Source organism: Colwellia sp. MB3u-8, assembly GCF_014076985.1.
Classification (GTDB): Bacteria; Pseudomonadota; Gammaproteobacteria; order Enterobacterales; family Alteromonadaceae; genus Cognaticolwellia.
Map to the genome: position 1 here is coordinate 57,672 of NZ_JACGVA010000070.1, position 57,671 is coordinate 115,342.

Here is a 57,671-nt window from a genome sequence, read left to right on the forward strand (position 1 = left end):
TGTGGGCCGCTAAAGTTTATTACTGTACAATAACAAACAAGGTGCTGCAAGCATAAAAAAGCGCTTTAGAAATTAAATTTTCTGTCTTAAGCTATCGGCTGTTATTAAGTTTTTTGTATTTTGGATAACGAAAAATTGGTTAACTGTATTAGAGGTATTTTAACGCGGTTTTTTATAGCCTTGCTTGATAAACGCCATAACCCAAGGGTTATTAATCGGTATCTCGGGTAAAATTTCCAAGTATAAAAATGAGCTTGACGGGTGCTAAAAAGTGACTATCGACACGAAAGGGCTGGTTTTTGTTATTAACATTATCTTAGTTAATATTCATTTATAGGCTAAAGCGGACGTTAGCTGTTGTTTATTTAAGGTTAGAATTTCCAACAATAGCGCCATAAATGACTAATCTTTAGCCGCTAAAATTAACTTTTGTCGTTTATGCCGTCGTTTATAGATTATTGTACAAGGGCTAGCGTCAATATACCTCTTCAGCGTAATTCACCTGTGTCTAACCTTACAAGCCACAAGACCATCTAAAGTCAGAACTTACTTTTTATGACCTTGTTTTAATTATCAGCTCACATACTCTAAACTCATTACAGCCTAAGTCTGGTGCATAGATGTGTTACTGTACTTGTCATTATAATATTCAACTAGTAACTCATCACAAGCAGGGAACCACTGAATGGAAGAAATTATTGGAACAAACATAAATGTTTCGCAGTTAATAGACCAAGGTATATCCTTGGTGATCACTTACGCACCTAAGTTTGTGCTTGCTATTATTACATTAGTTGTTGGTCTATGGCTGATCAACCGCTTTGTCGGGGTTCTAGACAAAAAGATTGGCGCTAAAGACCCAACACTGAATAAGTTTCTGTGTGGACTAACTAGTGCCGTTATGAAAGTTATGCTACTTATTTCAGTCGCCTCGATGATCGGTATTGCAACGACCTCGTTTATTGCGGTGATCGGTGCTGCTGGTCTGGCGATAGGACTTGCGTTACAGGGAAGCCTAGCCAATTTTGCTGGCGGTGTGCTGATCCTGATTTTTAAACCTTTCAAAGTGGGCGATACCATCGAAGCTCAAGGTTTTCATGGTGCTGTCACCGAAATTCAGATCCTCTATACTGTGGTGGATACTTTCGACAACCGGCGTATTGTCATTCCAAATGGCAGTTTATCTAATGCCACCTTGGTAAATGTCAGTATTTACAAAAATCGTCGCTGCGACATGACCTTTGGCATCCACTACGACGACGACATCGACAAAGCGAAGGCCATTCTCCAACGGCTATTTGAGGAGGACGAACGCTCCCTGAAAGATCCGGAACCAAGAATCTGTGTTGGAAGCCTTGGCGATAACTCAGTCAATCTGATGTTCCGACCTTGGGTTGCTACCGATGACCTGTGGCCTTACTACTGGGACATGCATGAAAAAGTGAAAAAAGCCTTCGATAAAGAAGGTATTACTATTCCGTACCCCCAACGAGACATGCATATTTATAAGTCTTAGCGATTACTGAAGCTATTCCATTAGTCGAGTTTTGCAGATGTGCCACTAAACTGACATTTAGTGGCGCTGGCACCTAGTGCTCTTAATGCAAGCCATTTCAGCCAACAAGGGGGCGTTGGCAATCACTTATTGCAATATTACTTTACTTCCCACAACACTTAGCTTTCATTAATAATGAGGGTGTTTTATTCGCCGTTGAGCAATGTATTCTCCAGCGCTGCTGTACCTTAGTCAACTAAGTGTATTTTTATTTTTCGATGTTTTTGTTTAAATACGGTTAATATTTTTGGCAAGTAGTAAGAGCCCATCATGGCTGGAACGCCAAAACGAATGGTGCCCCGTTCGAGATTTTTTAACTCTTCTAATTCAACTTGTTTTATTTGGCTTAATAGTTGAGTAGACAATTTATATAGCACTTCACCTTCAGCGGTTAATAACGCCTTTTTTCCGCACGGTTAATTAACTTTAACCCAACTTCTAATTCTAGCTTTTGAATGGCGATAGTTAATGGTGCTTACTGTGCCAAATGATGGTTTATGATCTTCAAGTGGTTTGGCTATAGATATTGCCGTGAAAAATAAAACACTATATTGCCAGTATCAACCAGTTGTTGTTAAAGAAAGTAGCAAAGCACTTGGTATCAAGCATCTACTCTGCTAGCTTTAAGGATGTCAAAAAGGTAACACCAGCTTGATACGAAGTGACACTAAATTCGAATGAAGGAGCGTAGAATAGTGGTATTTGTTAAGTGCTTAAAAATTGGATATTAAAAAAAGGAATAACATGAAAAACATATTTGTTAAGTTTACTGACAGCTCTGTTAGTTTGGTGAAAAATTGGCTTCCTGATCCATTTGTTTTTGCCGTTATATTGACCTTTGTTGTGTTTATTGCCGCTATACCTCTTACACAAAGCTCTCCTATGGATTTGGTCACAGCTTGGTATGGAGGTTTTTGGTCTATTTTGTCATTTGCAATGCAGATGGCAATGGTTCTGGTCACTGGGACCATATTAGCAACAACAGATGTTTTTAAAAAATATTTATCTAAACTCGCTGGATTTTCAAAAACACCAGGACAAGCGATACTTCTGGTCAGTTTTGTTGCATTAGTTGCCAGTTTTATTAACTGGGGCTTTGGTTTAGTTATTGGGGCAATTTTTGCGAGAGAAGTCGCTCATAAAGTAAAAGGGGTTCATTATCCATTATTAATCGCTTCTGCCTACGTTGGTTTTTTGATTTGGCATGCAGGTTTTTCAGGCTCTATTCCATTAACGATTGCCTCATCTACTGGTCTAGCAGAAATAACAAATGGGGCATTAACACAAGCTATTCCAACAAGCGAAACCATATTTTCGTCATATAATTTAATTATTGTCGCCATACTCGTACTTACATTACCTTTTATTCTAAAGTTTATGCATCCTTCAAAAGAAAAAACCATTGAAGTGGATACCCGCTTATTTGAAGCTGAAATAGTAGAAACATTAGATAAAAATAATATGACGCCAGCCCAAAAGCTTGAAAATTCTAAATGGATAAATAGAGCACTGGGTGTTTTAGGATATAGTTTTATTTTCACTTATTTTATCGAAAATGGATTTGCTTTAAATTTGAATATAATTAATTTTATCTTCTTATTTACTGCCATTATTTTACATGGCACCCCCATAAAAGTAGTACGTGCAGTGGCTGATGCGTCCAAAAATGTCGGTGGTATTTTATTACAATTCCCTTTTTATGCTGGAATAATGGGACTGATGAAATTTATGGGTCCAGACGGTGTTTCACTTGCTGGATATATTTCACAAGGTTTTGTTAATATCTCTACAGTAAATACTTTTCCTTTATTTACTTTTTTAAGTGCAGGCGTTGTGAACTTTTTTGTCCCCTCGGGTGGCGGACAGTGGGTTGTTCAAGCACCTATTATGATGCCAGCAGCCATTGAACTTGGCGTAGATACGGCCAGAACGGCAATGGCAATTGCATGGGGAGATGCTTGGACAAACATGATACAACCATTTTGGGCTTTACCATTATTGGGAATTGCTAAACTTGGAGCAAGAGATATTATGGGTTATTGCTTAGTTATACTTGTCTATTCTGGCATTGTTATATCATTAGGATTAGTTTTTTTATAGTTTTGTATAGTTTTGTATAGTTTTTTATAAAGGGACGCTATAAACCGTTTCAAATTCAAAATTCAGAATTAGGTCACCTGATATAATATATGTTACATCAGGTGACTGTATTAATCATAATCTTCAACCAACAGTGGCTCAAAACACATGCTAGTAGGTAATTTATTATTAGTTCTTGTCATATTATCAGCTAGCGTGCAGAACGCCTTTGCCACGACAAATGTTGATTCTATTATGGATAAGCTACGGAAAATCGATGCCAACGTACTATTGATGCGCCATGCTATTGCTCCGGGTTTTGGTGATCCCGCTAATTTTGTTATTAACCAATGCAATACACAGAGAAATTTGGACGCCGTTGGTCGAAGTCAAGCTAGCTCATTAGGGCAGAAGTTAAAGCAGTCGGCTATAGTGATTGATAAAATTTATTCAAGCTATTGGTGTCGTTGCCTCGAAACAGCCAAACTTTTACAACTTGGCGAAGTTGAAAAATTTGCTGGTCTTAACTCATTTTTTGAAGGGCATGCTGATCGCAATGAAACACTTAAGTTGCTGCAAGAAAAGCTTGCAGCGCTCAGCCAAAATAGTCTTACACTAATGGTCACGCATCAAGTGGTCATCCAGGCTGTATCTGGAATTGGGGCTTCGTCCGGCGAGATTGTTGCCTACAACACACGAACACGCAAGGCGGTTCGAGTCGCGGTTGAATGACTGTCTAGATGCGTTAACAATATTTTCAATGCCTATCAACACAAGGTTTATCTTCAATAATCAACAGGGTCAGAAACGTTAAAGTAGTGCGTTAACAACGTTCAACACTATGACAGTCCTTTGTCGACGAAAACGCCATCTACTGATCTTCACCGCTTAGTCTTGTATTCGTTATATTTTTCCAGGCAAAAATTTCATTGATTGGCTCTGGTTTGCCAATGTGATATCCCTGGGCAAAATCAATACCTATATCTTTTAATAACATCAATATATCGGCGTTTTCAACAAATTCAGCAATAGTGACTTTTCCGGTTAAATGCGCAATTTCATTAATACTGCGAACCATGGCACAATCAACTGTGTCGTTTACCATATCTTTCACAAACTGTCCGTCAATTTTTAAATAATCAACCGCAAGTTTTTTAAGATAAGCTAGAGATGACATACCACTGCCAAAATCATCAAGGGAGATTTTCGCACCGCGCTGATGAAGCATAGCAATAAACTCAGTAGCGATATCCAGGCACTCGATTGCTGCTGTCTCAGTAATTTCGAATGAAATTTTTTGTACCGGTACCTGAGCGTGATCCAATGCCTGGGTCAAGAATTGATGAAAATCACGATCACCAACCGACTTTCCAGATAAGTTTACGGCGATTATATTAATTTTATCCAACTCATGGGCATAGGTTTTCATCCACTCTAAGACTCGATTTACTAGCCAACGATCGATTTGTCCAGCTAAGCCAAATCGTTCAGCGGAAGCCATAAATACTGCAGGCGAGACCAGGCTTCCATCGGTATCACGTAAGCGCAATAGAACTTCAAAATGTAGTCCTTGTTCTGCTTGTTCATCAAGTGCCATGATGGGTTGGGCAAAAAGTTCAAAGCGATTTTCATTAATGGCTTGTTGCAAGCGAGAAGCCCACTGCATCTTATCTCGCAGCTCCATTACCGTTAAATCTGTATCTGAATATATTTGCACACGACCGCCACCTTGATGTTTCGCAGCTAAACAGGCGCTAACGGCAGCCAATTGCACTGCCTGGGCATTTTCCCATTTCCCATCGAAAGCTACTACGCCTATGCTGGCACTCACGTGAACAAATTTACCTTTGTGATAAAAACGAATGTTCGTAATTTTGTCACAAGCCTGTTGTGCTATTCGTTGAGCCGCTTTGAGATCATAGCCCTCAAGTAAAAGAGAAAATTCATCCCCCCCGGTTCGCGCCACAAGATCTTTGTCACACACGTTTAGAGTAAGTACCGCCGAAATTTCTTTTAATAGTGTGTTTCCTGCAGAATGTCCACAGCTGTCATTGACTATCTTAAACTGATCCAAATCGATGGAACACAATACATGTGCAACACCAGTAGAAATTGATGACTCAAACATTTCAAGTAATTTACGATCAAATTCTCTGCGGTTCGCCAGTCCAGTCAAATGATCATGACTGGCACGATGATGATCCACTTCCTCCTTCAGTCTTTTTTGGCCAGTTACATCACGAAAAACCATAACGACACCGGTTATTACATCACCAAGGGTAAAAATCGGTGCTGCAGAGCATTCCAGCGAATACTCACTACCATCCTTACTGAGCAAGACTGTGTCTCGAGTCAGCGCAACAATGGTACCATCGTCCAAAACATGGGCAACAGGGCTTTTTGCCACCAGCCGAGTATGTTGATTAATGATGTTAAGCACCCTAGTTATGGGTTGACCTATGGCATCGGCCAATTTCCAGCCAGTTAATTGCTCTGCAGTGGGGTTGATGTATTCGACCACTTGGCGCTCATTGGTGGTAATAACTGCATCGCCGATGGAACTTAGCGTCACTCGCGTGCGTTCACATTCGTTGGACAACGAAAGTTCCAATGCTTTTCGCTCGGTAATATCGTTAATATAACCATGCCATAGTGTACTGCCATCGCCTCGGGCTTCAGGGGTGGCATGGCCCTCCAGCCAGCGGATGCCCGCTTTGGGTAAAATCACACGATATTGTTGATGCCATACAGTGAGGTTTTTGGCAGAATCCACCATGTCTTGTTTGAGCACCTCTATATCATCCAAGTGAATGCGTTTAAACGCTAAATCTGCGTCTTTTTTTAACTGTAGCGGACTTAACTCATAGATATCACGTATTCCCTCACTCGTGTAAGGAAAGCAGGTACTCCCGTCGGCAAAAAGCTGAAATTGATAAAGGGAACCGGGCACTTGTTCGGTTGCTTTTTTTATATTAAACAACTCATCTTCCAGACGTTTACGTTCGTTCATAGCCATGACCACACATTCAGTATAGGCACTCCCCTCAACTTCTCGTCGCACGGCATTAAAAATGACCGGGATTTCGATCCCTTTTGCGCCAGCCAGAGACATGGAAATCTCTTCAATATGCCCCTGAAGATGCAATATTGGCATCACTTGCAGATGAAACTGCAAACGGTTGGATGATGTCAGCATTACATCCAAATTTTTACCCACTAAGTCTTGTGTAGTAAGGTTAAGCATAGTGGCTAAGGTTTGATTAACCGTCATTACCCTTAAGCTGTCATCAAAGATAAACAAGCCGCAGGGTGCCTCCATAAGATTAAATTTTGAAATATCCACTCTAAATATCCACTCTTTAGTTTTGCTTTCCATTACTGGCAAGGTATTTTTTGATCAATTCGATGGTTTCAAGCGGATGACTCATATGAGGGCTGTGTCCGGTCGCTTTCATCTGCTGCAAGTGACTATTAAGCAAATGTTGATGTAAATAATCGCCTACGACATTCGGTGCAACTAAATCTTCCTGGCACTGAAGGATCAAACAGGGCTTGTCAAAACCAACCAGATCAGAACGGTTATCCGCCAAAAAAGTTGCTTTGGCAAAACGCTTAGCTATGGCGGGATCCATGGCACAAAAACTGGCTTCCAGTTCTTCTGCCAATTCTGCTTGATCGGGGTTATTTACAACAATACCGGCGAGATGACTTGCCCAACCTGGTTGATTGCGATCGATTGTATCGAGCAAACCCTCAATGTCGGCCTGTTCAAAGCCACCTATGTAATCGGGTCGGTCGTTCAAATAGCGTGGGGTTGGGCAAATCATGATCAACGTTGAGATTCTATGGGGAATTTCGATTGCAGCTAACAAGCTAATCATACTGCTGACTGAATGCCCTACCAAGATCACATTTTGCAAATCAAGTGCGGTACAAATCTCGACAATATCTTTGGCATAACCGGCCAAACTTGAATAACGCAGAGGATCATAAGCATCAGCATTAGACAAACCTACGCCGACATAGTCAAATAATACCACCCTATATTCATCTTCAAAGGACGGACTGACTCTACGCCACATAGCTTGATCACAACCATAGCCATGGGCAAAAACGATTGTTTTAGCGCCTTTACCGTATACTCTGACATTGTTCCTATTGATGATATTCATCGTGGTTTTTATCTCATGGTTGAAAGGAGCATAAACATCTATTTTTCAAATCGTTGGTCTCTAAGCTATATAAAAAATCAAGTGCGAAGGATATTTTTTTGGCTAAAATATATTGCGGTAAGTTGAAGTGCTTTTGCCATCCCGTGTTTGGGGGCTATGTATATAAAAATTATAACGCAAATAATTAAAACACAAAACAACCAAAATATTTATTTTAAAAATACTACAGGGTGTATAGGTAAAATAAAACGTTATTTTTCATAAATTAATAAAACATATGATTCCTCATACTTTCCATCTTGTCAGTGTCTGGACTAAAAGTAAAAAACATTTTTATTGTTGGCGACCACAAATGGGGATTATCGTCTTATCAATGCACTATGATGAATTGTATGCAGAAAGAGCATTAAATTGTGCTGCGCTAAGTTATATCAATAAACAAGCCTCAGTTCAAAAATTACTCCTTGGCATAAAACAAGTAATGAAAAATAAAATTTTTCTTAAAACAGAAATTCTTGAAAAAATACGTAAAAACCCATCACGAACACTAAGCTCTAAAAATGCTATCAAGATACAGATACTGACCGACAGAGAGCTATAGGTTTTTGAAACCATTGGTTAAGGCATCACAACATATTCTGCACTGCGTATTAATATTATTACTTTACAGCCGCACAACCAACAGACTCGCGGGAAACCGAACTCATTCGTTTCGTATATAGTAACAATTTAACCCATGACATGTGGCCATTTTACGTTATCCTAGGCGGCAGAATATTCATCATGAAGTCAGAGCATTAGATGTTTAAATTTTTTGAATCATTGACCCAAGCGTTACCACAAGAAGAACCCACTCAACCACCTAACACCTTATATGCCTTTTGCCGCCATTATACCCGCGGATTTGGTATGCCATTAATTATCATGTCGGTACTTACGGCGGTACTCGCTATCTTGGAAGTGTCGCTATTTGGTTTTATGGGCCAATTAGTGGATTTGTTAGTGACCAAAAATCCACAAACATTGTGGCAAGATGAAGGCACAAGGTTTATCATTATGTCGGTGATGGTATTAGTGGTCATTCCTGTAATTGTCTGGTTGCATTCCTCTATCGTGCATCAAACACTTTTGGGTAACTACCCCATGGCCATTCGCTGGCAAGCGCATCGTTATTTACTCAAGCAGAGTGTGTCATTCTATCAAGATGACTTTGCTGGCCGAATTGCCACAAAGGTCATGCAAACCTCGCTTGCGGTGCGTGAAACGGTGATGAAGTTACTGGATGTACTTATGTATATTTTAGTGTATTTCACTTCTATGCTGGTCATGATTGCCGCTGCTGATGTGCGTTTAATGTTACCCATGCTCGCGTGGCTTGTGGCATACGTATTGATCCAATGGAAATTAGTCCCAAAGCTAAAAGCGATATCAACAGAACAAGCCGATGCGCGTTCAAACATGACCGGCCGCATTGTTGACAGTTATAGCAATATATCAACGGTAAAACTATTCTCACATACCAGCCAAGAAGCTGACTACGCTCAAGACAGTATGATGCGTTTTTTAACAACCGTTTATGGCCAAATGCGCTTGGTCACTGTCATTAATGTCTTGGTACAAATCATCAATTATCTTTTAGCATTTACCATTACCGCTGTCTCTATTTGGTTATGGGCTGACAGTGCGATTACTGTCGGTGCTATTGCCATTGCGGTCAGTTTAGCATTACGCCTAAACGGCATGTCACAATGGATCATGTGGGAAATTAGTTCACTGTTTGAAAATATAGGCACTGTGATAGATGGTATGAATACTCTGTCTAAACCCATTGCCATCCAAGACAAACCCGACGCCAAAGACATTATTGTTAATCAAGGCAAAATAGAATTTAATCAGGTTTGTTTTCATTATGGCGAAAAAGCGGGCGTCATTGAACAACTAGACCTGACTATTAAAGCAGGTGAAAAAGTGGGTCTTGTCGGGCGTTCTGGTGCAGGCAAGTCGACTTTAGTGAACTTATTAATGCGTTTTTATGACGTTGAAAAAGGTCAAATACTCATTGATAATCAAGCTATAACCGATATTACTCAAGATTCATTACGAGCAAATATTGGTATGGTGACTCAGGATACATCCTTGTTGCACCGTTCGATCCGTGAAAATATCCTTTATGGCGACCCAGATGCAAGTGATGAGCAATTAATGGCGGCAATCACTCAAGCACAAGCGGCTGGCTTTATTGAAAGCTTATCCGATCCCTTTGGTAATAAAGGGCTTGATGCTCAAGTCGGCGAACGTGGGGTAAAACTATCAGGTGGCCAACGTCAACGGATTGCTATTGCACGTGTGTTATTAAAAAATGCCCCTATTTTGTTATTAGATGAGGCCACTTCAGCATTAGATTCTGAAGTTGAAGCGGCGATCCAAGAGTCATTGTATGAATTAATGGAAGGCAAAACTGTGATAGCCATAGCTCATCGACTCTCGACCATTGCGGCCATGGATAGACTTATCGTATTAGATCAAGGTCGTATTGTTGAACAAGGCACCCATCAAGAGCTCATTAATGCCAGCGGGATCTATGCGCAACTCTGGGCTCACCAAACGGGTGGTTTTTTGGGCTTAGATTAAAGCCAAATAGATAAGCTTCAAATTAACGTCTGCTAACGAATGCCACTCACACAATGAGTGGCATTTTAATTGCTGTTTATCGAGATAACTGAATTTAACTTAAGTGCCTATGTTAGAGACTTATCAAATCGCTTGCTTGCATACTCTTGGATGATGGCGTAAAAATGGCAGTCATCCACCCCAATCTTTACCTAAGTACTTGTAGTACAAAGTGTCAAATCATATAAAGACAAACAAGCTATGAAATCATTACGCCAGTTCTTTTACACTCAGGTATTCCTACACTTGGGTAAACACTTTTACCGAAAAAGGCATCTTAGAGCTGTAGCGAAAAAAATTTATTTATAAAAAAATTAAAACAGAGACTGTTTTTTTTAGGCAGAGTATTGAACAGCAATTCAGATTAGTCAGTTTGAATAAACACAGGTTCATCATTATAAAAAATCAATTTTCGCAGCTGTTTTGCTCAAAAGCGAGAGGCACGTGTTTGTTAACTGGGTTATGTTAGAACAATAGAGTCTCAGGTGATAAATCTCTGACTTTAATTCCTTCATATTTTTAAATTAAAGTAAGTTATCAGCGTAAATTTATGAATATTATGGCTATTTATTTTTTGAGCAAAAAATAAAAGTAAAAATCTAGTCTGAAATGATAATTTTTGATCTCCAGTGCTCGGGTCTCGGTCGTAGCTGGACAGAAAAGTGATAACTTCAGCTTCAATGAAATAATGTATTTCCCTAGTATTTATGCTTTGCAAGCCAAAACAACCTCAACCCTGGCCTTTGAAAGCCGCTAATAGCGCCTTTAAAAATGTGTACTCGCAGCTGAGTTGGTATTTTTACGCCTGTAATAAACAGCACTGCTTTGCCTCTAGCTCTTTAACCCGAGATGACACCCGTTTTTTATTGCTACAAATGCGGACCCCCGGCACTATAAAAATAGGAAACACATAGAAAATCAAATGACGTTTCTTATCCTCCCATTTAATTGTGTTTTGCGCACCACCTTTTCAATCTGTGTACTGAATGGTTGCTCTAACATACTATTTTTTAAGTCGTATCATCGCCATTTAAGCTAACGCTTTATCGTCATTTCTACAAGAAATAAGCATAAACAACATTGAGCAATAAACATACATTTATAAAACATGGTAAATCTTGTTGTTATATTGTTAATTTTGTTGCTTGGTGGTTGGTTACGTTAACAGATGGTTAAATCGTGTGGGTTATAGTTGAAAAAGAGAAAAAAATGTTTATTATTTAATTCTGTAATTTCTGTAATTTCTGTAATTTATGTAATTTCTGTTTTGTAGGGGGTAACCCTATAATTAATTCACTAGCATGTCTTTATATAAGTAAAGGTAGATCTATGTATAAAAAAATACTGTTAACAAGTACCATCTTTGCAGTAATGCCATTTACAGCATTGAGTTTTTATCAACCATCGGCTTTGCCTGTAATAACTTCAACCCCTATTACCAATACCAATGAAGATGCGCCTTATGCATATGCTGCGGCCGCATTTGACACAGATGCGGCAGACACCCTTAGTTGGGCAGTGAAGTCAGGTGAAACATTACCCGGTTGGCTGGCATTATCCAACGGTAGTATCAGTACAACTGATGTAGGTGGTCCTATTACCGGTCCAGGTGGTGTGGCAATGGATGCGGCAGGCAACATCTATGTTGCAGGATTATCTGGTACGACCATTTTTAAAATCACGCCAGATGGTACGCAGACTTCATTTGCAACTGTTGCATCAAGCAGTAAATACGGCATGTTAGTCATAGGTAGTACCTTATATGTGTCTTATTACAATTTAAATAAAATCACCAAAATCGATTTAAATAACCCTAGTGCAGGTGAATCAGATTGGATCAATCCAATTAGAGATCCCTTGGCGATGCTTGAAAAAGATGGCTTCCTTTATGTGGCTCAATACTCTGCAAATAAAGTTAGTAAAATTGATTTGTCAGATGATTCTGTAACCGATGTTGTAACAGGCACACCGTATCCATTTGGTATTGGCTTTAGTAAAGACGGTACCTTATACATAGCAAGTTATAATAATAAATATATTTCTAGTTTTAAAGACGACGTATTATCGGCAAATATAAAATCATTTGGCAGTAGCCTTTCGGATATCAAAATAGATAATAATGATAATATTTATGTTAGCTCTTTTGGTAGCGGCGTTAAGAGAATTCCCCCCGATTTATCAACTACAATTGATATCTCTACAACGGGACGTGTGTGGGGAATGAGTTTAGCGCCAAGTGGCGCATTGATTTGGGGTATTAATGATGCAAATAAAGTCGTTAAACTTGAGACGGGCACAATTTTAAGCGGAACCCCCACAAACGATGATGTGGGTGATCATGACATTTGCTTAACCGTTACAGATGCAACCAATAATGTCGATCAGTGTTTTACCTTGACAGTGAATAACGTTAATGATGCGCCAGTGGCAGCAAATAATACAGGTTTAAGCTTAGATGAGGGTGCAGCAGGCACTATTGGCCAAACTGAACTTGAGTTTAGTGATGTAGATGCAACCGATACCCCAAGTAATTTAACCTATACCTTAACCACAGTGCCAATTTATGGCAGCTTGAAGTTGAACAGTAATACGCTGGCACTCAATGGAACCTTTAGCCAACAAGATATTAATAGCGCTCTGATCAGTTACCAACACGATGACAGTGATAATTTGAGCGACAGTTTTGGCTTTAGTTTCGCCGACGGTTTAGAGGATGGTATTACCGCCATTACCGGGCAAACGTTTACTTTTACCCTCAATAATGTCAACGATAATCCAACCGTGAATAATACACCTAGTGAACTCATGCTAAGTGAAGATACCAATGGCCAGATCGACTTATCTGGCATGACATTGGCAGATACAGACAGCGCCAGTATTACCCTTACACTTACAATGAGTGGCGGTGTTTTTACTGCACCCGCAGATGGTTCAAGTATTGGTAGTGGAGTAACCGCCACATTAGTGAATGCAACAGTCATCACTTTGACGGGAAGTGTTGCGGATATTAATGCCTATTTAGATAGCACTGCAAATATTCAATATACAGGTGTCAATAATGCGTCAGGGGATAATGCCGCTTCCCTAACACTCTCGGCCAATGATGGTACAGCAGATGTTACCCTAGGTAATGTTAATGTTAATATCAGCCCCGTTAATGATGCACCCACAGGTATTGTATTATCGAGTCTTAGTGTTAACCAATCTAGCCTTATCAGTAGCGCTGCAACAGTCGGTTTGTTAACAACCACTGATGTGGATAGTACTGATATACATAGCTACACTTTAGTAACCCCGAATTCAAGCGACAATAATACTTGTAGCACCAGTGCTGATAATGCGTTATTTGAAATTGATGTTGATGCATTAAAGGCTAAGGTAGGAACAAATCCAGGTGTGTATGCGGTTTGTATACAAACCACTGATAGCCTTTTAAGTGCTGAAAATGATTTTAATATTACCGTAGTTGATGATGTTGCTCCTGACGAGGTGGTGATTACCACACCGATTGAAGGGGATGGAAGAATCAACGCCAATGAAGATAACGATGTACTCATTCAAGGCAGTGGTGCTGAGCCAAATGCGACTGTGAACATTAATATGGGGGGTATAGAAATTCAGGTTAGTAGCGATGAAAATGGTGACTGGAGTATATTAAATAACGAACTCGATATTAGTGCGCTTGATAATGGGGAGTTAACACTCACCGTTACCCAAACTGATGCTGCGGGTAATATATCAAGTGCTGCAACGCAAACTGTGGTGTTAGATAACCAAACACCGGCTGATTTTTCCGTTGATGTAAGTCAAGACTTGATTGATACAAGTAATGAAACAGGAGCCAGCTTTAGCTTGGTTGGTGCGGAACTAAATAGCACTTACACCTACACAATCACTGATGAAAATAACCAAACCGTTACAGGCTCGGGTTCCGTTACCAGTGCAAATCAATTAATTGACAGCATTGACATCACAATCCTGGCAGAAGGCAGGTTAACCTTATCTGTTATCTTATCTGACCCGGCTAATAACCAAACTCTCGCCTTTAGCGATACCACTGAAAAACGCTATCAAAAACCACCTGTTATTGCCCAAGGTGCTGCAGTATCTGTCACCATGAGCGAAGATAATGCCCCTCAAGCCTTTGTATTATCACTGGATGCCACCGATGATAATCAAGATGACTTAACGTGGAGTATTGTAACTCAAGCCACGAATGGAGAAGCTTCTGTTAGCGGTAATGATAATTCAGTTAACGTAAGTTATTCACCCAAGGCAAACCACAACGGGGTTGATAGTTTTAGTATTCAGGTAACTGACGGTCTTGAAACCGACAGCATACAAGTGAATGTTATTATTGCTGCGGTGAACGACCAACCTATATTACAAGGCGATAATTTTGTATTCGCTAAAAATACAAATAATAGTTACTCACTGGATGTATTGGCCAACGATACTGATGTTGACGGTGACACCTTAATTATTGAGGGCGTTAACGCGAGCATTGGTGATGTGTCAGTCGATAATGGGATTGTCGTTTACCAGGCTCCCGAAAACTATGTTGGTAATGTCACCCTTAACTACTCAGTACGAGATGGCCAAAAAGGTCGCGCTCAAGCCAGCGCTCAATTAGAAATTACCGGTGTACAAGAGGGGCAACCGCCCGTTATTACTTTACCTAGTGATGTCGAAGTTAATGCAACTGGCCTGTTTACTAAAATTGATTTGGGCGTGGCGACTGCGGTGGATGCCTTAGGTAATCCATTATCAGTTAGCTTAGTTGATGGTATTACCTTTTTTAAACCCGGCAACAACATTGCCTACTGGCAAGCCATTGACAATGCGGGGAATCAAACTATTGCAGAGCAAAAAGTGGTTGTTCACCCCCTCATTTCAATTGCAAAAGACCAAGTGGTTGCTGAAGGTAGCACAGTCACGGTGCGGGTATTACTCAATGGCATGGCACCGCAATATCCACTCGATATTCCGTTTAGTGTTTCAGGCAGTGCGCTAGCGGATACCGATTATACCCTAGCACAAGGTAATCTGGTGATTACAAGTGGCACTCAAGCAGAGCTTGTGTTTGCTGTACTGAGCGACGATGAAGTCGAAACCGATGAAACCGTGATCGTGAGTTTAAATAGTAACTTTAATTTAGGCGCTAAAAATAGCTCCACTATCCGGATCAGCGAAGCCAATATTGCGCCAAGTATAAACTTACTCGTTCGTCAAAATGATGAAAACCGCTTTACTGTGAGTCAAGTCGACGGTCTTGTGCGGATCCAGGCGCAAGTTAGCGATCCTAACCCGAACGACCAACTTACAAATGTATGGGCGGCTGATCAGGCATTCGTCAATACCAGCAGTGATGCGCTTATATTTGAATTCGATCCTAGTGCGTTGTCCGAAGGTGTTTATAAAGTGACCTTAACCACCACTGATACGGGCTTATTGTCAGACTCGCAAACCGTTTATATTAACCTGGTTAACAGCCTAGCTAGTTTAACGGCAATCGATACCGACGGTGACTTAATTCCAGATAACGAGGAAGGCTATGCAGACACAGACGGCGATGGTATTCCAGACTATTTAGATGCCATTAGTGAATGTAACGTTGTCCCAAGTCAAAGTATGACACAAGACAGTTTCTTATTAGAGGGAGAGCCAGGTGTTTGTTTACGTAAAGGTTCGGTTTCTATAGCTAGCGAAAGTGGTGGTTTACTCATTGATAATGGTCAAGCAGAAAATGATTTAACGGTAGATGAAGATGTCACCATAAGTGGCGATATTGTTGACTTTATTGCCTATGGTTTACCTGAAAAAGGACAAAACTATCGACTTGTTAATCCACAATCTCGTCCCATTCCACAAAATGCTATCTATCGTAAATATAGTCAAGCGAATGGCTGGTTCAACTTTGTAGAAGACGATCAAAACCAATTATCTAGCACCAAAGGGGAGCGTGGATATTGCCCATCACCTGGAGATATACGTTGGAGCGCAGGATTAACCGCAGGTGACTGGTGTGTTCAACTACAAATTGAAGATGGCGGACCAAACGATGATGATGGACAAGCCAATGGTGCGATTGTCGATCCGGGTGGCGTTGCTGTAGTCAACCAGGGTAACCAACTACCGGTTGCTAATAATGACACCGTAGCATTACCTTGGAATATGAGTATTACTGTTGATGTGTTGAACAACGACACCGATGCAGACAATGATATGTTGGAAGTAAGTAGCGCAAGTGCGAGCTTTGGTGAAGTGATAGTGAATAACGATAATACCATTACCTATACACCAAACTTAAATTATGCCGGTAACGATACGATTAACTATGGTATTACAGACGGCCAAGGAGGTAGTGATTCTGCGCAAGTGATGGTAACCGTCAAACCTAATCGAGCGCCTGTTGCACAAAATGATGAAATCACTATAGACGGCAGTACTACTGTTGATATAAATGTACTGAGCAACGACAGTGATATCGACGGTGACACACTGAGCATTGAACTTGCGACGGCTCAGTCGGGGCAGGTTGCTGTAAATAACAATAGACTCACTTACACGGCAGGAGATTTTATAGGTGAAGACATCATTATTTATACCATTAATGACGGACAAGGCAGTCAAGCAAATGGCATATTAACCGTGACAGTCACAGGGCCTAAAGCCGTTAAAGTGAACAATACTTCATCTGGCGGTGGTAGCGGCATCTGGAGTTTACTGACATTATTCGCGGCTCTGTTAATGAGACGACAAGCCACTCAGACTCCTCAACAAGACAAAGGGGTAAAATCATGAATAGGTTTACCATTAAATTGACCCTGATATATAGACTGGTTATTTTATCTGTCAGCGTGAGCGTAAGCGCTGTAACACTAGCTGCAGAGCCCATGACTATCGCGGTTTCTGTTGGACAATCTCAAGCTAACGTCCGGCAGAACCACGTTGATATTACTCATGTTGATGATACTGATAGCAGTTGGTCACTGGAGTTTGGCTACCAGCTTGAAAAAATAGCGATTAAAGTGGGCTACGTAGATTTAGGTGAGGCGAATGTTGAATTAAACGCTGAGTCCTATGTACCCCAAACCTATCATGAACAAGTGAAAGCAGTCGCGCCTATCTTGGCAGAAGGTTGGACGTTGGGCGTTGAAGTGCCTTTGTACCAATATGAACAATGGGTTGTGGCCGGTCAAACAGGATTTTTATTTTGGGATAATGAAATTACCAGTCAAATTGATATAGGCGAAAGACTGACGACTAAGATAAGTGATACAAATATTTATTTTGGTGTCACTGCTAGTTATGAAGTATCAAAAAGCTGGTTAGTTGGGATCCAATACAGAAACTATATGTTGGATGAATCAGTTAGTGATGTAGCCATTAAGGTAAATTATCGATTTTAATGGATGATGATGCAGTTACATTGAGTATTTAATGTCATGGCCAGTCGCTTTTATGCTGCTGGCCATTTTTTGGTTGCGGTTTGGTTACCCGCTACACCATCCTAAAATGCAGCCCTACCATGACTAAGCCTTTCCCGGTTTTTTACCTGTATCTGCTGAGTTGATGCTATTTTTAGCTTGCATGTAGTTAGATAACATATAAATACCTGTATTTAAAAGTGCTACGTAAAAAAACAGAAGTTGTGATGGAGATGGTTTTTCAATTTTTTTATGCTGAACCTGTACTTTTCTTAACGATGGATGTGTTTTGTGAGCTGGCAGGTATAAAAAAGGTAACCTAAGTTACCCTTTATAATGACGATAAAAATACTGAAGAAAAAATTTAAGCGGTGTTATTTAATAAATAATATTAACGTTATTCGAGACAGTCTTAGCATTATCAATGGCTTCTTCAACTGTTTCACCACGTGCAATTGCGACACCTAAACGCCGATGACCATTGATATCTGGTTTGGCAAATAATCGAATTTGCGCACCGGCGACGCTGCCGAGTGCTTTACCCAGGTTGGAAAACTTAATATCATCGGATACGCCATTACCTAAAATAACACTCGATGCGCTTGGTCCATATTGAATAATACGACCAATAGGAAAACCTAAAATGGCACGAACATGCAAGGCAAATTCTGAAGCATCCTGTGACACTAAGGTCACTAATCCAGTATCATGCGGGCGAGGGGAGACTTCGCTAAAATAAACCTGATCGCCTTTGACAAAAAATTCCATGCCGAATAAACCATATCCGCCCAGTTCAGTGACTATTTTTTTCGCGATATCCTGTGCTTGCTGCAGTGCTAGCGCTGACATTGCTTGTGGTTGCCAAGATTCACGGTAATCGCCGTCTTCCTGACGGTGACCGATAGGGGCACAGAAATGCGTACCGTCAACGGCACTCACTGTTAATAGCGTTATTTCATAATCAAAGGGCACAAAACCCTCAATAATAATACGACCTTCACCACTACGACCGCCAACTTGAGAATAGGTCCATGCGTTGTCTACATCAGCATCGCTTTTTACAACACTTTGACCCTTACCAGAGCTACTCATGACAGGTTTTACCACACAAGGTTTACCTATTTTATCGACCGCGGATAAATATTCTTCTTTGCTGTCTGCAAATATATAGGGTGAGGTTTTTATACCTAATGTTTCAGATGCGAGGCGGCGAATACCTTCTCTGTCCATGGTGAGTTTTGCCGCACGGGCTGTGGGTACCACATTAAAACCTTCTGCTTCTAAGGCAAGTAAGGTATCCGTGGCGATTGCTTCTACTTCTGGGATAATAAAATCAGGCTTTTCGGCGCGAATAATTTCGGCTAATTTTTCACCATCTAGCATACTGACCACATGGGACGAATGCGCGACTTGCATTGCCGGTGCGTTTTTATAACTATCTGCCGCAATCACTTCAATACCGAAGCGTTGCAATTCAATCGCAACTTCTTTACCTAGTTCTCCGGATCCTAAAAGAAGGGCTTTTGTCGCACTATTCGCTTTTGCACTGCCAAAAATTGAAACACTCATATTATTCGACTCACTGAAAATTTGAAGGGATGATATGGCTAAAGATATTAACAGAATTTTTTATATTTTGAGGATCTAGGATAAAAAAACTCTGATATTTGTAAGAAAAATATTAAAGGTATTTAATTTCCAGGTAAGGCAGAGGGGGCATTTACCTGCCACCACATACCGAGTTGTGACTATTTTTTTTATTAAAGACTTTGCTCGCCACCAACAGCCTCAAGCACCGCATCATCATAAAGAATATTCAGCGCTGGTTTGCACAACAGCAGAAAGTGCTTTTTTTAATTTTGAATTATGAATTATGAATTATGTAAAAACCCTTGAGTAATAGACTAGAAATCGCCGGTTATTGACCTTGCTATTACAGATACCTAAATGAATCTAATCCACTCGCGTCAATATCAGGCTCATTGCCCGAGACTATATCCGCTAATAGTTTTGCCGAGCCACAAGCCATAGTCCAACCCAAGGTACCGTGCCCCGTATTGGTATATAAATTAGCTAGCTTAGTTTTACCAATAATAGGCGTGCCATCCGGCGTCATAGGACGTAACCCCGTCCAAAACTCTGCCTGGGCTAAGTTACCTGCTTTAGGAAATAAGTCCTGAACCACCATAGCGATAGTGGCTTTTCTTTTTTCAGGTAGATCTAAATTAAAGCCGTTTAATTCTGCCGTACCTGCCACCCGAATTCGATTATCAAAACGTGTTATAGCAACCTTGTAAGTTTCATCCATCACAGTCGAAACAGGCGAAAATTGTTCATTCGTCATTGGAATAGTGAGTGAGTAGCCCTTTACAGGGCAAACCGGTAATTTAATGCCTACTGGGTTCAATAAGTTCACCGAGTAACTCCCTAGAGCCACAACATAAGCATCAGCTTTAAGCTCTCCACTAGAGGTATCTACCCCAGTAATATTAGTCTTATCAAAGTGTAATTTATTTACCTGAACATTGAATTTAAACTCAACACCCGCCATTTTAGCCATGTCAGTAAGCTGCTGACAAAATTGGTAACAATCGCCCGTTTCATCATCGGGTAAGTGCAGGCCAGCAACAAGCTTATCTTTAACCAAAGCAAGGCCTGGTTCAGCTTTAACACACTCATCAACATTTAATAGATTAAATCGTACATCACTCTCGGCTAATAACTTCATATCTTTTTGCACCGCCTCAACTTGTGCATGGTGACGAAAAACTTGTAGCGTTCCCCGCTGACGACCTTGATATTTTATGGCATGATTTTTAGCTAAATCTGACAAGCATTCTCGACTGTAATTCGCCACGCGCAACATACGGTTTTTATTAATCTGGTAGTGACTCTCATTACAATTTTTTAGCATATTCATCATCCAAATATAAAACATCGGTGAAGAACTTGGCTTTACAATAAGTGGCGAATGTTTTTGGGTTAACCATTTCAACGCTTTTAGCGGAATACCCGGGGCAGCCCAAGGAGATGAATAACCATAAGATAACTGGCCTGCATTAGCGAAACTGGTTTCTTCAGCACTTAGGCTCTGGCGATCAACAACCGTTACCTGATGCCCTGCTTGAGCCAAATACCATGCGGAGGTTAGCCCGACTACGCCAGCGCCTAAAACGATAACTTTCATACTCATCACTTAAATATTGTTAAATCATAAAATAGTTAACTACTATGTGAAAAATATCTATCTTCTACAATCGATATTAATTAACATCTGTGTTTAGTAATTCTAAAGGCTATGAGTATTGATGAAATTAAAAGGTAACATAGCATCGGGTTTAGTGACGTTTGAGGTAGCGGCCGAATTAGGCAGTTTTACTCAGGCTGCCATTTATTTAAATATTACAACAGGTGCGATAAGTCAGCAGATAAACTTGCTAGAAGAACAACTTTCAATAATCCTGTTTGAAAGGCACTCACGAGGCGTTCGATTAACTCAAGCAGGCCAACAATTATATAAAGTAGTAAAAAGCAGTCTTGAAGATATAAGCGAGGTAATTGCAGCGTTACATCAAGAAGAAAATTTCGATGGCGAGGTAAGGTTAAAATTAACGCCTTCTTTTGCCTTCAAATGGTTAGTGCCTCGCCTTGAGAGATTCTACAATCGTTATCCCAATATTAGCATTCAAACATTTGCTGAAGGTGCGCTAGTTGACCATCAAAGCAATAACTTTGACTTAGCCATTGATTACAGTCAATCTGCTAATTTTCAACAAAAAAGTGACTTATTTTTATCTGAACAATTGCTTCCTGTGATGAGTCCTGAATATTTTAAAGCCTTTAAATGGCAAGACACCTCTGTAGAAAACCAACAAACGATTTGGCAGTCGGTCACCCTATTACATGATGCTCAGCCATGGCATGGCGCAAGCAAAAATACCGAGTGGCAATATTGGTTCAATCACATGGGCATTACAGCAGACAGTCTTCAGGGGCATTATTTTAATCGAACTGATATGGCTATGGCGGCAGCCGAAGCAGGATTAGGGATAGCCATGGCTCGATATGCCTTAGTTGAAGAAGATTTTAAACAAGGAAAGCTAGTTTCGCCCTTTAATCCGATAGCAGCAAATGCGGGTTATTACCTAATTCAGCACCATTCTTCTTCAGCCATTAACTGCTTTAAGCAATGGTTATTAGATGAAAAACAAAAATTTATTAACTAACCAAAGTTCAGGTTAACTAAAACAGTAGCCAAAAATAATAGCTATTATATTACTCTACTAGGCCATGCGGTGTTAAGAAAAAGAGCGGTTTAGCTTGATAATATACTGGCCGATGAATGCCAGCAATGAATCAATCAAATGATGTCCGAAGCGGGTAGTGTAGGTATTGTCGCACCACAAATACATCACAGTGTAAGTATTTATATTATGTGCTCTAAACCCAATTCGCGTTATCCTGACGCGCCATTAATGCCGCCAACAGCAATTATTAACCCTGAATATTGCATTACTATAATGAGAAAATAAAAGGCAGGGAAGGCTGCTTAAGTGTACCGAGTATGCACCCAATCAAAACACCCTACCGTGACGGCACCACTCATGTGATCTTTGAGCCGCTGGATTTTATCGCCCGTTTAGCGGCCTTAGTACCCAAACCCCGAGTAAACCTCACTAGGTTTCATGGTGTGTTTGCACCAAACAGTCGGCACCACGTGATAATAACGCTGGCAAAACGAAATAAGGCTAAACAAGCATTGCCGACAGGGCGCGGGGAACACAGGCACAAAAAATTAAACGGGTTTTGGGATAGAAATAGAAACCTGTGAGCAATGCGGTGGTGCGGTTAAAATTATAGCGAGCATTGACAAATCGTCAGGAAAGACGATTTGCACAGCGAATGCTGCCCGAAGGTTTAGACACAGGGATGTGTCTAATAAACATCCGTTGATGATTCAAAAGATACTCAGTCACCTGAATACAAAAAATGACGAAGTCGTCGAATTATTGCCCCCATAAAGTAGCGCACCACCTCAGATAAGTCTATTGCCACCCTAGTCTTTTTGATCAGGAGGACCGACAAAATGAATCTAGGTTAAATGGGAAATTCAACCACTATTAATGGTTAAATGTTAAAGGTGAGGTTAAGCGAATGATGGATAATTCGTTTTATTTACGCTGATAAAATAACTAAGAATAATCAAAAGATGATTTTTATGTATTTGTAGCTCATGGTGGATGTAGAAGTAATGAGCGGTAAATTTACCGGCCATTACTTTAACATGAGGTGAATTATTCTTTTCCGGTATACCAATACTTAACAATACCCTCTGCCGGTTTACCGCGGATAGATTGAGAGGTGTTAGGGAAACCTTCAAAATTGGGGGTTAACGTGGGTGAAAGCCAATAACCGGTGTGAATGTCGACGCTGTTAATCATAAAGGTATCTTGCTCTTCGATCGCTTGCATAATGCCTTCTATCCCCATTGACTGCACAGAAAAGTCAGTGACAAAACTTTCTTGAATACAACTGACTTCAGTCCCGTCTTCTAAACTTCCTGGGGTACAGAACCCATCTTCTTTCCAGCCATTGAGAAAAAAGTCTTCACGACTTTGCACTTGAATAATAAGTGTTATCGGTAATTCTATATTTGACGTACCGTGCCAGCATGGCTGGTTAATATCACCACAATATATTTGCATATGCTGATTGGTCAGTGATTCAAAGGTTTTCTGCTTGACCAGTTCCGTTGTTAGCTTGGCATCTTCTTCGGCGTTAAATTGATTTCCGCAGCACTGTAACGCATTGATTAAAATACTATCTACTCTAGAAAATATTCGTTGATCATTAATTACAGTCCCTATTTGCCCCCAAGTAATCTCACCGTCAAAATTGGCTCTGATATCATCGATAATTTCGGCAAACCGCTCAATATAATATTCTTTTAATTCGTCGGTATGCAAGGTGACCCACATCGCGTTCCAGTCAGCAGAAATACCTTTTATAGCTATTTTTTGGGCATGTTTTGCTTGAATAATCATATTGTTTTGATGGGCATCTAATATGATTTTAAGCTTGTCCAACGTGAGTTTCTCACCTTGCTCAACAATAATATCGCCATCGACATTGTTTTGAGTAAACTGCCAAGAAAAATAAATATCAATGTTGAGCAAACGCGCTTGCTCAACAATATATTCTACATATTTTTTAGGCGTATGATAATTAGCTTCGGCGACTACCCATGGTTCTTGGTTATCGTTCCACTGACCATAATTGTAAACCCAAACCCTTTGTGCACCAGAAGCATTCATTGCTTGTAATGCTTCAAGATACATTAATTTTACATATTCATCTCTGGAACAACTATCGCGTTCAGACTGGGATAGGCCATCATAAATCCAACTAGGGGAGTAGTCTTTAAAACTAATACCTCTCACTATATGACTAGAAAGTTTACCTCTGGGGGAGGGGGTTTCAAATTTACCCTTATATGATTCAGGGTAGTCAGCAGAATGAGGATTGACGCATGAAGCCGTTACAGATGACGTGGCTACGGGTGGTGGATTTGAGACTGTATCGCTACTATCACCTCCGCCACAGGCGCTTAGGAGAAAAATAACAACGAATTGAATAAAATACTTGTTTGAGAAAAACATTCACAACCTCTAATAAATGATGTAATTAATAAATCACAGTAAAGGTTGTAAAAATATCCATATAAATTGCAACCCCACGACCCTATGCAATGCACTTAGGCTGGTAGCTTTGCGTCTATTAATTTTCATTAATAGTTGCCAGTTATTTCACGAGTCTACTGTAAGGTAAGATAAAATCAAGGTGATTTATACACGTCATTAAAAGTAGTGGCTCTAGCGATTATAGAAAGAAAAAATTAGGGAATAGATTGTTAGCCATGGTTCAATTTCACAAAAGAGGTTGAGCGGATGATTGATTATGTTGATATGTTAGTAGCCAGTAAAATGACAACAAAGCAATTAATTCGGTCAAAATAAACTGTTATTTAACGTGTGTCTGGTGCCATTTATCACAGTTGTAGAAGCTAAATAAAGATCAAAAAAACAGAGTTTTTGGGGCATTTTTGTTTCTGCTTTGACTCGTTGACGAAATAGGTTTGAATACGACGGGGGACGCGCAGCTAATACAGCTGGTTATTTGCCGGAGAAGAATACGGCATGTACCACGCCTGGGATCTTTTGAGTGTTGGCAGAGAAACCCGCAGCGGCTTTGTCGTTAATTTGCAGATTAATGAACAATAGCTCTTACAAAAAATTGGATGTCTGGTGCTTACAGTTGCGTTATAATCAGCATTAAATAATTCTATAATAACAAAGTTGAGCATATCTTTGTCCCACATGAGAAACTGCGAACGTTGCTATGATTTATACTTTTGCAACTATTCAGGCAACCTATGGGATCATTGTCCTGCTTGCCGTCGCAGCATATTGGACGTGCAAGACCGTCGGCATTATGATGCCGTGCAACAACAGCTACAGTACGCATATGGCTGGGGCTACAATATAGAATATGACGTTGCCCAATATGATTATATTCTAAACGAAGATGGCAGCCTTACATATAGCTGTAGGCCTAGCCATATTTATCATGCCCAGGTAAGGCAGTTGATAATTGATGGCTTTCTTGCCCGAATCGCCCAAGAATATATCGAGGGTGCTACGTCGCAGTATATGCTCGATACGGCTTACGGCGCTGGAGTTGATGAAGCCTGCCACTCATCTTTTTTCATTCGTCATGAAACAAAAGGATTTACCTTCACTTATAGAGCGGAACCGAAAGTGCATTTTGTCTTTAATGATAGTGGCGAAGTCATCCCTATGGCTTATGTCCCCTTTGAAGACAAAGAGATGCGAAAATCCTATGGACGTGGCTGCGCAGACTATATCCGTCAAAATCCAGATTTATGCCAAGAGCAAGCTGAAACCAGACAAAGTTTATGCCAAGAACAAGCTGAAACCAGACAAAGGATCGCTTACGAGGCAAAAGTCCAAAGCGAGGAATGGGTTGACGAGCGTGCTGTTAGAAACATTAAGCGTTTAAAATATTTTATATTAATACCCTGGATATTACTTCATGTGGTTGCAGCGAGCTTCTTATTGGTTTTGTCTTATCCCGAACCTGAAGGTTTTTGGGCTAGTAGCTGGCATAAGGCGAAATATTACGTCTTTATTCTTGGCATTTACGTTTCAGCACACATTCCTTACTATGTCGCCAATCACAGAATTACAGTCGCGAATTGTAGGTATAGCGAAAAAAAACGAGATGAACTGCTGCAGCCTTTAGATGTGCCTCTACAAGTAGTCGCAGTCAATAAAAATCCTCCCGAGCCATCCGGCACACACACAGACTCAACTAAGTACTGGACGCTGTGGAGAATTTTTTTGGCTCTTGCAATCAATGTGGGCGGAATTCTATTAGCGGTTTATTTGTTCGAGACATATGTTTGGCCCATAGCCTAACGGTATCCTTTGGCAGCAAAAAATATTCATGGTGGTTAAAATAATTATCTAAGGCTCACTAATGCCACTGGCTGTGTGAAAACTCCCAGCGTAAATTTTTTATGTGACGCTACGTAAATTAACAGGTGGTTTGTTATCAAACGTACTACAGAATTTAATCTACAGCGCCTTTTTTCGTTGATATTATCTAATTACACCAGTTCAAAATAGTTTTCACACAGGCTGGCCACACTGAAGACATTAGCATTTTATAATTTATACTGAAAATTATTGTATGTTTTGATCTACAGCGGACATAGATGAACAACCACCTTATGCTAGAAGTTTCCTGATAGCTGACGTTAACCAGAGATGAAAAAATCTGTTTATTGACGATAACGCCAATATCTAGTTAGGTCTGAATTCGAACTAAGCCACCATTATAGTCTTTCAACTAATATCAAGCTGCGACCAAAGCGGTTCTCTTGCGGCGAATTGATAAGCCAAGGAATCCAAAGGCGGATATCCATAGTGCCCACATGGGGGGTTCCGCAACCTGCACTGAAGCGGCGTGATAAGCTACTCCGCTGTCACTATCGACATGGAAACCCGAAGCGATGCCGCTACAGCCATCACCACCTATTTGCGCGGCGTCACCAGTGCTAACGTAGGATAACGCTGAGAATAGACCACCACAGGAGCCACCGGGACCCAGGGCCTTGGCGTTTGCGCCGACGTGGATGTAGTCTCTGGCCAACAACGTACCGAGAAAGGACGAACCATCACCAAAGTCGGCATTGCCACCGGCATTCCAGATAACGTTGTCACTGTTTGCGCCATTGACCATCACAATCTTGCTCCCTGCACCCATCTTAAGGATGTCGCCGATATTAAACACCCAGTACTGGTCTTTCTTATTTTGTCCATCAAGAGTAAGGGTCCGACTTGCCGTGGTCGAGAAGCTAGGAGCTTCGTAAACGCCGGAAAGCAGCGTCAGGTCGGCGGGCATCGTTGCACTGAGTATCTCGGTTGTGACCATTTGGGAAAAAGCAAGTTGCGCTGCTAGGATCTGATTCTTGTTGCCATCGACCGTGTTGATCAGGCCAGCTACTAGCACCGCTGCGTCGACCGGATTATTCTCAATGACAATTGATGACTGCGGCTCGCTGTTGGCGTCTTCTGTATAGACTCCCACCGCGGCAACGGTGCCACCCACCGAACCGCCCACGCCGATGGATGCTGCCCCACCTGCCTCGACGTTGCCGTCGACTTGTGAAGCTGCGCCGGTTGTAACAGCGCCCGCCGCCGCCAGATTACCACTGACGCCACCGCCTGCCCCCACGGTTGCTGCACCGGCGGCCGTAACGTCACCACCTACTTCCGAGTGGTCACCAGTAGTTAGTACGCCGCCCGATGTCATGTTACCACCTACTGTTGCTATTTTTCCTGTCGATGATATGCCGCCAATAGTGATAGCTCCGACTGCCGTGAAGTCTCCTGATACAGAGCCGCCAGCACCCGAAGTGCCGACACCGCCCGACATCAGGCTGCCGTTCACCGATGAATCGGCACCGGTTGTCGCATATGTGTATGAATATACTGATAAATCTTGCAGATCTTCGATAAAAATAGGCCCTGCCGATACGTAAGTTGGCAAGCAAACAAGCAACGATAGTAATCTCAAATCCATTTTTAAATTTATCATTTTATAAACCTGTTCGTAAGAAATTGAATGTGTAGGATAGATAATTCTGTCCAAATATCTCTGTCTGCCCACATGCTGCTAAATCCATTTTATCGCTGATCATCTCAATCCTTTACTTAAATATGCGGTACGATTTTTTGTATCGTCGCCAATAGGCCATAACCCTGTTATAGCAATAATCGGGCCAGATAAATAATTACAGTAAAAACAATTGGTTAAGTGTTTTCCGGGGGTTTTTAAGTTTTATGTGTAAAAAAACCTGACACTAATATTGTCAAAATATCCTATTTGCTGCTCATCCACTATTAATACTGGTCCGATACGAGGATGTCGGATGGCTAGCCGTAACAGAGTATCTGGCTTGTCAGAAATCTCTACTAAATCAAACAACACTCACTCTTCTCGGCGAATACGCCAAAGTGAGAGAGCAAAAAAATTGAGCTTAAAGTGTAAAAATACTTAACACAAGTCTCATCAAAAAATATCATGCCTATGTAGCTTACTCAGGTAGTGTCATAGGAACACCAAAAAACATTAATCATTCCTTTAACAGGATGATTCCAAAAAATTAAAGTGTCAGCTTTATGAACCGCTACCGTCGAGATATGTACGATAGGTTGATAATAAATACTGAACTGTTGCTCTTTAATAGCATTGCAGAGTTCGTTTAACAGGAACATTCGTCGAGTCGCTAGTTCCTGCAGAAGTTGTGTATAAAATCAACTGCAGTTGCGGCCATTTTTTTTAGCGTCATACATCGCCTGATCGGCATTCATAAGTAAAATATCAAAGGTGATAGCGTGTGGCTGGTTTTTTTGAGCGCGAGGGTTTATTAGGGAGGGTGGCAATGACTACCTGGCTTTGGGTGGGCCGGAAGACGATCTGATGTTGCAAATGTACGGGTATTCCATTACTTACGCATCGCTACAGGCAAACAGCAAGGACGAAAGGTCTTTACCTTAAACCACTTCACCTATGGCAGAACAAGGGCTTGCGTCAGGCTGTGCCGTTATATTACCCGCTCTGGGGTATCAGGAAAAGGTTGGCAATGACGGCTTATGGCAAGGTTCTTACCAACTCAAAACAGCCTACCGTGACGGCACCACTCATGTGATCTTTGAGCCGCTGGATTTTATCGCCCGTTTAGCGGTCTTAGTACCCAAACCCAGCGTAAATCTCACTAGGTTTCATGGAGTGTTTGCACTAAACCGTCGACACCGCGTGACAATAACGCGGGCAAAACGAAATAAGGCTAAACAAGCATTGACGACAGGGCGTGGGGAACACGGGCACAAAAACATCATTGATGACCTGGGCGCAAAGACTTAAACGGGTTTTTGGGATAGCAATAGCAACCTGAATAAAAAATGACAAAGTCGTTGATTATTACCACCACAAAGTAGAGCGGCGCCTCAAATAAGTCTGTTTGAATAAAAGCCGTTCATCATCATAAACAATATTCAGCGCTGGTTTGCACAACAGTAGAAAGCGCTTGTTTTGAATTTTGAATTCTGAATTATGTAAAAACCCTTGAGTAATAGACGACAGGCGGGGCATTATTGATATAAAAGGGATGTCGATATACAAAAGATGAGGCAAGGTGTATTTTCATTTTATGAAAAATGACGTTTTTTTTACCTATACTCAACCAAATTGGCAGGTGTTTCTTGATACTACGCTTTTAATATCATTGACGGCATTGGGCTACATGGGTTTAGAAGGCATACCGTCGTCGATAAAATTTTTTGATAAAAACTTATTTATACCAATTTCATTAATTGAGTGGTCTACTTTATACGCAGAAAAGATGGCCAATTATAAGGCATTTATTTTAATCACTAGTTGTTATAATTATTAAATAAATAACGCAGTAGTGGGTTATTTTAACCAGTAAAAATGGTCAGATAATTAGTGAGATTGGTATTATTAGGGTTTTTTCTTTAATCGACGCGATGCTAACCCAATCATACCTAATGCAAAAATAGCTAGTGTTGATGGCTCAGGTACTTCATTTGATGCCATTAAACTCTGTACTCCGACCAGATCTAAGGACGTATCAAAGATTTGAACATCGTCAATTTTTCCGTGCCACCCATAACCACCACCAGAGCTGGCAGCGCCTATTGTAAACTCATTATTGCTTCTATACTTATAAGCCGCTGTGCCAAATATACTGCCGTCAATATAAAGTGTTGTTACAGCTTTTCCTGCATCATTAACTACAGCATAGTGATGAAACTCGCCATCATTAATGTTTGTATTTGAGATTAATCCAAAAGGATTGCTTGCTGAATCCCAGGTGTTCCAGGAAATTTTATTGCTGTAAAAAAATAAATCTGGCCCTTGACCATTAGGTCCAGAATTAAACAACATATCCACTTCATTACCATTCCAAGTGGCCCACATTGCAAACGTCGTGGTGCTTGGTGATACAAAGTTCGCGACAATTGCATCGTTACCATCGAAATTATAAGCACTATTTAAATTACCGTGCCTATCTGTGGTTAAAGTTGCGCCATAAACAGTACCGTTAGCGCTACCCGTTCCATCGCTTGCATTACCAGAAAATTCATAAGAATGTATCAATCCTGCATTAGCAACATTCAGCAAACAGCTAGCAGAGAATATTAGGCCGACTACAGCTGCTTTAATACATTTTAATTTCATTGAAATTTCCATTCGGTCTCTTTTCCTTAGAATTCGGTAAGTGATTTATATAGTTAATAAGTTACATGCAAACCAGAGCAATAATTATGCCAAGATATAAAGTTTATCTATATCAATGAAATAAAAATACTCGATGTACTGTTGTACTTAAGTATGTAAAAAATCCTGACACTCCCATCGTCTATATGCCCACTATTCTTTGTTATAACTACCGCGTTGCAGGCCTTTTCTTCATCCTGTCTTGTAGGAGCAAAAACAGGTCAAATAATTACCCCGTGAGTTTATCTTTACCGCACAGAAAAGCACGATGAACCAAGGGTAATAGAGGGTAGCATCGAGAGAAACCCTGTATTCCCTGGCCTTGGCATCACAGTATCCTTTGCGAATTTGAAGCCTGACAACAATTAACATCCGATGTTAATGTTGTCAGTTTTGTTATATGAGTGTCTTATATCTTTCACCCCTCAAATATCGAGAGCTACTTTTATACTTAACCTAATCCACTCAAGCTGTTTAATGGACACTACTGACTGTGTTTTTAAAGATTTAATGTCAGGTTTTTTTACACTTGCTTAAGAATTAAATATCATGAAACCTTTACTGTTTGAAAATATAGGGTTTATATTTTTGGCACGTTAATTGCATTTGGGTGTTTTGTACGATGCAGTATCACTTTAATCAGAACCCTCAACAATTGCTGTGTGTGAAAGGATTAATAGGAATATCAAATGAAATTTAAGTTTTTAAAGACTATTTTCTCTGTTTTAGTTTTATCTATGAGTTGTTTAACTAATGTAGCGAATGCAGGAGTTATCGAATGGTCGGATGATTTTGAAGGTCCTCGGCCTTCGGAGTTGACTGGTTGGGATCTAGAAGCGATGGGCTCTGGCAATGAAGGTAGTTTCTCTGATTATGGCTTTTCCGGAACTAATTGGCTGCGTAGCTCCGGAATATCCAGTACGGCGACATTGACGCTGACCGGACTTGCCTCTCATACGGCCATTAACCTGGATTTTTTGTTTGCCATCATGGATTCGATCGACCCTAACGACTATTTCAATGTCAGCGTCGACAATAAACTTGTATTCAATGCACCCATGACAGCTTGGAGTAGTCCAAGTCCGACCTACGGTACTAGATTGGTAAGTAAGCGCCAATTGGCAGGCACAAACGGCCAATATTGGAGCAAAGACTCAGCTTTTGATCTCGGAACACTAGCTAGCATCCAGAATATTAGCCACACTGCAAGTACGGTCAAAATAGATTTTTTAGCGCAAATTGATGAGGGTAAATCCAATGAAAGCTTCGCCATTGATGACCTTAGCGTAAGCCTGGTAGGAAGTACGGCCGTGCCAGAGCCATCGACACTTGCCATTTTCGCATTAGGCTTAATGGGTATAGCATCTCGTCGATTTAAGAAACAAGCTTAGAAGCTTAGTTTTACAGCCTATATCTATTATTGACGACGGTATGCCTGAATAAATCCATGTAACCCAATATTGTCGATAATCATCAAGAAGTATCTGCCAATTTGGTAGATGACGTATCACATTTAACTATTACCTAAGCGTGCAAATGTGCGAGGGAATTAAAAGGAATATCAATTGAAGAATAATTTTTTAGCTTTGCTATTCAGTATGGCGCTTATGTCGGTGACAGTTTCTGTTACGCATGCCAGTCCGATAAATCTGGCCCCGGGCGGTATAGCTAGTCAGTCCTCCAACGGTTCCTGGGGATGGGTCGCCGGACCTTGGCTTGCCAATGACGACAATACGAATATGAGTTATTACGGTGGTGGATCGGTCGCTCATACCCTGAACGACTATCAGCCGTGGTGGGAAGTTGATCTTCTTGCTAGTTACAGTCTGAGTCAAGTTGTCCTCTGGAATAGAAGCGACGGTGGCGCTAGTTGGCTAACCAACTTTGATGTCACCATCGCCGATGAAAATCACAACACGGTTTGGACGCAGAACTTTTACGGTGCCGGTGGCTATCCCTATCCCACTCTAACCATTGACCTTCCTGAAAACATCTTTGGTGAGTTTGTGAAAGTACAGAGGCTTGATCAAGGTTATCTAATGCTCGCTGAGGTTCAGGTTTTTGGCGAGACGGCCGCTTTGCCCGTTCCTGAGCCTGGAACTTTCTTTCTTTTCGGTGCGGGACTGCTGGGCCTGATTTTTCTGACCAAGAAAAAGGCATTTGAGCTCAGTAAGGTTCTTTGAATATGCAACAATATTCAGCGCTGGTTTGCACAACAGCAGAAAGCGTTTTTTTGAACTCTGAATTATGTAGAAACCCTTGAGTAATAGACTAGCAATCACCGACTTCCACTCCCTTAAGGATGTAAGTGAGGTGTTAATATGGAAAATATGAACCATCATATATTTTCATTTTATGTCAAATGACGTTTTGTTTTAGCTATACACCTCTTTATCTAGTATAACTCCACTTTTGTAGCGTCTGGTTTCTATCTTAGGGAATTTAGCGTCGGAGGCGTACTTGATTATATTCTTGTAATCCTTTCTACTAAACGTATCCCCTTCTTTCAGAATTAAGGATTCTACATGTAGAACCCCATCGGTTACAGTAAGGAGTGGACTACCTGTGTAAGGTTTACCGTACTCCGATACTCTGCGTGCCTGTACTTGTTTTACTTCAAAGCACCAATCTCCTTCCTGAGTTAAATATTCCATGGTAATTCCCTTTATCGATATAGTTGACGTTACAGGAGGTCCCGTACCATCTTGCTCTGGTGTAGTGGCAATTCCTGCACGTACGGGGTTTAAGTCAACATTAGCCATACATGCTAGTAATGCATCTTCGTCCAGTAAAGCTTGAGATTTAAAACGCTCTTCCTAAAAATGTCCTGTACACTTATCTTCTGTGTTGGCTTGGCGGGTAATAGGCTCGTTTAATGCGAGCTGAAAAGTCGTTAGCAATAAATAATTCTTAAGGCCAAATTGCAATTACTTGGAAGATTCGGTTTAACGGTCACTTATACAAAAAACCGACCTAATTTAGGTACAAAACCATCATAATAAATAGTCCGCTTCGACACCACAGGGATCATTGAATGCCCCTTATTTGTGACAACTCAGTTCAGTAGTAAGGAGATCATAAATGATTGAATTTGAATTTGAATTTTTTAAGTGGGATGTTAGCTTTACACAGTCAGTGCTAAAAAATAAAAACGACTTGAAACCTTGATATATGAAACAAAACCTTACAGTCTTTGCCATTGTGTTGTTAGATTATAGAAAATTAAGTTAATAAGGAATCAGATCATGAATAAAATTTTTTTAATGGCTTTCATTGGAGCGGTGACGTTTTTAGCCGTTAGTGTCTGCGCAAAAGAGGTAAGTCTTGAAACGGGAGAAACATTTCGACAGGGAAACCTCACCGTGACCTGCGGCCTAACGTTAGCTGAGGATGTACCGCAGGCTCTCAAAGACTGTCAGTACTGGGACGATTTTAATAAAAAGTGTCTGTTTGAAAAACAGACTTATACATACAAAAATCTCCAATGCGTTGAAGAATGTCAGTACTGGGAAAAGTTCAACAGCACCTGTCATTATCAGACAAAGTGTTCTTTCGACTCAGGGCATAAGTCTTTTGTGCGAACCACATGCGATAAGTTTGACGACTTCAACAATACCTGTGTGAAAACAAATGATATAAAAATAATGCAATGATACAAGAAAAGGCCTAGTTATCGGTATCGGCTTCAATATTTTTTATCAACCTAAAAAATTAATCCAGGGGAAATTTTATCAAGCCTGGGGTATAGCCACGTTAGGTAACTAATATTTCAATGCAATGCTGGTTGACGTACCATGTAGTACTTGATATTCCTAGGCCACATTGTCGATTTTGAGGCCAAATGGACAATATTGGACTCAAACGGCAAAAATCGCTGAGCAATTTAATAAACGCTGACCATGACCACTGAGGCAAGTCGCAGTTCATTGGTTTTGCCAAGGTTCCGTCAGTAATCAGGCTCATTGCTGGCTACCCGTCGCGGGTTATCAAGACGTTAGGCGTCTAATGGCGGATCCAACCAGGCTAGGGCAATAGGTGCTATGAGGGAACTAATGAGTGAATCAACTAATAGGAAGTCTGCGTTGGCCACCACTGTCAGGCATCCGGTGACGCGCTTCTCTAAAGGGATTCGGTGTTTAGCATGCTGGGTCTTGCTGGTGTTTGCACATCTTCCCGCTATCGTCTTTGCTCAATCAACCTGCTCTGGAATTCAAGTAAAAATTCCGAACATTAAAAATAGCACTGGGGTTGTAGCTTGTGCGCTTTTCGAATCTTCAGCAGGTTTTCCAACTGAATTTTTGCACTCCGCAACCAATATAATGATGATGAAAATTCGAGATACGCAGGCGCGTTGCAACTTTTTAGATATCCCGCCGGGAACGTATGCCTTGGTTGTCATTCATGATAAAAATATGGACGGTAAGCTTGGCACTAACTTGCTAGGGGTCCCCACGGAAGGCTACGGTTTTTCAAGCGGTGCAAAAGCCTCGATGAGCGCGCCTTCGTTCGAAACCGCCAGCTTTTCGTACGATGGGCAAAACCTTGATTTAACGATTAGATTGACTTATTGAGCGACCTTTCCATGAATATCTAGGCATTGTTTCAATCAGGCAGGACCATTGAGAGTTTACTGTGCTTAACAAATCGTTGCAGCGGACATTTTACCTGCCACCCATTTTTGCTGTCGCAAAAACAGGCTTCGCCTCAAATGCGCCCTGAACTCAGGCGTTAGATAGTAATACAAGTTTTGAGGCAGGTCGCAGTATGTTAACAAAGCTTGAAAATTTGAATCAAATTGTTGCTAACCCAATTCATACTATTTTTCAAAACTTTTATAAAGTTGAAACACAGCTTATTGCTGTTCTTGAGTTTCCACAGGAATGTCTTCTAGGATCTTCAAAATCGCGTGATTATTTCCTATTTTGGCTAGGTCGATGAGGTAGCTTTTTTCAAGTTCTTGCATTACTTGGCCTGCCAGTAACTCTTTGAGCCGTTGTTCTTCGTTATTGGCTATGGTGGTTTTTATGGCGGCAAAGTTATTCATGCTTTGGTCGTTGTTGTTTTCCATTCGTCGCACTCCCTTTGTAGTTGGTTAATTAAAGCATTAGCTTGCTTTTAGTACCCACCATAGGGGGATGACTTTTGGAATGCAAGTTTCTACAGGGTTTGGATATTTTTAGCCTTGTTATTAATCATTTTTTAGCCACCGACTTTATTCAGGTGTTTGGTTTTTTATATCTTTGAGAAAAGTGGGAAAAGGAAAAGAAGTCAGACCCTTTAAAAAACAATCAAAGCATTGTGTATACACGGGTGATCAAGATAAAACTTCATTACTATCAATGAACAGCAATATCAGTGTTTTATTCTGTTAAGTGACAGCAAAATATCGTTAAGTTAAGTATCCTTGCCTTCGTAAAATTAATCAACGGCGTGTAACTTTTGTAGCCCTGTTATAACAAGTGGCTAAAGTACGCTTAGCCTCAGTACTTACGACTGCTTTTAAGATGAACTAAGCGATATAAAACCGTTAAGCTTAATCCAAAGGCTCAACCATTGAGCTTAAATAAGCCATGAAAGCCTTACTGGCTTGAGAAACAGAATGATTTTTTTTCCACGCTAAACTCAATTTAAATTCAATTTTTGGCTCAAAGGGGATGGAGGTCATCTGCGGCTCGTTTTGTAAAATACGCGCTAGACAAGTGGTAATACCAACGCCATTGCGAACCAATGATTTTTGCAGCTCAATAAGATTAGTTTCCATGGGAACATCTAATGCTAAGTGATGTTTTTTTGCATACTGACTAACCACTTCACGTAAAAAATAGCCTTCATGAAATAATACCAGTGGCTGTTGGCAAAACTGTGTAAGTGATAGGGTTTGCTCAGCCGCTAATGGGTGCGATTTGGCCATGCCGGCAACAACTTCCTCATTAATCAGCTCAGTGTAACGCAGTTGTGAATTCTCTAAATCACCACGTACTAAGGCTAAATCAAGTTCGCCGTTCAGCAACATTTTTTCCAGCGCTGCTGTGCCTTGGTCAACCAAGTGTATTTTTATTTTTGGATGTTTTTGTTTAAATGCGGTCAATATTTTTGGGAAGTAGTAAGAGCCCATCATGGCTGAAACGCCAAAACGAATGGTGCCCCGTTCGAGATTCTTTAATTCTTCTAATTCTAATTCAACTTGTTTTACTTGGCTTAATAGTTGGGTAGACAGTTTATATAGCACTTCACCTTCAGCGGTTAATAAAGCATTTTTTTCCGCACGGTTAATTAACTTGAGTCCAACTTCTTGTTCTAGCTTTTGAATGGCGATAGTTAATGCGGGTTGAGCAATGCCTATTTTATGTGCTGCCCGTGTAAAGTTGCCCAGTACGGCTAATTGACAAAAATATTCAAGACGTTTCAAATTCATATGAGTAAGCGCTATAAGTAAAAGTTATGAAAAATATAATAACTATATATTATATTTATTTATACTTTAAGGATAGAGTACAATCATAAATCAAACTATTATTGCAAAACACTACATACAGGGTAATCCTATGAGCCAAAAATTAACTGCTTTTAACTGGCAAGATCCGATGTTTCTTGATAGCCAACTCACTGAAGAAGAGCGTATGATCCGCGATTCTGCCTATGACTATTGCCAAGAAAAACTTCAACCACGTGTGCTTGAAGCCAATAGACATGAACACTTTGATCGCGAAATAATGCGTGAGTTAGGTCAGTTAGGCTTATTGGGTGCTACTTTACCCGCTCAATATGGTGGCAGTGAAGTCAATTATGTCAGCTATGGTTTAATTGCTCGTGAAGTAGAGCGCGTTGATAGTGGTTACCGCAGCGCGATGAGTGTGCAATCGTCATTGGTTATGCACCCTATCTATGCTTACGGCAGTGAAGAACAACGTATGAAGTATTTACCTAAACTCGCTTCAGGTGAATGGGTTGGCTGTTTTGGTTTGACTGAGCCTAATTCAGGTAGCGATCCAGCCTCTATGACCACTCACGCTAAGAAAGTCGAGGGTGGTTACTGCGTAACGGGTAATAAAATGTGGATCACGAATTCACCCATCGCGGATGTTTTTGTTGTTTGGGCAAAACTTGAGGGTAAAATTCGTGGTTTTGTCCTTGAAAAAGGGATGGATGGTTTATCTGCGCCAAAAATTGAAGGTAAATTCTCTTTACGTGCTTCAATAACTGGCGAAATTGTGATGGATAACGTTTTTGTGCCTGCTGAAAATATGTTCCCTGAAATTACAGGGTTAGCTGGGCCTTTTGGTTGTTTAAATAAAGCGCGTTATGGTATTGCTTGGGGCTCATTAGGCGCGGCAGAGTTTTGCTTTAATTCAGCGAGAAACTACACCGCAGATCGCGAACAATTTGGTCGTCCTCTATCGGCTAATCAGCTCATTCAAAAGAAACTCGCTGATATGCAAACTGAGATATCGCTTGGTTTACAGGGCTGCTTACAAATGGGACGTTTAATGGATGCGGATCAATGTCCGGTTGAATTAATCTCATTAATGAAACGTAATAACTGTGGTAAGTCACTTGATATAGCTCGTGTTGCTCGTGATATGCACGGTGGCAATGGTATTAGTGATGAATATGGCGTAATTCGTCATATGATGAACCTTGAAGCGGTTAATACTTACGAAGGTACACATGATGTTCATGCGCTAATTTTAGGTCGTGCCATTACAGGCCTTCAGGCTTTTTGTTAACGATTAGCGCATAAATAACAAAAATAGCCGTTCTAAGCATATCAGCTAGATAATAACGGCCACAGAATAAGTTAAGGGCATGTCAATGAGAGTTGGCATGCCCTTATTTATTTTATAACAAGTAATACTGACCCATGCGTTTGCGCTAGCGGTTGATAGCATTTTTACTTATAAACATAAGCTGGCTATCAACAGGCAGACACAATTAACTTGGAGATTTAGATGAAAGATTACCGTCAATTTTATATTAATGGTCAGTGGGTTAAGCCATTAGTAAAACAAGACTATGGGGTACTTAATCCGGCAACTGAACAAGAAATTGCAACCATTTCTTTAGGCTCAAGCCAAGATGTTGATTTAGCCGTTAGCGCGGCAAAAAATGCTTTTGCGACTTTTGGTTACAGTAGCGTAGAAGAGCGTATTTCGCTGTTAGAGGCGTTATTAACCCAGTACATGGATAACTATGACGCCATGGCCCATGCTATTTCATTGGAGATGGGCGCACCTATCGACTTCTCTACCAAGGCACAAGCTTATGCGGGTAAAGCTCATATTGAATCAGCATTAGCGACACTAAAAGCTTTTGAATTTTCACGTATTGTCGGCAATGCTCAAATCATTAAAGAGCCTATTGGGGTTTGTGGTTTTATCACGCCTTGGAATTGGCCGATTAACCAAATCGCTTGTAAAATAGCACCTGCGCTAGCCACAGGTTGTACCATGATCCTTAAGCCAAGTGAAATTGCGCCTTTATCCGCGCAATTGTTTTCACAAATGATACATAATGCCGGTTATCCCGCAGGTGTATTTAATATGGTTAACGGAGATGGTATCGGGGTTGGCTCAGCCATTTCTGCTCATAAAGACATCGATATGGTGTCATTTACTGGCTCAACTCGTGCAGGCATTGCTATTGCAAAATCGGCAGCGAATACCGTAAAACGTGTAGTACAAGAGTTAGGGGGGAAATCACCGAACATTATTTTAGATGATGCTAATATCGATAAAGCGGTAACCCAGGGTGTATTTCATTGCATGAGTAATACGGGCCAATCTTGTAACGCACCCACACGTATGTTGGTACCGGCAAGTAAATATCAACAAGCAGTTAGGGTAGCAAAAGCGGTTGCAGCAAAAATAAAGGTGGGTAACCCTGCTGAGCCGGGTAATCATATCGGCCCATTAGTGAGTGCCATTCAGTTTGAAAAAGTGCAAGCCATGATCCAAGCGGGTATTGATGAAGGGGCAACATTGGTTGCTGGCGGGGTAGGCAAGCCTGAAGGTTTTGCAACCGGTTACTTTACCCAAGCGACTATTTTTAGCGACGTCACTAATGAGATGACTATTGCTCAAGAAGAAATTTTTGGCCCAGTGTTGGTGATGATCCCCTATGAAGATGAAGCCGACGCGATTAGCATCGCCAATGATACTCCTTATGGATTAGCCGCCTTTATTCAATCAGCCAGTCCTGAGCGAGCACAAAAAGTCGCCAGAAAATTACGCGCAGGTATGATTTGTATCAATGGTGCTGCGCATGGTTTTAATTCACCCTTTGGCGGTTTTAAACAGTCGGGTAATGGCCGAGAGTGGGGCGAATTTGGTTTTGATGATTTTCTGGAAACTAAATCAATCAGTAGCTGATTTATTGAATATCCACATCACTAACGAGCACATTATGCTTATTGGTATAATCAACAGCAGAGTTTTATAGGTTTTCATACCTATAAAACTCTGCTGTTTTATGACCAGTAAACTATTTTTTGATATAAACGATGTTTTTATATAAATTAGCCGTTTTATTACGGTACCTTTCACCTAAATCTTCGCATTTTAGTTACGCCATCATCAAAAATAATTATTTATATACAAAGGCTTAATACGCAATGCCACCAGTCTTTTTAATGCTAAGTTATTGATAAAACCTTTCCGTTTACATTTATTTTTTTATAGCATCTAAGCGTATTTATCTGTATTTATCTGTATTTATGTGCATTTAAACGCGCTGAATAAGTCGATGGTGAAACTTCTATTAAAAAGTTTGCTCACTTTATTTGACAGCACAAATGATAATGATTATCATTTGTGCTGTGGGTTGTTCGCAAGAATAACAATAAAAGCTGAGAGATTAATGACTGAATTAAAGGAGCTGTCGTGGAGATAAGTAAACAAGGCGTTGTTAGCGATATCAAAAATATAAAGGACTCGAAAATGGAAGATAAACAATGGCAATCATTATTACAATTGGGCAATGAGTCCTTTCATGAACAAGAGTGGAGCCAAGCAGAGTTGTTTTATAGTGAAGCCTATAATTTATTGGCGTTATCTTATCGTAATCATCCTATGTGCACCGAAACATTGATGGCTTGGATTTGCGCTTGTCATAATTTATCAGCCTTGTACGAGTCAACCAACCATTTGGAATTATCGTTGAAATTCCTCACAGTTCCACATGAATATTTACTCAATATAGCTAACTCAAAAAGCGCAGAAGAAGATGCTAAAGTTACCGCTTTTAATGGCCTTAGGCTAACCTTATTACCTATTTTAATGTTCGCTAAAAAGTATCCAATCTGTGAGAACTGCCTAGAGAACTTTACCTCACTAAAAGGTTTATTAAAACAACATGCAGCAGTGATTCACTAACTAAAATAAGCTAGGTTTTATGGCCTGCTTAACCTGAATATCTTATGACTATTACTTGGATGATTAAGCTTTTAATTCGCTAGATGCAAAATTTTATAGAGGCTTTAAAACTAACTTTTAAGTGATATTAGCATTATTATTAAGGGGTTATTGGTAGATTAAATCAGCCAATAAGTCACAGAATGTAATACTTAATGGCATAATAGAATGAATGTAAGTTATTTATACCCACATATAACTTGAAATTAGCACTGTAGTAAGGTGCAGAGCAATAATGAACTTTTGTCATCTGCACTATAGCCATATTTGCTTTTTTTCTGTTATATTTTGTTGGACTATTCGTTAGACCTACTGAGCTATAAGCCTTTCAGCATAGTTTATAAGCGATAAAAATTTATTTATTTTGGCCTGGCTATATTCATAGCTTGAGCTATTTTTCTCACTGAACTGGTTTGAGAAAAATCCTCTAACGCTACCGGTAATTTTTGTAGCCAATTAGGGTGCTGATCAATGGTACCTGGAATATTCACTTGTTCCGATATTTCTAAGGCATCTTCCAATGGAATAAGTTGAATATGGCTTGGCGAAGTGGCTAAATATTTTTGCACAGCAATGCTCAGTTCGCTATTCATCAGAGCGGGTTCAAGTGGTGGCGCTTTGCTCATATCTATTACTTGCAGATCGTTTAAAGCCGCAAGCAGGTTTTCACGTTCACTGGCGCGTGCATCTCTATCAGCCTGTCCGGCTTCATCATTAGGATAAAGCTTAAGTTGTTGACGCCACTGTAAATCTCGCCCTTGCCACCAACCCGTTAATGTTGCTGTGTCATGGGTGGCAACCGTTATCACTGATTGAGTGGGGAAATTTTCAGGGCGTTTGAATAAACCAGACTCCCAACGCTCAAAAAACAATACTTTGAAAGATAAAAGACCTGCATTTTGAATCGTTTCGCTAAACCCTTCAGGCACATTACCCAGGTCTTCGCCAATCACAACACAATGATTACGACGAGACTCTAAGGCGATCACCCGTAAAATATCATCCCAAGGAAAGTTAATATAAACACCTTCATTTGCTGCCATGCCTGGCGCTACCCAATATTGCCGCATTAAGCCTAAAATATGATCAATACGTAAAGCACCGGCATATTGCATACTACTACGAAGTGCTTTTACTAATGACTGATAGCCCTGTTTTTGTAATGCGACAGGGTTAATCGGCGTTAATCCCCAATTTTGTCCAAGCGGGTTCATACCATCAGGTGGTGCGCCGATTGAAGCACCAGTAACATAAAGTTCTTTATCAGACCAAACATCAAAGCCTGAGCCATCACAGCCTACCGCTAAGTCAAGATATAAGCCAATGGCCATATCTTTGTCGATTGTATATTGAGTGACGGCACTCAATTGTTGATGTGCTATCCATTGTAAGAAACAAAAGTACTCAATGCGTGCAGCATGAGCAAGTTGAAATCTATACACCTCTTCACTATCTGGATCTTGAAAGCTAGTTGGCCAATCTTGCCAACCATAAGCATTTTTATCCGCGATATTAAAATACTCATACAAAGTATCAAAGGTTGCAAAACGTTGTAATTTTTGACCATTTATTTTTTTAAAATCATCAAACTCGACTGACATTTTTTTATAACAATCGGTTTTATTAGCACTGGTATCGTAGTGATAAAAATCTTCAAACAATAACTCTGTGATGTCAAACTTAAGTTTTGCAACCGCAGAGTAATCAATCAAATGACTTGCTTTAGCATCGATAATGTTTTGCTGAAAGGCTTTAGTTTTTACTTTTATTTGTGCAAGTTCACAGTATTCGAAGTTGGCTACCTTGGTGACATCTATATAAAGTGGATTTAAAAAGCAACGACTTGATGGTGAATAAGGGCTACGATGGTCAGGATTTTGTTGATAAAGCGGATGCAATGGATTTAATCCAATAGCAGAGGCCTGTTGCTGCGCTGAGGTTTCAACAAGCTTAGCTAAATCAGTAAAGTCACCTATGCCCCAATTACTTTTACTACGCAGTGAATACAACTGGGCAGTGTAGCCCCATATTTTATTAACTGAAGCTTCTTGAGCGCTGTAACAGTTTTTAGGTGCATAGAGAAGAGGACAACTCGCTTGCACATCACCAAAACTTATCGTCAGTTGGTAATAACCTTGCTCAAGCTTAGGTAAAACTAATAAATATTGGTAATATTGTGTTTCAGCTATTTTTTGCTCAGCAATAATTTGCATGTCGTCAACGTTAATCGAGCCTATGACCTCACTGGCTATTTTGCTCTCTATTTCATTGCCGACCTCAGGTGTTACCTTCCAATTGAGTAATAACTTGCCCATTTTAGGCAGACTGACTTTAATTATATGTTGCTGTTCTTCAAGTTTGGCAATATGAACAACAGGTAATATATTAAGCCATTGACTTTGCTTTAAAAAATCGATTGATTCAGTTAATGACTTGTCATCCAATGCAAAACCCATTGCTTTTAACAACGCCCGTTTGGCTTGGTCTTTAGCATACACTTGATCGCCAAATGTCCCTGTGTAACTTGAGTGAAAACCCACTAAATCGGCTAATTGTTCGATGAGACTCATGTAAACTCTCTTTTTATTATGAAATAAAATTACATATTGTTGTAATTTTAACAATTTATAGTTTAGAATTACAGCACTAAAAGCTTTTAATCGTACTTTTTTAGCTGTCAACTTATTAAATGTAATTTTTTTACATAACTTTACAACAAAAATAAAGTTACATCATAAGCAAAATAGTAAAATCACTTTAATGATGCTGGTTAGTTTTTATAATTAACTCGATTTATGCTTTTCTATCATGGCGATATATAAATGATTATTGCAATCGACAACGCGCATTATGGGCAATTAGTGGTAAAATTTAGCACTTAAATAAAGCGAAATCACTGATTTCAGATCAATTAGTGCATTATTTATGGAGAATAACAATGCTAACTAAAAAATTTTTTAAAACCAAAGATGAAACTGAAGTCACTTTTGAATTTAATAGAAGTGACGTAACAACAGCCGCACTCGTGGGTGATTTTAATGACTGGCAAGCCATTGAAATGAAGTTTAATAAAAAAACACAAAGTTTTAAAACCAAGCTGAGATTACCTAAAGGCGGCATTTTTCATTTTCGTTACCTGTTAAATGCAACTGAGTGGGAAAATGATTATCAAGCTGACCAATACTTACCCAATGCATTTGGCAGTGAAAATAGTGTCGTAGTCACTACGCTTTAAAATGTAACTGAAGCCATGGTTATGATGGGCAAGTATTGAGTAAAGCCTATGTCTTTTATTTTATAAACGATGAATACTATTTTAATGGACTAAAGTCAAAAGCTAATTTTTACTTCAAGTTTAGCTTTTGATGATTTAATTTATAACAAACTTTAATTTATTACTCTAATTTATTACTTTAATTAAGATGGCACTCTGTATAAATTAAATGATAGTCATCTGTCTTACGTTACTGGAGAAACATGGAACATTATAGAATGGAGCCCGGCAGTGTCTATCCAATAGGCGCAACTGTTAGCGAGACTGGGGTTAATTTTGCTATTTTTTCAGCTCATGCTGAAAAAATTGAACTGTGTATTTTTGACCAATATGGCAGCAAAGAATTAAAACGCTTTGTTTTACCTCAGCGTGAACATGATATTTGGCATGGTTTTCTTAAAGGGGCTAAAGCCGGTTTAGTTTATGGTTATCGCGTTTATGGGCCTTATAATCCAGAGTTTGGTCATCGCTTTAATCATCATAAATTATTGTTAGATCCCTATGCAAAAACATTAACAGGTAACTTTTCATGGTCAGATCGTCACTTTGCTTATAATGTTAATGATCCTAAAAAAGATTTATCGTTTGATGCTAGAGATAATGCCGATGTAATGCTCAAAGCTATGGTTACGGACGTCTGTGCAACACTTGTGCAAAGAAAGCCCATCGCGTGGAAAAACACCGTTATTTATGAAGGACATGTTAAAGGGCTAACGGCACTTAACCCTCAAGTGCCTGAACAGTTACGTGGTTCTTTTTTAGGTATTAGTCATCCGGCGATGATCGCTCATTATCGTGCTATTGGCATCACAACGATAGAATTACTACCGGTACAGCAATTCATTTCAGAGCAATTTCTAACGGACAAAAAACTGTCTAATTATTGGGGCTATAACTCACTGGCGTTTTTTGTGCCCCATCAAGATTACTTAAACCAAAATCAAATACTTGATTTTCAACGCATGGTTGATGAACTACATCAGGCAGGTTTTGAAGTATTAATTGATGTGGTTTACAACCATACCTGTGAGGGTAATAGATTAGGCCCAACGCTAAGCTTTAGAGGTATAGATAACCTTTCTTACTATCGCTTAAACTCTGCTGAACCCCGATATTACATTAACGACACTGGCTGCGGGAATACCCTGAACATCAGTCATCCCCGTGTATTGCAAATGGTGATGGACAGTTTACGTTATTGGGTTCAGGTGATGGGTGTTGACGGCTTTAGGTTTGATTTAGCCACTATTTTAGGACGAGAGCTACATGGTTTTGATAAAAGTAATGGCTTTTTAGACGCTGTTTTACAAGATCCTATTCTCAATAGTGTAAAAATGATTGCCGAGCCATGGGATATTGGTCCCGGAGGCTACCAATTAGGCGGGTTTCCAGCGCCGTGGTCTGAATGGAACGACCGTTATCGAGATACCATGAGACGTTATTGGCGAGGCGATAAAGGCTTGTTGCCTGAATTTGCCCGCAGAATTCATGGCTCAAGTGATATTTTTGAACACAGTGGTCGCCAACCCTTTGCTAGCATCAATTTTCTTTGCAGTCATGATGGTAATACTTTACGTGATTTAGTCAGTTATCAAGACCGCCATAATGAAGCTAACGGTGAAAAAAATCGCGATGGTCATTCCGATAATTTTGCTCATAATTACGGCATAGAAGGTGAAACGAGCGATGAGGAAATTTTGTCGCTGAGATTACGGCAAATAAAAAATATGATGGCAACGCTTATGTTGTCTCAAGGCGTACCTATGCTACTGGCAGGCGATGAAATAGGGCGTAGTCAACAGGGCAATAACAATGCTTATTGCCAAGACAATGAAATAAATTGGTTAGATTGGGATGAAAACGCGCTCTATGCGCAAGAACTTAAATTATTTACTGTGAGCTTAACTGCACTCAGAAAACGCTTTTCTATGTTAAGCCATGATCGTTTTATTCATAAAGATGATAAAAAATCTGCCGTGGATATCACTTGGTTCCATCCGTCAGGATTCGCCATGCAAAAAGATCATTGGCATTCTCATCATGCGGCAACATTAGGTTATTTGATACAAGATAAAGCACCAGATACGCCGGTTATTCTCTGCCTTTTTCACGCCGGATCAGAGTCGATAGAATTTCAATTGCCAGAGATTGAGACCATAAAACACTGGCAAGTTATGATTGATACAACGTCGAGCAGCGAGCAAGCAGAAGTACGAAATATACCGGCAGAACGACTGATTACCATGGCACCATTTTCAACCATTGTTTTATTAAATGATTGCTTATAAAAATAAATAGGATGTACGGATTGATGAATAAAAAAAATACTCAATGTGAAATTACTGCATCAGATGATAGTGTGCTGATGAATGAACACACCTTTTCAGAAGACTTAGCTCGACATTTTCATTTTTCATTAGGTCGTGACAAAATGCAAAAGTCTCACCTATACCTTTATAACGCGCTTGCGATCACCATTCGTGACCGTTTAGTGGCACAATGGCGAGCAACTAGGGAATCTCGAGGTCATCAGCGTTGTGTGGGTTATATTTCATTAGAATTTTTAATGGGCCGTACACTTAATAACGCTATTTTAAATTTAGATTTAGATGATACCGTTCGTGATGCTTTAAAAGGTTATTGCTGTGACTTAGAAGATGTTGAACAAGCAGAACATGACGCTGGCCTAGGTAACGGTGGTTTAGGACGTTTAGCAGCCTGTTTCTTAGATAGCTGTGCAAGTTTGTCTTTACCCGTTATAGGCTACGGTATTCGTTATGAATACGGCATGTTCAATCAAGAAATTAAAAATGGCGCGCAAGTTGAGCATCCTGATAATTGGTTACGTAATGGTAATCCATGGGAAATTGCCGCACCTGAAAAAACCATCAGAGTTAAATTTTTTGGTCATGTTGATGTGATTAAAGAGCGCAATGGGCAACAGCATCGCCAATGGAATAATACCCAAGACGTGCTTGCCGTGCCTTATGATATGCCGATTCCTGGCTATCAAAATGGTATTGTTAATACCTTAAGATTATGGAAGTCTGAAGCGACAGATGAATTTGATTTAGATGAATTTAACGCCGGTAGTTATACTGAATCGGTCGCTAAAAAGAATCTAGCTGAACAAATCACTATGGTACTTTATCCAAACGACAGTAGTGAAAATGGTAAAGAACTGCGCCTAAGACAACAGTACTTTTTATCTTCAGCGTCTCTGCAAGATACGATTAATAGTTATGTTGAAAACTGTGGTGACAACTTTGATCAATTTGTTGCACTGAATAGTTTTCAACTCAACGATACCCATCCAAGCATCGCTGTCGCTGAATTAATGCGTATTTTGATGGATGACTATTTTATGTCATGGGATGACGCCTGGAATATTACCTCACAAACAATGGCCTACACCAATCATACGCTATTACCTGAAGCGTTAGAGAGGTGGCCGGTTAGTTTATTTGCTAAGCTAATACCGCGTATTTTAGAAATTATTTATGAAATTAATGCCCGCTTTCTTCAACAGGTTGCTGTTGCATGGCCTGGAAATTCGAGTAAGCAACAAGCAATGTCATTAATTGAAGAAGGCCATGAACCACAGGTACGTATGGCACACTTAGCGATTGTGGGTAGTTATTCAGTTAATGGTGTCGCGGCTTTGCATACTAAACTGTTAAAAGCCGGATTATTTAATAACTTCTACCAACTTTGGCCTGAAAAATTCAATAATAAAACTAATGGTGTTACTCCACGCCGTTGGTTATCTCATTGCAATACCAGTTTAGCAAAACTTATCTCAAGTAAAATTGATAAAGGCTGGGTTGCTGATTTTGCTCATGTTGCTCAATTAAGTAAATTTGCTGAAGAGCATGCTTTTCAAGAAAAATGGCGAGCAAGTAAACAGGCCAATAAAGCCGTTTTAGCTGACTATGTAGAACAAGCAACAGGCGTTAAGTTTGCTGTTGATATGATGTTTGATGTGCAAGTTAAACGTATTCATGAATACAAACGTCAACTACTGAATATTTTGCATGTTATTGGCTTATATGATCGTATTCGCAAAGGCGATACCGCTGATATTACACCGCGATGCGTACTTATTGGCGGTAAAGCGGCTCCAGGCTATGTGATGGCGAAGGAGATTATTAAACTGATTAATAATGTCGCTGACACCATCAATTTAGACCCTAAAGCCGCTAAGTACTTAAAAGTTGCTTTTGTACCGAACTACAATGTTTCTGCGATGGAAATTATTTGCCCTGCAACTGACTTGTCTGAGCAAATATCAACGGCAGGTAAAGAAGCCTCAGGTACGGGTAACATGAAATTTATGATGAATGGTGCGCTAACCATAGGGACATTAGATGGCGCAAACATTGAAATTAGAGATGCCGTTGGCGCAGAAAACTTTTTCTTATTCGGCGCTCAAGCTCACGAAATTTCAGACATTCGAGCAAATTATCAACCTAACGACATTATCGCTAATTCCGCCACGTTATCGGCAGTAATGCACTTGTTAGAAAGTGGTCACTTTAATTTATTTGAACCCTGTATTTTCGATTCAATTATTAATGCTATTCGTGACCCGCATGATATGTGGTTAACCGCTTATGATTTTGACAGTTATTTTCAAGCTCAACGCCTTGTTGATAAAGCTTATAGCGATCAAACCTTGTGGACCAAAATGAGTATTTTAAACACTGCGGCTAGTGGTGTGTTTTCGAGCGATCATACGATTAGGCAATATCGAGATGAAATATGGAAGCTATAGTGATTTACTTAGTTAAAAAGTAAAGCGCTATTTCTTGAACGTTAATTGATGTTTATAAAGGATAAGTTATGCCCAATAATGTAGAAAGAAGAATAAGTAATTTAACAAAAGAGACTTATGCGTTGATTTTGGCGGGAGGCCGAGGTTCACGATTGTATGAATTAACAGACAAAAGAGCTAAGCCGGCAACGTTTTTTGGTGGTAAATTTAGGATCATCGACTTTCCTTTATCTAACTGTATTAATTCAGGCATTAGGCGCGTTGGTATTGCAACTCAATATAAATCACACTCGCTGATTCGTCATATCAGCCGTGGTTGGGGACACTTTAAAAAAGAATTAGGTGAGTCAATTGAAATTTTACCGGCATCACAGCAAAAGGGTGATGGTTGGTATCTAGGCACGGCAGATGCTGTTTTTCAAAACATTGATATCATCAGACATGAATTGCCAAAATACGTCATGATTTTATCAGGTGATCATGTTTATCGTATGGATTATGGTCCATTACTGGCGCAGCATGTTGCTAATGAAGCTGATATGACGGTTTGTTGTATTGAAACCTCGGTTGAAGAAGCGGCGGGTCAGTTCGGTGTAATGACCGTTGATGAAGACAGTCGTGTTTGTCGATTTGATGAAAAACCGGCCAATCCATCTGAAGTGCCTGGTAAACCTGGTGTTACATTAGCCTCAATGGGTAACTATGTTTTTAATACTGAGTTCTTATTTGAGCAACTAGAAAAAGATGCCGCAGAAGTAGGCTCAAGTGGCGATTTTGGTAATGACATTATTCCTAAAATAATCAAATCTCATCGGGTATTTGCTTTTCCATTTAAAGACCCTGATAGCGAAAAACAACCTTATTGGCGTGATGTGGGTACTTTAGATTCTTTCTGGGAAGCTAATATGGAATTAGTTGAGCCTGAGCCGCAACTTAATATGTATGATGAAAACTGGCCTATTTGGACTTTCCAAGAACAAACCGCCCCAGCTAAATTTGTTTTTGATCAAGACAATCGCCGCGGTATAGCGATTGACTCTACAGTATCTGGCGGCGTGGTTGTCTCGGGTTCTACAGTGAAACGCTCTTTATTATTTTCAAAAGTAAGAGTTAACTCTTACTGTGATATTGATGAAGCAGTTGTTTTACCAGGGGTTATTATTAATCGTAACAGTAAAATTAAAAAAGCCATTATCGATCGAAGCTGTGTTATTCCAGAAGGTATGGAAATTGGCATAAATCATGATGATGACCGTGCGAATGGCTTTAGGGTTACTAGTAAAGGTGTGGTTTTAGTCACTAGAGATATGCTTGAAAAACTAGAGAAGCCTACTAACTAGTTAGTGATAAGCATGATTAATTTAACGGGTAATTTCGAACATTGATGAAATTACCTAAGTTATTATCAATTTTACTTAACTTTTATAGCCGTTTACAAATGTTAGTTTGTCATGAATTATCGTCAGTAAACTTTTAGATTTTATTTTGATTAATTACAATTAATCTCTTGTTTTTAATGGTTTATTTTAAAGTCATAAAACATAAGTTGGTAAAAGTAATCACATAAAGAGTTAACGATATACTAGGAAGACACAATGAATAACCTAGCAAAAAGCTTGTTAGATAACGAGTCGGTTAAAGCAATAGTTAATCTGCAACATCAAGATGTTTTTTCTGTCTTAGGCATGCATAATCATCCAACAGTGAGCGGGTTAATTGTGCGAACTTTTTTACCTGGGGCACTCAGTGTCGAGGTAATAGATAGCAAAAATGATAAATTGGTGGCAACACTCAATAGAGTTGATCAAGCTGGACTTTTTGAAGGAAAATTAGGTCGAAGAAGAAATACATTTGATTACCGTTTACGCGTTTATTATAAAAATGAAAGCGTTATTGTCGATGACCCATATCGTTATCCCTCTTTATTAACGCCTCAAGACTTATACCTTTTTTGTGAAGGTACTGACGAACAAACCTATCAATGGATGGGCTCGCATGAAGTGACAGTAGATAATGTCCAAGGAACGCATTTTGTTTTGTGGGCGCCTAACGCGTCTCGTGTTTCTGTAGTGGGCGATTTTAACTTCTGGGATGGTCGACGTCATGTCATGCGCAAACATCTAAGCTCTGGTGTTTGGGAAATATTTCTCCCTAACGTTGCTGCTAGTGCCAGTTATAAATACGAAATAGCCGATCAAAACTTTCACATTCAACCTTTAAAAGCCGACCCCTATACTTTTTCTATGCAACTTGCCCCTGAAACTGCGTCTAAAGTTATGCAAAACAGTGACTATCAATGGCAAGACCAGCAGTGGATAAATGATCGCGACAGGTCATCTAATCATTACAATGGCGCGGTTTCTATTTACGAAGTGCATTTAGGCTCTTGGAAAAGAAACCAAGAAAATAATGCGGATCATATTCACGCACCAAGTTATTTAACTTACCGTGAATTAGCTGAGCAATTAGTCCCTTATGCCGTAGAAATGGGCTTTACCCATCTGCAACTTATGCCGGTAAGTGAATACCCTTTTGACGGTTCATGGGGTTATCAACCGATTGGACTTTTCGCACCTACGGCACGTTTTGGTAGTAGCGATGACTTTAAATTTTTTGTTGATTGTTGTCACCGCGCCGGTATTGGTTTGCTACTGGATTGGGTACCGGGGCATTTTCCAACGGATAAGCATGGCACGGGTCAGTTTGATGGCACTTGTCTTTATGAACACCAAGATGTTCGCAAAGGTTTTCATCCTGATTGGCAGACCCTTATTTATAACTACGGTCGCGCAGAAGTACAAAGCTACTTGATCAGTAATGCTATTTACTGGCTAGACCAATTCCATATCGATGGCTTACGCGTTGATGCCGTTGCCTCTATGTTGTATTTAGATTACAGCCGAGAAGCGGGCGAGTGGTTACCTAATATTCATGGCGGCCGAGAAAACTTAGAAGCGATTGAATTATTACAACAGGTTAATACTCGCTCTTATGCAAAGCATCCCGGTGTTATGATGATTGCTGAAGAATCAACCGCTTGGCCCGGTGTCTCTAAACCGGTTGACGCTGGTGGTTTAGGCTTTGGCTTTAAATGGAACATGGGCTGGATGAATGACACGTTAAAATTTATGGCGCGTGATCCCATTCATCGTCAACATCATCACAGCGAAATGACCTTCGGTTTAGTTTACAGTTTTAGTGAAAACTTTGTTTTGCCTATTAGTCATGATGAAGTGGTGCATGGTAAAGGTTCACTACTGAATAAAATGCCGGGCGATGACTGGCAAAAGTTTGCCAACTTACGCGCGTATTACGGCTTTATGTGGACTCATCCTGGGAAAAAATTATTGTTTATGGGCTGTGAATTTGCTCAACGTGAAGAATGGAATCATGACCAAAGTTTAGATTGGCATTTACTTGAACATGCTAATCATAAAGGCGTACAAACGCTGATTAAAGATCTTAATCACACTTATCGAAATATCCCAGCGTTATATGAGCTTGACTGCGATAATAGTGGTTTTGAATGGCTAGACTCACAAAATAGCAAACAATCAATCTTGATTTATTTAAGAAAAGGGCAAGCAGGTACGCCACCTGCTTTAGTTGTTGTTAATTTGACCCCCAGCAGTTACGAAAATTTTTCTGTTGGTGTGCCTTTGTCAGGTTTTTATCGAGAATGTTTAAATACTGACAGCAGCAACTATGGCGGTAGTAATATCGGCAATGGCGGTGGTGTCTACTCGGTAGCTGAGCCTTACGCAGGTCAAGATAACCTAGTTATTATGTCTGTTCCTCCTTTAGCAACCATGATTTTTGAATGGCAAGCAAAAGACTAAGTTGAAGTCATAAATTGCAGTCATAAATTGATCGCCAGCTAGCATTATCTTTCTAGTGATGAGGAGTGATAATGCGGCGTTGGGCAAGTGTTTTGTAGATCGGACTTCAGTCCGTCAAACGTTAAGCAGGGCATTAAACTGCTGGGCCAAAAAAATTACAGCGTTTTTTTCGACCAGCTTTTTCGACCAGCATTTATAGCAGAGCAGTTAAATTTTATTTAACCTGATGGATTAAAGTTCAACCTACAGGTGACTCTAGTCAAGACAGATTATTTTTAAGGGTAAGTTATGACCACTAAGCAAGCGAAGCAAAGCAAGCAAATAAAGACTCAAGCATTTACCGATCAAAAACCTGGTACTTCGGGTTTAAGAAAGAAAGTGACGCAGTTCCAGCAAACAGGTTACTTGGAAAACTTTGTGCAAGCGGTTTTTAATGCCATTGCGCCTTGTGCCGGAAAAAAATTGGTATTAGGCGGAGATGGACGATTTTATAACCGTGAAGCGATACAAGTAATTATCCGCATGGCGGTTGCCAATGGCTTTACTCATATTTTGGTCGGTCAGGGGGGCATTTTATCAACACCAGCAGCCTCTTGTGTGATCAGAAAAAACCAAGCTTGTGGTGGTATTATTTTATCTGCTAGTCATAACCCCGGAGGACCAGAAGAAGACTTTGGGATTAAATTCAATGGCGAAAATGGTGGACCTGCGCCTGAAAAATTAACCGATGCAATTTTTCAACAAACCTTAGCTATGGAGCAATACCTGAGTATTGACGCTAATGATGTTGAACTTGACCAACTCGGTACAGTGCAAATAGCAGAGTGTAAAATTGATATTATTGATCCCGTTAATGATTATGCCAATTTGATGGAGTCGATGTTTGATTTTACGGCCATGAAGCGCTTGCTTGCACAAGGCGACTTTCGTTTATGTTTCGATGCTATGCATGCGGTTAACGGCCCTTATGCCAAAGAAATACTTGAGAAACGCTTAGGTGCGCCCGATGGCTCTGTCATTAATGGTGTGCCATTAACCGACTTTGGTGGTGGTCATCCCGATCCTAACTTAGTGCATGCTCATGAGCTTGTGGCTTTATTATATGGTGATGATCCCTTTGATTTTGGCGCCGCCTCAGATGGTGATGGCGATCGCAATATGGTGTTGGGTAAGCAGTTTTATATTAATCCGTGCGACAGTTTAGCGATATTAACCGCCAATGCTGATTTAATACCGGCTTACGCTGAAGGTATTGCGGGTGTTGCGCGTTCAATGCCAACCAGTAGAGCGGTTGATCGAGTCGCCAAAGCGATGAATATACCCTGTTATGAAACACCAACCGGTTGGAAGTTCTTCGGTAATTTATTAGATGCGGGTAAAATCACCTTATGTGGCGAAGAAAGTTTCGGTACGGGTTCTGATCATATCAGAGAAAAAGATGGTTTATGGGCGGTATTGTTTTGGCTGAACTTAATCGCAGTAAAAAAACAGCCGGTCAGTGAAATTGTTAAAAACCATTGGTTGCAATATGGCCGTGATTATTTTACTCGCCATGATTATGAAGCGGTTGACAGTGACAATGCGCATGAAATGATCAGCCAACTTAAAGCCAAAATTGCAGATTTACCTGGTCAGGTATTTGCGGGTGTTAAAATAACATCAGCAGACGATTTTCAATATATCGATCCCGTTGATAAGAGTAAAACTACTGAACAAGGCGTTCGACTTTATTTAGACAATGGTGGACGTATTGTTTTCAGGCTTTCAGGTACAGGTACGCAAGGGGCCACTTTAAGAGTTTACTTAGATTGTTACCAGCAGGATCCAGCGCTGTTAGCACAAGAAACACAGCAAGCCCTTAGTGAGTTAATTCAAGTAGCAGAAACGGTAGCAGGCATTAAAAAATTTACTGGCAGAGAAAAGCCTGACGTGATCACATAACCCTGATAATGTGATTGCAATGGCGTACTAAGATTAGCTTTATCATTATTGTGTTAGCCTATTTTTTAAGTATAGAACTATAAGCATACTGCTGAAAAAACAACCAACAATATAAGAACAGATGAAAGGTATTGAAATGAAAATATTAATGGCGGCGGCAGAGAATGACGCTTTACCGCGCGGAAAAGTTGGTGGTATTGGTGACGTAGTTCGAGATATTCCACTCGCTTTAGCCAAAATAGGTCAAGAGGTTGATGTGGTCATGCCAGGTTATGGACGTTTTTCTAAGCTTGCCGGTGCCCAACATGTGACGGCATTAGAGGTTATGTTTGGTGGACAAGCGCAAACCGTTGATATTTTCAAAATTTCATTAACACCATCGCCAACGACTTCGTCAGGCACTTTATCAGGCTCTTTATCAGACACGTCAGCAAAAAAAGTGACGCAATGGGTGATTGAACATCCTTTGTTTGCCATTGGTGGCATAGGTGAAATTTACTGTGATGACCCCAGTAATCGGCCTTTTGCGTCTGACGCCAGCAAGTTTGCCTTATTTAGCGCAGCGGTTGCTAAAGCGGTTATCAGTGATGTTTTTGGTAAAATTGATGTAATACACTTACACGACTGGCATACCGCTATGGTGTCAGTATTGCGCGCTTACGATCCTCAATATCAAGCCTTAAAAGCCATTAAAACCGTTTACACCATTCACAATATAGCACTACAAGGTATTAGACCCCTTGATGGCGATGAATCATCATTAAAGGCTTGGTTTCCTGACTTAGCTTTCGATGAAAACCAAATCAAGGATCCTAGATACCACAACTGTTATAACCCGATGCGCTCTGGCATTAATCTGTCAGATAAAGTCCATGCAGTGTCACCTACTTATGCCAAAGAAATATTATTACCCAGTAATGACCAACAGGGATATTATGGCGGTGAAGGTTTAGAAAACGACTTGCGCCATGCTGCTGAAACAGGACGTTTGCACGGTATATTGAATGGTTGCGAATACCCAGATAAAGTCAATGTTCGCCTTAACCTAAAAGATTTAATAACGCTTTGCGAACAGGAAGTTATGCAGTGGCTAGCCGATAAGCCTTTAGTGGATAACGCACATTTAATCGCGATAACGCGCTTAAAACAACTGGCCGCGAAAAAGCATAAAAAACCGCCTTTAGTGTTAACGTCAGTTGGACGCATTACCGATCAAAAGGTACGGCTTTTTCAACAAGTAATGGCCAATGACGAAACCGCGTTAGAGCAGTTATTAACACACTTGTCTGATCAGGGTGTTTTTATCTTATTAGGCAGTGGCGATCATAAGCTAGAAGAATTTTTAGCCCAAGTTGCCTCGAAGCATAGTAATTTTATTTTCTTAAAAGGCTACTCAGAAGCGTTATCGATCAGTATGTATAATTCTGGCGATTTATTCTTAATGCCAAGCTCATTTGAACCTTGTGGTATCAGTCAAATGTTGGCAATGCGAGCAGGACAAGCCTGTTTAGCGCACAGCGTAGGTGGCTTGAGTGACACAATAAGCGATAATAAAAACGGTTTTACCTTCAATGGTGATAATCCGCTACAACAAGCTGAAAATATGCTCAGCCGTTTTCAGTCGGCATTAGCAATAAAACAAAAAAGCCCAAAAAGTTGGACTAAAATATCAACTAATGCTTTTAAATCAAGATACTTGTGGAGTGATGTTGCACATGACTACCTTAAACATTTATACCGTAATTAAGTCTGTTATTGCGCCTTAATCTGCTTTCTTTGCTGAGCGCTGAAACGGTATAGCGGAGGGGTTATATATTCTATACATCGCCACTTCACTAAGTGCTTTCAGTGGCAATAGTTTAAAGCACCTCATGTCAGCTAAAATTTTTTAAGGGTTTTAGTTTTAGCGACGAGTTATGGGTTAAGAAGGGCATTCAGCTGATATTTAATAAATTTCATCGATAAATTCGCTACTTAGGCTATTTTTCGCGTAGTATTTTAGTTAAGTCGACACACTTAACTTCTGAGCTTAATTCAGACTCATGAACGAGAAATAATATGCTAAAAAAATGTTCCCAATTACTTTTTTCACTCCTGATCAGCTTTGTTTGCTCGTTTACACTTTTAGCCAATAGTGCCGAACAGATGTGGCCTGGCAGTAAATATGATAACTCAATACCGACTTTTGCCGATGTTTTAGGTTATGACGTTGGCGAAAAAATCACTCATTACGGTGATATGCTGCGCTACTTTGAAGCGCTCGAACGTGCAGCGCCCAAGCAAATTAAATTATTTGAATACGGCCGTACATGGGAAGGCCGTAAGCTTATATATGTCGCCATTGGTAAAAGTGATGTTATTGATAATCTCGATGATTTTTCCAATAAAATGCAAAAGCTTTCTGATCCACGCATCACCGATAAAGAGGCGGCGAAACAGTTAATTGCTCAACTGCCTGCTTCAGTATGGTTAGGCTATGGCGTTCATGGCAATGAAATTAGTAGCACAGATGCGGCGATGATGACCGCTTATCATTTATTAGCCGCGCCCAATGAAGCGACTAATCGTAAAATTTTAGCAAACACCATCGTTTTTATTGATCCTTTACAAAATCCAGACGGGCGCAGCCGATTTACCAGT

General features: G+C 40.2%; 36 protein-coding genes, 4 pseudogenes and 1 riboswitch (1 of these 41 only partly in view). Of the genes and pseudogenes, 27 read left to right on the forward strand and 13 right to left on the reverse strand.

All coding sequences use genetic code 11. From position 1 onward, the window contains the following. The first annotated feature begins 685 nt into the window (after positions 1–685). Positions 686–1,516 (forward strand): mechanosensitive ion channel family protein, encoded by an 831-nt coding sequence (locus tag H4J54_RS15335; protein WP_182135413.1) that lies wholly within the window; start codon positions 686–688, stop codon positions 1,514–1,516. 230 nt (positions 1,517–1,746) lie between these two features. Here H4J54_RS15335 and H4J54_RS19820 read toward each other — a convergent pair. Further along, positions 1,747–2,024 (reverse strand): annotated as a pseudogene (locus H4J54_RS19820) (LysR family transcriptional regulator); the annotation flags it as partial. Positions 2,025–2,308: 284 nt separating this feature from the next. Here H4J54_RS19820 and H4J54_RS15345 point away from each other — a divergent pair. Together H4J54_RS15345 and H4J54_RS15350 are read left to right on the forward strand one after the other, a co-directional pair. Beyond that, positions 2,309–3,655 carry a short-chain fatty acid transporter gene (locus tag H4J54_RS15345; RefSeq protein WP_404851915.1) on the forward strand — a complete coding sequence of 449 codons (1,347 nt, stop codon included), beginning with the start codon at positions 2,309–2,311 and terminating at the stop codon, positions 3,653–3,655. Positions 3,656–3,889: 234 nt separating this feature from the next. After that, on the forward strand, positions 3,890–4,366 hold the full coding sequence (locus H4J54_RS15350; protein WP_259367400.1) for a histidine phosphatase family protein: 477 nt from the start codon (positions 3,890–3,892) through the stop codon (positions 4,364–4,366). A gap of 139 nt (positions 4,367–4,505) precedes the next feature. Here H4J54_RS15350 and H4J54_RS15355 read toward each other — a convergent pair whose 3' ends face one another. Both H4J54_RS15355 and H4J54_RS15360 read right to left on the reverse strand, forming a co-directional pair. Next, complete coding sequence (locus H4J54_RS15355) at positions 4,506–6,953, reverse strand: bifunctional diguanylate cyclase/phosphodiesterase (protein WP_259367149.1); 2,448 nt, start codon at positions 6,951–6,953, stop codon at positions 4,506–4,508. A gap of 40 nt (positions 6,954–6,993) precedes the next feature. After that, positions 6,994–7,806 (reverse strand): alpha/beta fold hydrolase, encoded by an 813-nt coding sequence (locus H4J54_RS15360; RefSeq protein WP_182191885.1) that lies wholly within the window; start codon positions 7,804–7,806, stop codon positions 6,994–6,996. 352 nt (positions 7,807–8,158) lie between these two features. On the opposite strand from H4J54_RS15360, the gene H4J54_RS15365 reads away from it, so the two are divergent. From H4J54_RS15365 to H4J54_RS15380, 4 genes are all read left to right on the forward strand, one after another. Then, complete coding sequence (locus H4J54_RS15365; RefSeq protein ID WP_182191886.1) at positions 8,159–8,407, forward strand: response regulator transcription factor; 249 nt, start codon at positions 8,159–8,161, stop codon at positions 8,405–8,407. Between the two features lie 200 nt (positions 8,408–8,607). Continuing rightward, positions 8,608–10,437 carry an ABC transporter ATP-binding protein gene (locus H4J54_RS15370; RefSeq protein ID WP_182191887.1) on the forward strand — a complete coding sequence of 610 codons (1,830 nt, stop codon included), beginning with the start codon at positions 8,608–8,610 and terminating at the stop codon, positions 10,435–10,437. Positions 10,438–11,805: 1,368 nt separating this feature from the next. Then, entirely contained in the window at positions 11,806–17,280 is a 5,475-nt protein-coding gene (locus tag H4J54_RS15375; RefSeq protein ID WP_182191888.1) for an Ig-like domain-containing protein, read from the forward strand. Further along, the gene (locus H4J54_RS15380; protein WP_182191889.1) at positions 17,277–17,888 is read left to right on the forward strand and encodes an outer membrane beta-barrel protein; all 612 of its coding nucleotides are present in this window, start codon (positions 17,277–17,279) and stop codon (positions 17,886–17,888) included. The genes H4J54_RS15375 and H4J54_RS15380 overlap by 4 nt, the downstream gene beginning before the upstream one ends. A gap of 396 nt (positions 17,889–18,284) precedes the next feature. Here the strand turns inward: H4J54_RS15380 and purT are convergent, their stop codons facing one another. Together purT and H4J54_RS15390 are read right to left on the reverse strand one after the other, a co-directional pair. Further along, entirely contained in the window at positions 18,285–19,475 is a 1,191-nt protein-coding gene (gene purT / locus H4J54_RS15385) for a formate-dependent phosphoribosylglycinamide formyltransferase (protein ID WP_220464315.1), read from the reverse strand. A gap of 364 nt (positions 19,476–19,839) precedes the next feature. Further along, complete coding sequence (locus H4J54_RS15390; RefSeq protein WP_182191890.1) at positions 19,840–21,093, reverse strand: D-amino acid dehydrogenase; 1,254 nt, start codon at positions 21,091–21,093, stop codon at positions 19,840–19,842. Between the two features lie 121 nt (positions 21,094–21,214). Between H4J54_RS15390 and H4J54_RS15395 the strand changes: the two genes are divergently transcribed. From H4J54_RS15395 to H4J54_RS15405, 3 genes and pseudogenes are all read left to right on the forward strand, one after another. Then, positions 21,215–22,132 (forward strand): LysR substrate-binding domain-containing protein, encoded by a 918-nt coding sequence (locus H4J54_RS15395; RefSeq protein WP_182191960.1) that lies wholly within the window; start codon positions 21,215–21,217, stop codon positions 22,130–22,132. Between the two features lie 141 nt (positions 22,133–22,273). Next, on the forward strand, positions 22,274–22,438 hold the full coding sequence (locus tag H4J54_RS15400) for a peptide deformylase (protein WP_259367156.1): 165 nt from the start codon (positions 22,274–22,276) through the stop codon (positions 22,436–22,438). Positions 22,439–22,473: 35 nt separating this feature from the next. After that, positions 22,474–22,927, forward strand: a pseudogene (locus H4J54_RS15405) (transposase); the annotation flags it as partial. A 273-nt stretch (positions 22,928–23,200) separates the two neighbouring features. On the opposite strand, the gene H4J54_RS15410 reads toward H4J54_RS15405, so the two are convergent. After that, positions 23,201–24,565, reverse strand: a complete 1,365-nt coding sequence (locus H4J54_RS15410; RefSeq protein ID WP_182191891.1) for a hypothetical protein — start codon at positions 24,563–24,565, stop codon at positions 23,201–23,203. Between the two features lie 64 nt (positions 24,566–24,629). Then, positions 24,630–24,715, reverse strand: a riboswitch (cyclic di-GMP riboswitch). A gap of 663 nt (positions 24,716–25,378) precedes the next feature. Between H4J54_RS15410 and H4J54_RS15415 the strand changes: the two genes are divergently transcribed. After that, the gene (locus H4J54_RS15415) at positions 25,379–26,404 is read left to right on the forward strand and encodes a hypothetical protein (RefSeq protein ID WP_182191892.1); all 1,026 of its coding nucleotides are present in this window, start codon (positions 25,379–25,381) and stop codon (positions 26,402–26,404) included. Positions 26,405–26,843: 439 nt separating this feature from the next. Here the strand turns inward: H4J54_RS15415 and H4J54_RS15420 are convergent, their stop codons facing one another. Both H4J54_RS15420 and H4J54_RS19825 read right to left on the reverse strand, forming a co-directional pair. Continuing rightward, positions 26,844–28,142 (reverse strand): ice-binding family protein, encoded by a 1,299-nt coding sequence (locus tag H4J54_RS15420; protein ID WP_182191893.1) that lies wholly within the window; start codon positions 28,140–28,142, stop codon positions 26,844–26,846. A gap of 449 nt (positions 28,143–28,591) precedes the next feature. Next, positions 28,592–28,768 carry an EAL domain-containing protein gene (locus tag H4J54_RS19825; RefSeq protein WP_182191894.1) on the reverse strand — a complete coding sequence of 59 codons (177 nt, stop codon included), beginning with the start codon at positions 28,766–28,768 and terminating at the stop codon, positions 28,592–28,594. A 318-nt stretch (positions 28,769–29,086) separates the two neighbouring features. Between H4J54_RS19825 and H4J54_RS19830 the strand changes: the two are divergent. Beyond that, positions 29,087–29,333: pseudogene (locus tag H4J54_RS19830) on the forward strand (transposase); the annotation flags it as partial. 681 nt (positions 29,334–30,014) lie between these two features. Here H4J54_RS19830 and H4J54_RS15435 read toward each other — a convergent pair. Next, a complete protein-coding gene (locus H4J54_RS15435; RefSeq protein WP_182191896.1) occupies positions 30,015–30,767 on the reverse strand; it encodes a LamG-like jellyroll fold domain-containing protein in 753 nt (250 codons plus the stop codon). A gap of 716 nt (positions 30,768–31,483) precedes the next feature. On the opposite strand from H4J54_RS15435, the gene H4J54_RS19570 reads away from it, so the two are divergent. Further along, entirely contained in the window at positions 31,484–32,185 is a 702-nt protein-coding gene (locus tag H4J54_RS19570) for a PEP-CTERM sorting domain-containing protein (RefSeq protein WP_259367148.1), read from the forward strand. A gap of 174 nt (positions 32,186–32,359) precedes the next feature. Next, the gene (locus tag H4J54_RS15445) at positions 32,360–32,977 is read left to right on the forward strand and encodes a discoidin domain-containing protein (protein WP_182191897.1); all 618 of its coding nucleotides are present in this window, start codon (positions 32,360–32,362) and stop codon (positions 32,975–32,977) included. A gap of 522 nt (positions 32,978–33,499) precedes the next feature. Here H4J54_RS15445 and H4J54_RS19575 read toward each other — a convergent pair. Continuing rightward, positions 33,500–33,676: pseudogene (locus H4J54_RS19575) on the reverse strand (transposase); the annotation flags it as partial. 363 nt (positions 33,677–34,039) lie between these two features. Here H4J54_RS19575 and H4J54_RS15450 point away from each other — a divergent pair. Beyond that, positions 34,040–34,447: a hypothetical protein gene (locus H4J54_RS15450; protein WP_182191898.1), complete on the forward strand. Its 408-nt coding sequence runs from the start codon at positions 34,040–34,042 to the stop codon at positions 34,445–34,447. Positions 34,448–34,846: 399 nt separating this feature from the next. Then, on the forward strand, positions 34,847–35,365 hold the full coding sequence (locus tag H4J54_RS15455) for a DUF2141 domain-containing protein (RefSeq protein WP_259367147.1): 519 nt from the start codon (positions 34,847–34,849) through the stop codon (positions 35,363–35,365). 281 nt (positions 35,366–35,646) lie between these two features. Here the strand turns inward: H4J54_RS15455 and H4J54_RS15460 are convergent, their stop codons facing one another. Further along, complete coding sequence (locus tag H4J54_RS15460; protein ID WP_182191900.1) at positions 35,647–35,862, reverse strand: hypothetical protein; 216 nt, start codon at positions 35,860–35,862, stop codon at positions 35,647–35,649. A gap of 465 nt (positions 35,863–36,327) precedes the next feature. After that, on the reverse strand, positions 36,328–37,209 hold the full coding sequence (locus H4J54_RS15465) for a LysR family transcriptional regulator (protein ID WP_182191901.1): 882 nt from the start codon (positions 37,207–37,209) through the stop codon (positions 36,328–36,330). Positions 37,210–37,339: 130 nt separating this feature from the next. Here H4J54_RS15465 and H4J54_RS15470 point away from each other — a divergent pair, with 130 nt between their 5' ends. The 3 genes from H4J54_RS15470 (at position 37,340) to H4J54_RS15480 (ending at position 41,164) form a co-directional block, all read left to right on the forward strand. Beyond that, positions 37,340–38,521, forward strand: coding sequence for an acyl-CoA dehydrogenase (locus tag H4J54_RS15470; RefSeq protein WP_182191902.1), 1,182 nt, complete (start codon positions 37,340–37,342; stop codon positions 38,519–38,521). Positions 38,522–38,743: 222 nt separating this feature from the next. After that, on the forward strand, positions 38,744–40,162 hold the full coding sequence (locus tag H4J54_RS15475) for an aldehyde dehydrogenase family protein (RefSeq protein ID WP_182191903.1): 1,419 nt from the start codon (positions 38,744–38,746) through the stop codon (positions 40,160–40,162). 510 nt (positions 40,163–40,672) lie between these two features. Then, the gene (locus H4J54_RS15480; protein ID WP_182191904.1) at positions 40,673–41,164 is read left to right on the forward strand and encodes a hypothetical protein; all 492 of its coding nucleotides are present in this window, start codon (positions 40,673–40,675) and stop codon (positions 41,162–41,164) included. 398 nt (positions 41,165–41,562) lie between these two features. Here the strand turns inward: H4J54_RS15480 and malQ are convergent, their stop codons facing one another. Next, on the reverse strand, positions 41,563–43,773 hold the full coding sequence (gene malQ / locus H4J54_RS15485; RefSeq protein WP_182191905.1) for a 4-alpha-glucanotransferase: 2,211 nt from the start codon (positions 43,771–43,773) through the stop codon (positions 41,563–41,565). 368 nt (positions 43,774–44,141) lie between these two features. Here malQ and H4J54_RS15490 point away from each other — a divergent pair, with 368 nt between their 5' ends. From H4J54_RS15490 to H4J54_RS15525, 8 genes are all read left to right on the forward strand, one after another. Continuing rightward, complete coding sequence (locus H4J54_RS15490) at positions 44,142–44,438, forward strand: isoamylase early set domain-containing protein (RefSeq protein ID WP_182191906.1); 297 nt, start codon at positions 44,142–44,144, stop codon at positions 44,436–44,438. Positions 44,439–44,680: 242 nt separating this feature from the next. Next, positions 44,681–46,765, forward strand: coding sequence for a glycogen debranching protein GlgX (gene glgX, locus H4J54_RS15495; RefSeq protein ID WP_182191907.1), 2,085 nt, complete (start codon positions 44,681–44,683; stop codon positions 46,763–46,765). 23 nt (positions 46,766–46,788) lie between these two features. After that, positions 46,789–49,251 carry a glycogen/starch/alpha-glucan phosphorylase gene (locus H4J54_RS15500; RefSeq protein ID WP_182191908.1) on the forward strand — a complete coding sequence of 821 codons (2,463 nt, stop codon included), beginning with the start codon at positions 46,789–46,791 and terminating at the stop codon, positions 49,249–49,251. Between the two features lie 68 nt (positions 49,252–49,319). Continuing rightward, positions 49,320–50,591 (forward strand): glucose-1-phosphate adenylyltransferase, encoded by a 1,272-nt coding sequence (gene glgC / locus H4J54_RS15505; protein WP_182191909.1) that lies wholly within the window; start codon positions 49,320–49,322, stop codon positions 50,589–50,591. A gap of 255 nt (positions 50,592–50,846) precedes the next feature. After that, complete coding sequence (gene glgB / locus H4J54_RS15510) at positions 50,847–53,090, forward strand: 1,4-alpha-glucan branching protein GlgB (RefSeq protein WP_182191910.1); 2,244 nt, start codon at positions 50,847–50,849, stop codon at positions 53,088–53,090. A 288-nt stretch (positions 53,091–53,378) separates the two neighbouring features. Continuing rightward, the gene (locus tag H4J54_RS15515) at positions 53,379–55,031 is read left to right on the forward strand and encodes an alpha-D-glucose phosphate-specific phosphoglucomutase (protein WP_182191911.1); all 1,653 of its coding nucleotides are present in this window, start codon (positions 53,379–53,381) and stop codon (positions 55,029–55,031) included. Positions 55,032–55,167: 136 nt separating this feature from the next. Further along, the gene (locus H4J54_RS15520) at positions 55,168–56,778 is read left to right on the forward strand and encodes a glycogen synthase (protein WP_182191912.1); all 1,611 of its coding nucleotides are present in this window, start codon (positions 55,168–55,170) and stop codon (positions 56,776–56,778) included. Between the two features lie 311 nt (positions 56,779–57,089). Further along, on the forward strand, positions 57,090–57,671 hold the 5' portion of the coding sequence (locus H4J54_RS15525; RefSeq protein WP_182191913.1) for a M14 metallopeptidase family protein. 2,127 nt of this gene lie beyond the right edge of the window; 582 of the gene's 2,709 nt are visible here — the first part of the coding sequence; it begins with the start codon at positions 57,090–57,092; the stop codon falls past the right edge of the window.

What these genes read in the sequence shown, in the direction of transcription:
- H4J54_RS15450 (WP_182191898.1), top strand. Translation starts at nt 34,040, where the DNA reads ATGAATAAAATTTTTTTAATGGCTTTCATTGGAGCGGTGACGTTTTTA.
- H4J54_RS15380 (WP_182191889.1), top strand. Translation starts at nt 17,277, where the DNA reads ATGAATAGGTTTACCATTAAATTGACCCTGATATATAGACTGGTTATT.
- malQ (WP_182191905.1), bottom strand. Translation starts at nt 43,773, where the DNA reads ATGAGTCTCATCGAACAATTAGCCGATTTAGTGGGTTTTCACTCAAGT.
- H4J54_RS15500 (WP_182191908.1), top strand. Translation starts at nt 46,789, where the DNA reads ATGAATAAAAAAAATACTCAATGTGAAATTACTGCATCAGATGATAGT.
- H4J54_RS15375 (WP_182191888.1), top strand. Translation starts at nt 11,806, where the DNA reads ATGTATAAAAAAATACTGTTAACAAGTACCATCTTTGCAGTAATGCCA.
- H4J54_RS15355 (WP_259367149.1), bottom strand. Translation starts at nt 6,953, where the DNA reads ATGGAGGCACCCTGCGGCTTGTTTATCTTTGATGACAGCTTAAGGGTA.
- purT (WP_220464315.1), bottom strand. Translation starts at nt 19,475, where the DNA reads ATGAGTGTTTCAATTTTTGGCAGTGCAAAAGCGAATAGTGCGACAAAA.
- H4J54_RS15360 (WP_182191885.1), bottom strand. Translation starts at nt 7,806, where the DNA reads ATGAATATCATCAATAGGAACAATGTCAGAGTATACGGTAAAGGCGCT.
- H4J54_RS15435 (WP_182191896.1), bottom strand. Translation starts at nt 30,767, where the DNA reads ATGGAAATTTCAATGAAATTAAAATGTATTAAAGCAGCTGTAGTCGGC.
- H4J54_RS15400 (WP_259367156.1), top strand. Translation starts at nt 22,274, where the DNA reads ATGTCCGAAGCGGGTAGTGTAGGTATTGTCGCACCACAAATACATCAC.
- H4J54_RS15365 (WP_182191886.1), top strand. Translation starts at nt 8,159, where the DNA reads ATGGGGATTATCGTCTTATCAATGCACTATGATGAATTGTATGCAGAA.
- H4J54_RS15370 (WP_182191887.1), top strand. Translation starts at nt 8,608, where the DNA reads ATGTTTAAATTTTTTGAATCATTGACCCAAGCGTTACCACAAGAAGAA.
- glgB (WP_182191910.1), top strand. Translation starts at nt 50,847, where the DNA reads ATGAATAACCTAGCAAAAAGCTTGTTAGATAACGAGTCGGTTAAAGCA.
- H4J54_RS19570 (WP_259367148.1), top strand. Translation starts at nt 31,484, where the DNA reads ATGAAATTTAAGTTTTTAAAGACTATTTTCTCTGTTTTAGTTTTATCT.
- H4J54_RS15410 (WP_182191891.1), bottom strand. Translation starts at nt 24,565, where the DNA reads ATGTTTTTCTCAAACAAGTATTTTATTCAATTCGTTGTTATTTTTCTC.
- H4J54_RS15455 (WP_259367147.1), top strand. Translation starts at nt 34,847, where the DNA reads ATGAGTGAATCAACTAATAGGAAGTCTGCGTTGGCCACCACTGTCAGG.
- H4J54_RS15490 (WP_182191906.1), top strand. Translation starts at nt 44,142, where the DNA reads ATGCTAACTAAAAAATTTTTTAAAACCAAAGATGAAACTGAAGTCACT.
- glgC (WP_182191909.1), top strand. Translation starts at nt 49,320, where the DNA reads ATGCCCAATAATGTAGAAAGAAGAATAAGTAATTTAACAAAAGAGACT.
- H4J54_RS15515 (WP_182191911.1), top strand. Translation starts at nt 53,379, where the DNA reads ATGACCACTAAGCAAGCGAAGCAAAGCAAGCAAATAAAGACTCAAGCA.
- H4J54_RS15395 (WP_182191960.1), top strand. Translation starts at nt 21,215, where the DNA reads ATGAAATTAAAAGGTAACATAGCATCGGGTTTAGTGACGTTTGAGGTA.
- H4J54_RS15335 (WP_182135413.1), top strand. Translation starts at nt 686, where the DNA reads ATGGAAGAAATTATTGGAACAAACATAAATGTTTCGCAGTTAATAGAC.
- H4J54_RS15520 (WP_182191912.1), top strand. Translation starts at nt 55,168, where the DNA reads ATGAAAATATTAATGGCGGCGGCAGAGAATGACGCTTTACCGCGCGGA.
- H4J54_RS15475 (WP_182191903.1), top strand. Translation starts at nt 38,744, where the DNA reads ATGAAAGATTACCGTCAATTTTATATTAATGGTCAGTGGGTTAAGCCA.
- H4J54_RS15390 (WP_182191890.1), bottom strand. Translation starts at nt 21,093, where the DNA reads ATGAAAGTTATCGTTTTAGGCGCTGGCGTAGTCGGGCTAACCTCCGCA.
- H4J54_RS15465 (WP_182191901.1), bottom strand. Translation starts at nt 37,209, where the DNA reads ATGAATTTGAAACGTCTTGAATATTTTTGTCAATTAGCCGTACTGGGC.
- glgX (WP_182191907.1), top strand. Translation starts at nt 44,681, where the DNA reads ATGGAACATTATAGAATGGAGCCCGGCAGTGTCTATCCAATAGGCGCA.
- H4J54_RS15350 (WP_259367400.1), top strand. Translation starts at nt 3,890, where the DNA reads ATGGATAAGCTACGGAAAATCGATGCCAACGTACTATTGATGCGCCAT.
- H4J54_RS15470 (WP_182191902.1), top strand. Translation starts at nt 37,340, where the DNA reads ATGAGCCAAAAATTAACTGCTTTTAACTGGCAAGATCCGATGTTTCTT.
- H4J54_RS19825 (WP_182191894.1), bottom strand. Translation starts at nt 28,768, where the DNA reads ATGTTCCTGTTAAACGAACTCTGCAATGCTATTAAAGAGCAACAGTTC.
- H4J54_RS15460 (WP_182191900.1), bottom strand. Translation starts at nt 35,862, where the DNA reads ATGGAAAACAACAACGACCAAAGCATGAATAACTTTGCCGCCATAAAA.